General features: G+C 39.9%; 61 protein-coding genes and 2 pseudogenes. 54 read left to right on the top strand and 9 right to left on the bottom strand.

Annotation, left to right across the window (positions count from 1 at the left end; translation table 11 throughout):
- Positions 1-140: 140 nt before the first annotated feature.
- On the top strand, positions 141-1,391 hold the full coding sequence (locus K364_RS0122220) for a serine hydroxymethyltransferase (RefSeq protein WP_035270727.1): 1,251 nt from the start codon (positions 141-143) through the stop codon (positions 1,389-1,391).
- Positions 1,392-1,510: 119 nt separating this feature from the next.
- Here K364_RS0122220 and K364_RS0122215 read toward each other — a convergent pair whose 3' ends face one another.
- Both K364_RS0122215 and K364_RS25315 read right to left on the bottom strand, forming a co-directional pair.
- Positions 1,511-2,755 (bottom strand): hemolysin family protein, encoded by a 1,245-nt coding sequence (locus K364_RS0122215; RefSeq protein WP_028309819.1) that lies wholly within the window; start codon positions 2,753-2,755, stop codon positions 1,511-1,513.
- Entirely contained in the window at positions 2,752-3,369 is a 618-nt protein-coding gene (locus tag K364_RS25315; RefSeq protein WP_035270726.1) for a DUF502 domain-containing protein, read from the bottom strand. Before K364_RS25315 ends, K364_RS0122215 begins: the two co-directional genes overlap by 4 nt.
- 304 nt (positions 3,370-3,673) lie before the next feature.
- On the opposite strand from K364_RS25315, the gene K364_RS0122205 reads away from it, so the two are divergent.
- From K364_RS0122205 to mnhG, 8 genes are all read left to right on the top strand, one after another.
- Positions 3,674-4,126 carry a deoxycytidylate deaminase gene (locus tag K364_RS0122205; RefSeq protein ID WP_028309818.1) on the top strand — a complete coding sequence of 151 codons (453 nt, stop codon included), beginning with the start codon at positions 3,674-3,676 and terminating at the stop codon, positions 4,124-4,126.
- A gap of 364 nt (positions 4,127-4,490) precedes the next feature.
- Positions 4,491-6,845, top strand: a complete 2,355-nt coding sequence (mbhE, locus tag K364_RS0122200; RefSeq protein ID WP_028309817.1) for a hydrogen gas-evolving membrane-bound hydrogenase subunit E — start codon at positions 4,491-4,493, stop codon at positions 6,843-6,845.
- Positions 6,832-7,266: a Na(+)/H(+) antiporter subunit B gene (locus tag K364_RS0122195; RefSeq protein ID WP_028309816.1), complete on the top strand. Its 435-nt coding sequence runs from the start codon at positions 6,832-6,834 to the stop codon at positions 7,264-7,266. The genes mbhE and K364_RS0122195 overlap by 14 nt, the downstream gene beginning before the upstream one ends.
- Positions 7,266-7,601, top strand: coding sequence for a Na(+)/H(+) antiporter subunit C (locus tag K364_RS0122190; RefSeq protein ID WP_028309815.1), 336 nt, complete (start codon positions 7,266-7,268; stop codon positions 7,599-7,601). The genes K364_RS0122195 and K364_RS0122190 overlap by 1 nt, the downstream gene beginning before the upstream one ends.
- The gene (locus K364_RS0122185) at positions 7,594-9,084 is read left to right on the top strand and encodes a Na+/H+ antiporter subunit D (protein ID WP_028309814.1); all 1,491 of its coding nucleotides are present in this window, start codon (positions 7,594-7,596) and stop codon (positions 9,082-9,084) included. The genes K364_RS0122190 and K364_RS0122185 overlap by 8 nt, the downstream gene beginning before the upstream one ends.
- Before the next feature lie 6 nt (positions 9,085-9,090).
- Complete coding sequence (locus K364_RS0122180) at positions 9,091-9,567, top strand: Na+/H+ antiporter subunit E (RefSeq protein WP_028309813.1); 477 nt, start codon at positions 9,091-9,093, stop codon at positions 9,565-9,567.
- Positions 9,567-9,851 (top strand): Na(+)/H(+) antiporter subunit F1, encoded by a 285-nt coding sequence (locus K364_RS0122175; RefSeq protein ID WP_028309812.1) that lies wholly within the window; start codon positions 9,567-9,569, stop codon positions 9,849-9,851. Before K364_RS0122180 ends, K364_RS0122175 begins: the two co-directional genes overlap by 1 nt.
- Positions 9,823-10,191 (top strand): monovalent cation/H(+) antiporter subunit G, encoded by a 369-nt coding sequence (gene mnhG / locus K364_RS0122170; protein ID WP_422857251.1) that lies wholly within the window; start codon positions 9,823-9,825, stop codon positions 10,189-10,191. Before K364_RS0122175 ends, mnhG begins: the two co-directional genes overlap by 29 nt.
- Before the next feature lie 244 nt (positions 10,192-10,435).
- Here the strand turns inward: mnhG and K364_RS25310 are convergent, their stop codons facing one another.
- Together K364_RS25310 and K364_RS0122160 are read right to left on the bottom strand one after the other, a co-directional pair.
- Positions 10,436-10,969: a hypothetical protein gene (locus K364_RS25310; protein ID WP_035270721.1), complete on the bottom strand. Its 534-nt coding sequence runs from the start codon at positions 10,967-10,969 to the stop codon at positions 10,436-10,438.
- A gap of 101 nt (positions 10,970-11,070) precedes the next feature.
- Positions 11,071-11,514 carry a hypothetical protein gene (locus K364_RS0122160; protein ID WP_028309810.1) on the bottom strand — a complete coding sequence of 148 codons (444 nt, stop codon included), beginning with the start codon at positions 11,512-11,514 and terminating at the stop codon, positions 11,071-11,073.
- A gap of 367 nt (positions 11,515-11,881) precedes the next feature.
- On the opposite strand from K364_RS0122160, the gene K364_RS0122155 reads away from it, so the two are divergent.
- The 3 genes from K364_RS0122155 (at position 11,882) to K364_RS0122145 (ending at position 17,195) form a co-directional block, all read left to right on the top strand.
- Positions 11,882-13,861 (top strand): sigma-54-dependent Fis family transcriptional regulator, encoded by a 1,980-nt coding sequence (locus K364_RS0122155; RefSeq protein ID WP_051534332.1) that lies wholly within the window; start codon positions 11,882-11,884, stop codon positions 13,859-13,861.
- 253 nt (positions 13,862-14,114) lie between these two features.
- On the top strand, positions 14,115-15,944 hold the full coding sequence (locus K364_RS0122150; protein WP_028309808.1) for an aldehyde ferredoxin oxidoreductase family protein: 1,830 nt from the start codon (positions 14,115-14,117) through the stop codon (positions 15,942-15,944).
- 147 nt (positions 15,945-16,091) lie between these two features.
- The gene (locus K364_RS0122145; protein WP_051534331.1) at positions 16,092-17,195 is read left to right on the top strand and encodes a tungsten cofactor oxidoreductase radical SAM maturase; all 1,104 of its coding nucleotides are present in this window, start codon (positions 16,092-16,094) and stop codon (positions 17,193-17,195) included.
- Positions 17,196-17,466: 271 nt separating this feature from the next.
- On the opposite strand, the gene K364_RS0122140 is transcribed toward K364_RS0122145, so the two are convergent.
- Complete coding sequence (locus K364_RS0122140) at positions 17,467-18,927, bottom strand: transposase (RefSeq protein ID WP_242841772.1); 1,461 nt, start codon at positions 18,925-18,927, stop codon at positions 17,467-17,469.
- A gap of 158 nt (positions 18,928-19,085) precedes the next feature.
- On the opposite strand from K364_RS0122140, the gene K364_RS25305 reads away from it, so the two are divergent.
- The 3 genes and pseudogenes from K364_RS25305 to K364_RS28040 all read left to right on the top strand — a co-directional run.
- The gene (locus K364_RS25305) at positions 19,086-19,748 is read left to right on the top strand and encodes a transposase (RefSeq protein WP_340622523.1); all 663 of its coding nucleotides are present in this window, start codon (positions 19,086-19,088) and stop codon (positions 19,746-19,748) included.
- A 147-nt stretch (positions 19,749-19,895) separates the two neighbouring features.
- Complete coding sequence (locus K364_RS26900) at positions 19,896-20,120, top strand: MoaD/ThiS family protein (RefSeq protein ID WP_028309805.1); 225 nt, start codon at positions 19,896-19,898, stop codon at positions 20,118-20,120.
- 18 nt (positions 20,121-20,138) lie between these two features.
- Positions 20,139-20,237: pseudogene (locus tag K364_RS28040) on the top strand (MarR family transcriptional regulator); the annotation flags it as partial.
- Between the two features lie 175 nt (positions 20,238-20,412).
- On the opposite strand, the gene K364_RS0122115 reads toward K364_RS28040, so the two are convergent.
- Positions 20,413-20,676 carry a hypothetical protein gene (locus K364_RS0122115; RefSeq protein ID WP_028309804.1) on the bottom strand — a complete coding sequence of 88 codons (264 nt, stop codon included), beginning with the start codon at positions 20,674-20,676 and terminating at the stop codon, positions 20,413-20,415.
- Between the two features lie 181 nt (positions 20,677-20,857).
- On the opposite strand from K364_RS0122115, the gene K364_RS27685 reads away from it, so the two are divergent.
- From K364_RS27685 to mreB, 27 genes are all read left to right on the top strand, one after another.
- Entirely contained in the window at positions 20,858-21,598 is a 741-nt protein-coding gene (locus tag K364_RS27685; RefSeq protein ID WP_035270716.1) for a nucleoside triphosphate pyrophosphohydrolase family protein, read from the top strand.
- 274 nt (positions 21,599-21,872) lie between these two features.
- Positions 21,873-22,979 (top strand): non-hydrolyzing UDP-N-acetylglucosamine 2-epimerase, encoded by a 1,107-nt coding sequence (gene wecB, locus K364_RS0122105; protein ID WP_028309802.1) that lies wholly within the window; start codon positions 21,873-21,875, stop codon positions 22,977-22,979.
- Positions 22,980-23,268: 289 nt separating this feature from the next.
- Positions 23,269-23,550: an AtpZ/AtpI family protein gene (locus K364_RS25295; protein ID WP_035270714.1), complete on the top strand. Its 282-nt coding sequence runs from the start codon at positions 23,269-23,271 to the stop codon at positions 23,548-23,550.
- A complete protein-coding gene (locus K364_RS0122095) occupies positions 23,550-23,927 on the top strand; it encodes an ATP synthase subunit I (protein WP_028309801.1) in 378 nt (125 codons plus the stop codon). Before K364_RS25295 ends, K364_RS0122095 begins: the two co-directional genes overlap by 1 nt.
- A gap of 275 nt (positions 23,928-24,202) precedes the next feature.
- Entirely contained in the window at positions 24,203-24,895 is a 693-nt protein-coding gene (atpB, locus tag K364_RS25290; protein WP_051534329.1) for a F0F1 ATP synthase subunit A, read from the top strand.
- Positions 24,896-24,948: 53 nt separating this feature from the next.
- The gene (atpE, locus tag K364_RS0122085; protein WP_028309800.1) at positions 24,949-25,173 is read left to right on the top strand and encodes an ATP synthase F0 subunit C; all 225 of its coding nucleotides are present in this window, start codon (positions 24,949-24,951) and stop codon (positions 25,171-25,173) included.
- A gap of 112 nt (positions 25,174-25,285) precedes the next feature.
- A complete protein-coding gene (gene atpF, locus K364_RS0122080; protein WP_028309799.1) occupies positions 25,286-25,771 on the top strand; it encodes a F0F1 ATP synthase subunit B in 486 nt (161 codons plus the stop codon).
- Complete coding sequence (locus K364_RS0122075) at positions 25,768-26,322, top strand: F0F1 ATP synthase subunit delta (RefSeq protein ID WP_028309798.1); 555 nt, start codon at positions 25,768-25,770, stop codon at positions 26,320-26,322. Before atpF ends, K364_RS0122075 begins: the two co-directional genes overlap by 4 nt.
- An 11-nt stretch (positions 26,323-26,333) precedes the next feature.
- Positions 26,334-27,842 carry a F0F1 ATP synthase subunit alpha gene (atpA, locus tag K364_RS0122070; RefSeq protein ID WP_028309797.1) on the top strand — a complete coding sequence of 503 codons (1,509 nt, stop codon included), beginning with the start codon at positions 26,334-26,336 and terminating at the stop codon, positions 27,840-27,842.
- A 158-nt stretch (positions 27,843-28,000) separates the two neighbouring features.
- Positions 28,001-28,858: an ATP synthase F1 subunit gamma gene (gene atpG, locus K364_RS0122065; RefSeq protein ID WP_028309796.1), complete on the top strand. Its 858-nt coding sequence runs from the start codon at positions 28,001-28,003 to the stop codon at positions 28,856-28,858.
- A gap of 21 nt (positions 28,859-28,879) precedes the next feature.
- Positions 28,880-30,298 carry a F0F1 ATP synthase subunit beta gene (atpD, locus tag K364_RS0122060; RefSeq protein ID WP_028309795.1) on the top strand — a complete coding sequence of 473 codons (1,419 nt, stop codon included), beginning with the start codon at positions 28,880-28,882 and terminating at the stop codon, positions 30,296-30,298.
- A 17-nt stretch (positions 30,299-30,315) separates the two neighbouring features.
- A complete protein-coding gene (locus tag K364_RS0122055; protein WP_028309794.1) occupies positions 30,316-30,717 on the top strand; it encodes a F0F1 ATP synthase subunit epsilon in 402 nt (133 codons plus the stop codon).
- 245 nt (positions 30,718-30,962) lie between these two features.
- A complete protein-coding gene (locus tag K364_RS0122050; protein WP_156946394.1) occupies positions 30,963-31,166 on the top strand; it encodes a hypothetical protein in 204 nt (67 codons plus the stop codon).
- Between the two features lie 265 nt (positions 31,167-31,431).
- Entirely contained in the window at positions 31,432-32,673 is a 1,242-nt protein-coding gene (ltrA, locus tag K364_RS0122045; protein ID WP_028306901.1) for a group II intron reverse transcriptase/maturase, read from the top strand.
- A gap of 513 nt (positions 32,674-33,186) precedes the next feature.
- The gene (locus K364_RS0122040) at positions 33,187-33,936 is read left to right on the top strand and encodes a YwmB family TATA-box binding protein (protein ID WP_028309793.1); all 750 of its coding nucleotides are present in this window, start codon (positions 33,187-33,189) and stop codon (positions 33,934-33,936) included.
- Between the two features lie 113 nt (positions 33,937-34,049).
- Positions 34,050-35,324, top strand: a complete 1,275-nt coding sequence (gene murA, locus K364_RS0122035) for a UDP-N-acetylglucosamine 1-carboxyvinyltransferase (protein ID WP_028309792.1) — start codon at positions 34,050-34,052, stop codon at positions 35,322-35,324.
- A gap of 321 nt (positions 35,325-35,645) precedes the next feature.
- Positions 35,646-35,924 carry an ATP-binding protein gene (locus tag K364_RS0122030; RefSeq protein WP_028309791.1) on the top strand — a complete coding sequence of 93 codons (279 nt, stop codon included), beginning with the start codon at positions 35,646-35,648 and terminating at the stop codon, positions 35,922-35,924.
- Positions 35,890-36,192, top strand: a complete 303-nt coding sequence (locus K364_RS0122025; RefSeq protein WP_028309790.1) for a hypothetical protein — start codon at positions 35,890-35,892, stop codon at positions 36,190-36,192. The genes K364_RS0122030 and K364_RS0122025 overlap by 35 nt, the downstream gene beginning before the upstream one ends.
- 38 nt (positions 36,193-36,230) lie before the next feature.
- Complete coding sequence (locus K364_RS25285) at positions 36,231-37,547, top strand: methyl-accepting chemotaxis protein (protein WP_051534328.1); 1,317 nt, start codon at positions 36,231-36,233, stop codon at positions 37,545-37,547.
- A gap of 106 nt (positions 37,548-37,653) precedes the next feature.
- Complete coding sequence (gene spoIID, locus K364_RS0122015) at positions 37,654-38,634, top strand: stage II sporulation protein D (RefSeq protein WP_028309789.1); 981 nt, start codon at positions 37,654-37,656, stop codon at positions 38,632-38,634.
- Between the two features lie 105 nt (positions 38,635-38,739).
- Positions 38,740-38,943 carry a hypothetical protein gene (locus K364_RS0122010; RefSeq protein WP_156946394.1) on the top strand — a complete coding sequence of 68 codons (204 nt, stop codon included), beginning with the start codon at positions 38,740-38,742 and terminating at the stop codon, positions 38,941-38,943.
- Positions 38,944-39,208: 265 nt separating this feature from the next.
- Positions 39,209-40,450, top strand: a complete 1,242-nt coding sequence (gene ltrA, locus K364_RS0122005; RefSeq protein WP_028306901.1) for a group II intron reverse transcriptase/maturase — start codon at positions 39,209-39,211, stop codon at positions 40,448-40,450.
- A 157-nt stretch (positions 40,451-40,607) separates the two neighbouring features.
- A complete protein-coding gene (locus K364_RS25965) occupies positions 40,608-41,498 on the top strand; it encodes a M23 family metallopeptidase (RefSeq protein ID WP_028309788.1) in 891 nt (296 codons plus the stop codon).
- Positions 41,499-41,590: 92 nt separating this feature from the next.
- The gene (locus K364_RS0121995; protein ID WP_028309787.1) at positions 41,591-41,809 is read left to right on the top strand and encodes a DUF6364 family protein; all 219 of its coding nucleotides are present in this window, start codon (positions 41,591-41,593) and stop codon (positions 41,807-41,809) included.
- Positions 41,790-42,221, top strand: coding sequence for a PIN domain-containing protein (locus K364_RS0121990; RefSeq protein ID WP_035270710.1), 432 nt, complete (start codon positions 41,790-41,792; stop codon positions 42,219-42,221). The genes K364_RS0121995 and K364_RS0121990 overlap by 20 nt, the downstream gene beginning before the upstream one ends.
- Positions 42,222-42,621: 400 nt before the next feature.
- Positions 42,622-42,879: a sporulation transcriptional regulator SpoIIID gene (spoIIID, locus tag K364_RS0121985; protein WP_028309785.1), complete on the top strand. Its 258-nt coding sequence runs from the start codon at positions 42,622-42,624 to the stop codon at positions 42,877-42,879.
- A gap of 106 nt (positions 42,880-42,985) precedes the next feature.
- Entirely contained in the window at positions 42,986-44,014 is a 1,029-nt protein-coding gene (gene mreB, locus K364_RS0121980; protein WP_028309784.1) for a rod shape-determining protein, read from the top strand.
- A 260-nt stretch (positions 44,015-44,274) separates the two neighbouring features.
- Here the strand turns inward: mreB and vapC are convergent, their stop codons facing one another.
- Both vapC and K364_RS0121970 read right to left on the bottom strand, forming a co-directional pair.
- Entirely contained in the window at positions 44,275-44,673 is a 399-nt protein-coding gene (vapC, locus tag K364_RS0121975) for a type II toxin-antitoxin system VapC family toxin (RefSeq protein ID WP_028309783.1), read from the bottom strand.
- Positions 44,670-44,876, bottom strand: coding sequence for a type II toxin-antitoxin system VapB family antitoxin (locus tag K364_RS0121970; protein ID WP_028309782.1), 207 nt, complete (start codon positions 44,874-44,876; stop codon positions 44,670-44,672). The genes vapC and K364_RS0121970 overlap by 4 nt, the downstream gene beginning before the upstream one ends.
- Before the next feature lie 127 nt (positions 44,877-45,003).
- Between K364_RS0121970 and K364_RS0121965 the strand changes: the two genes are divergently transcribed.
- On the top strand, positions 45,004-46,035 hold the full coding sequence (locus tag K364_RS0121965; protein WP_028309781.1) for a hypothetical protein: 1,032 nt from the start codon (positions 45,004-45,006) through the stop codon (positions 46,033-46,035).
- A gap of 100 nt (positions 46,036-46,135) precedes the next feature.
- Here K364_RS0121965 and K364_RS26895 read toward each other — a convergent pair whose 3' ends face one another.
- Positions 46,136-46,300 (bottom strand): hypothetical protein, encoded by a 165-nt coding sequence (locus K364_RS26895; RefSeq protein ID WP_156946554.1) that lies wholly within the window; start codon positions 46,298-46,300, stop codon positions 46,136-46,138.
- 444 nt (positions 46,301-46,744) lie between these two features.
- Here K364_RS26895 and K364_RS25960 point away from each other — a divergent pair, with 444 nt between their 5' ends.
- From K364_RS25960 to K364_RS0121895, 11 genes and pseudogenes are all read left to right on the top strand, one after another.
- Positions 46,745-47,368 (top strand): stalk domain-containing protein, encoded by a 624-nt coding sequence (locus K364_RS25960; RefSeq protein ID WP_051534327.1) that lies wholly within the window; start codon positions 46,745-46,747, stop codon positions 47,366-47,368.
- 215 nt (positions 47,369-47,583) lie between these two features.
- Positions 47,584-48,474: an LCP family protein gene (locus K364_RS25275; RefSeq protein WP_051534326.1), complete on the top strand. Its 891-nt coding sequence runs from the start codon at positions 47,584-47,586 to the stop codon at positions 48,472-48,474.
- Positions 48,475-48,693: 219 nt separating this feature from the next.
- Entirely contained in the window at positions 48,694-49,830 is a 1,137-nt protein-coding gene (locus K364_RS25955) for an LCP family protein (RefSeq protein ID WP_051534325.1), read from the top strand.
- A 201-nt stretch (positions 49,831-50,031) separates the two neighbouring features.
- On the top strand, positions 50,032-50,757 hold the full coding sequence (locus K364_RS0121935; RefSeq protein WP_028309779.1) for a WecB/TagA/CpsF family glycosyltransferase: 726 nt from the start codon (positions 50,032-50,034) through the stop codon (positions 50,755-50,757).
- Between the two features lie 647 nt (positions 50,758-51,404).
- Positions 51,405-53,999 (top strand): S-layer homology domain-containing protein, encoded by a 2,595-nt coding sequence (locus K364_RS0121925; protein ID WP_028309777.1) that lies wholly within the window; start codon positions 51,405-51,407, stop codon positions 53,997-53,999.
- A gap of 290 nt (positions 54,000-54,289) precedes the next feature.
- Positions 54,290-54,427, top strand: a complete 138-nt coding sequence (locus K364_RS26890; protein ID WP_156946553.1) for a hypothetical protein — start codon at positions 54,290-54,292, stop codon at positions 54,425-54,427.
- A gap of 174 nt (positions 54,428-54,601) precedes the next feature.
- Complete coding sequence (locus tag K364_RS0121915; RefSeq protein WP_028309776.1) at positions 54,602-54,868, top strand: DUF4160 domain-containing protein; 267 nt, start codon at positions 54,602-54,604, stop codon at positions 54,866-54,868.
- 14 nt (positions 54,869-54,882) lie between these two features.
- A complete protein-coding gene (locus K364_RS26885) occupies positions 54,883-55,041 on the top strand; it encodes a hypothetical protein (protein WP_156946552.1) in 159 nt (52 codons plus the stop codon).
- A gap of 60 nt (positions 55,042-55,101) precedes the next feature.
- Positions 55,102-55,376, top strand: a pseudogene (locus tag K364_RS25265) (DUF4160 domain-containing protein).
- 101 nt (positions 55,377-55,477) lie between these two features.
- Positions 55,478-55,954, top strand: coding sequence for a PIN domain-containing protein (locus tag K364_RS0121900; protein ID WP_028309775.1), 477 nt, complete (start codon positions 55,478-55,480; stop codon positions 55,952-55,954).
- Positions 55,941-56,162, top strand: coding sequence for a hypothetical protein (locus K364_RS0121895; RefSeq protein WP_028309774.1), 222 nt, complete (start codon positions 55,941-55,943; stop codon positions 56,160-56,162). The genes K364_RS0121900 and K364_RS0121895 overlap by 14 nt, the downstream gene beginning before the upstream one ends.
- The last annotated feature ends 118 nt before the right edge of the window (positions 56,163-56,280 follow it).

Below are 56,280 nucleotides of genomic sequence, written 5' to 3'. Positions count from 1 at the left end.
ATTAACGACTGAATAATGGGAGCCGGATGAGCTGAGAGGTTCACGTCCGGTTCTGGGAGAGCCTGTGGGTGAGACTCCCATGGGCTACTCACCCTTCTGGCTAATTTTAATTAAAAATATAATATCAAGGAGGGAAAATCATGAATATAGAAGTCATAAAAAAGGTTGATCCCCAGGCTGCAGAAGCAATACTTTTAGAGCTTGGAAGACAAAACAGTCACCTGGAGCTAATAGCCTCAGAAAACTTTACAAGTGAAGCAGTAATGGCTGCCCAGGGAACAGTATTAACCAACAAGTATGCTGAAGGGTATCCTGGCAAGAGGTACTATGGTGGTTGTCAGTATGTGGATATTGTAGAGGATTTGGCGAGGGACAGGCTTAAGGAAATATTTGGAGCGGAACATGCCAATGTCCAGCCTCATTCGGGAGCCCAAGCCAATATGGCTGTTTACTTTTCCGTTCTGGACCCAGGCGACAAAGTCTTGGGAATGGATCTGGCCCACGGAGGACACTTAACCCATGGCAGTAAAGTCAACATGTCTGGTAAATATTATCAATTCCATGCTTACGGTGTGCATCCAGAAACAGAGCAAATAGATTATGAAAATCTTGCCCAACTGGCAAAGCAGGTAAGACCCAAACTAATAGTGGCAGGGGCTAGTGCATACCCAAGAACTATTCACTTTGACAAGTTAAAAGAGATAGCCGATGAAGTAGGAGCAATGTTTATGGTGGATATGGCACATATTGCCGGCTTAGTGGCAGCTGGCCTGCATCCCAACCCAGTACCCTATGCTGATTTTGTGACAAGCACCACCCATAAAACCTTGAGGGGGCCAAGGGGAGGGCTAATTCTCTGCAAAGAGCAATATGCCAAGGCTATTGACAAGGCCGTTTTTCCTGGAATCCAAGGTGGACCATTGATGCATGTAATAGCTGCTAAAGCAGTTGCCTTCCTTGAAGCCCTCAAGCCTGAATTTAAGGAATATCAGAAGCAGGTTCTCAAGAATGCAGCAGCCCTTGCAGGTGCTTTAACTAATGAAGGCTTTAGAATTGTATCAGGTGGAACGGATACCCACTTGATGCTGGTAGACTTAAGACCCAAGAACCTTACAGGTAAGGCTGCAGAAGAAACCCTTGATGAGTACAAGATAACGGTGAATAAGAATGCAATACCTAATGACCCCCAGCCACCTACAGTTACTAGCGGGATAAGAATAGGTGCCCCAGCTGTTACAACCAGGGGATTACAGGAAGAGGATATGAAAATTGTAGCATGGTGCATAAACAAAGCCCTTACGGGAGATGAAAGGGAAAAAGCAGAGGTTGAAAAGAAGGTAGCAGAATTGACTGCCAAATACCCTCTATACCCAAATATGCAAATAAAATAACATTAACTAGGAATTTTTACTAATAAAACCCCATGTCACATTTTTGTGTTGGGGTTTTATTGTATAGTTCTATTGTTCAGATAGAATTAAATTATCTAGCAGCTTTTAATTAGCAGCTTTTATCTAGCAGCTTTTATTAGAACTCTCTTAATTGTGTTCTTCTCAACATCCTTTACAGTAAAGGTCACATCTGAAAACTCAATTGTTTCATTTTTAACAGGAACATACCCAAACAAATGAAAAACCAGACCTCCAATAGTATCGTGATCTTCCTGGGGAAGATCAATATGCAATAGCTGATTGATATCATCTAATGCTACTCTAGAGCTTACCAATAATTCGCTTTCACTGATTTCCTCAATCAATGGATGCAGCTCATCATATTCATCACCTATGGGACCGGTAATAGTTTCAATGAGGTCTTCCAGGAATACCAACCCTGCCGTTCCGCCATATTCATCTAATACTACAGATATATGGACTCTTTCCCGTTTAAGATCTTTCAGCAATTCACTAACATTTTTTGTTGCAGGCACAAAATAAGGCTCACGCATAATATCCCTAACAGTTTTCTTTTCAAGAAAATCAACATGCCTTATTAAATCTTTTGCATACAAAATACCTATTATATTATCCAGGCCGGTGCCATAAACCGGCAGCCTTGAATGATTTGTATCCACAATTATTTTCCAGGCTTTTCGCAGGTTAACTTCTGCAGGCACCCCTACTATATCAACGCGAGGTATCATTACCTCCCGAACAAGGGTGTCGTTTAAATCAAAAACACTTGTAATCATTTCTTCTTCATTAGGCTCTATTGAACCCTGGTTTTTGCCTAACCCTATAAGGGTAATGATTTCTTCCTCAGTAACTGTGATTTTCCCATTCTCAGACTTATCACCTAGAATTTTTAGCAGTTTAGCAGTAATTATTCCTAACAGCTTAACTACAGGACTGAAAAGAATTTCCGACCACTTAATTAAACGAACAATTCTTAATGCAAATTTCTCATTATTGCTGGCTGCATAAGCCTTGGGAGTTATTTCGCCAAAAATTAATATAATAATAGTTAAAAAAGCTACAGCTACACCAACTCCCGCCTGACCAAATAGACGCAGAGCTATAGAAGTTACCAGTGCAGATGCACTGATATTAACAATATTATTGCCAACCAATATGGTAGATAAAAGCTTGTTGGGATTAGAAACTAGTTTTTCCAGTAAAGAGGCATTTGGAACACCTTTTTCAACCATTTGATGTATTTTAAGCCGATTTAGTGATATAAGGGCTGTTTCGGAACCAGAAAAAAGTCCAGACATTATTAGCAGAACTAAAAGTAGTATCCATTCCCATAACGCAATCACTTTTCAGTTACCTCCTGTCCATTAGCTGCTCTTTCCTTTGGAACAACAACTCCGCCTGAAATAAGCAGCTTTAAACCATCTTCCACACTCATCTCAAGTGGAATGACATCCCTTTTAGGAAGTAGGAGTAACATTCCAGAAGTAGGATTAGGAGTAGTAGGCACAAAGACATTTATTACTTCTTCGGCAGTCTTTTCTTGTACTTCTCCAGAACACTCTCCTGTAATAAAACCAATAGCATATATTCCTCTGCGGGGATATTCAACTAAAGCAACACGTTGAAAAGCATTGTTTTTTTGGAGTGAGAATGCGTCAATTATTTGTTTAACAGCTCCATATATAGTTTTTACTAAGGGAATTTTATTTAAGCAGGCTTCAAAAAATTCTATAAACTTTTTTCCTATAATATTTGTTGCTATTAATCCTACAATAAGAACCAATAGAATAGTTAAGACTACACCTAATCCAGGTAAAGGATAGCCTACAATCATTCTAATAAAACCTGCCAGCAAATTATCCACCAGGCTAAATATGAAAAATATAATGTAAATGGTAATGACTAGCGGCAGCAAAATTAACAATCCTGTTAGAAAAAACCTACGAATATGCCTCATTTGTTTTACTCCTTTCAGAAATGGCAATAACAAACAATCAGATTCTTTGTATCAAAACACCTTTAGGCACCAGAAAATTTTTCTGGTGCCTAAACAATTAATCCAAATAATGGTTCCATAAATAGTATCACCCTGTTTCATATTGTTAATGCAAATATATCATAAAATAATTGCCCTAGCAATATATGGTTGTTATGTGTATAATTTATTATCACGCTGCTGTTTTTCCATTCAGTATATATTGGTGGAATGCTATCCATGTTGATATAATAGGAAAAAGGATTGCAGTAGGGGAGGAAATACTATGACAACAATTAAAAGACCCACATGGGACGAATATTTTATAGAAATAGCACAGGTGGTTGCTAAAAGATCTACCTGTCTTAGGCGCTTTTACGGTTCTGTTATAGTTAAGGATAGGATTTTAATAAGCACAGGCTTTAATGGTTCTGCTAGGGGAGAAGCTAATTGTGTAGATGTTGGGCAGTGTGTTAGAGAGAAGCTTAAAGTTCCAAAGGGTGAGCGTTATGAGCTGTGTGTTGCTGTTCACGCTGAGCAAAATGCCATAATTAACGGCGACCCGGTAAAGATGAAAAATTCCACAATATATATAGCAGGCTTTAACTACGATGGTACAGCAGCATCTGGCGAGCCATGCCTGATGTGCAGAAGGATGATAAAAAATGCCATGATTGAAAGGGTTGTATATCTTGATATAAATGGCCAAATAATGGAATATAACCCAAAGCAGTCCTAATTAAAATTTATAGCTTGGACCAGGGTTTGATAATCCTTTCATGACTAACATTTCATATTATAAAGAAAGCTTATATATATATAAGCTGCATATATATCAGTATTTCTGCATTCAATGGTAATATAATATATTGAAAAGAAAAATCCTATATGCTAAAATTAACCCTGAATGAATTACAATGGGAATAGATTCAGCTTTTTTTATCCCGTATCAGGGTAATTTTTTTGCATCAGGACAAGCCTTTTCTTTATATATAGTTAATATTTATGCACGGTTAATATTTTTTTGTCTGGCGATTTTCTGCCAGTTTAGCATAGAGAGAGGTCAAATGTAAAAAGAACGGAGAAGGAGGAGGTAGGCCAACTTGAGCTTTTTAGCCGTAGTATTGTCGCCATTTATTCTAGCTATGCTAGTACCTCTGCTGCGAAAAGCAGCGGGTAACAAGATTGGCTGGGTAGTATCTTTGCTGCCACTAACCTTGTTTATTTGGTTAGTAAAACAGCTGCCAACAGTGATGAGCGGCGAACCAGTTACAGTATTCTACAACTGGGTACCATCCATAGGCGTAAACTTTTCTCTTTATCTTGATGGGTTAAGTTTACTCTTTGGTTTTCTGATTACAGGTATAGGTTTTGCTGTAATAGTTTACTCCATCTATTACCTATCAACAAAAGAAAACCTCACTAATTTTTATGTATTTATTCTGCTTTTCATGGGAGCAATGCTAGGGGTTGTTATGTCAAACAACCTGATCCTCATGTATATCTTTTGGGAGCTAACTAGTTTTTCTTCCTTCTTACTAATTGGTTTCTGGTATCATAAGGAACGTTCCCGCTATGGAGCACAAAAGTCAATGCTGATAACAGTAATAGGTGGCTTTTCCATGCTGGCAGGTATTGTTATGTTATGGGTCCTCACAGGAACCTTTGAGGTAAGAGAAATAATAGCCCAGGCAGCTTTAATAAAAGAAAGTGGCTTTTATATCCCTATTACAATCCTGGTTCTTTTAGGAGCATTCTCTAAATCAGCCCAGATTCCCTTCCATATTTGGCTGCCGGACGCAATGGAAGCACCTACTCCAATTAGCTGCTACCTGCACTCTGCAACAATGGTAAAAGCAGGTATTTACCTTATTGCCCGTATGACCGGGGCTTTAGGCGGCACAGAATTCTGGTTTTTAACAGTATCCTCTATTGGTTTAGGTTCACTAATGCTGGGCTCCTATCTAGCCTTAAAACAAAAAGACTTAAAGGCTATTCTGGCCTTTTCTACAATAAGCCAGCTGGGACTTATTATAACCCTGATAGGCTATGGAACCCCAGGAGCAATAATGGGTGGTATTTTCCACCTGTTCAATCATTCAGCCTTTAAAGGCAGCCTGTTTTTAATGGTTGGTATTGTGGACCATGAAACAGGCACCAGGGACATTAGCAAATTACGAGGATTAGCAAAGGTCATGCCGTATACTGCCGCCATTGCAGTTATAGGCTCCCTGGCCATGGCAGGGGTGCCCCCCTTTAACGGGTTCCTAAGCAAGGAGTTGTTCTTTACTGCCTCTGTTGAAGCAGTAACAGCCAACCTGGCATTCATCCATCCCTATGCATGGCTGTTTCCGCTAATAGCCTTGTGTGCCAGTATATTTACCTTTGTGTATTCAGTGAGTATTTTCCACAAGGTATTTTTCAGTGGTGAAGTAACAAAGGAAACTCCCAAGCATCCCCATGAAGCTCCAGTTGGATTGCTGCTTCCAGGACTGCTTTTAGTAAGTATTAACGTGATTATAGGGCTTTTCCCAGGTCTAGTTGCTAAAAGTATTATTGAGCCTGCAGTTGTTGCCATTACAGGTGCTCCCTTCTACGTGAAAATTTACCACTGGCATGGATTAAACCTGCCCCTGGCAATGAGTTTAGTAGTAATTATTGTGGGTCTGGTGCTGTATTATAGACTTGACCAGCTCAAGGCTGCTCTTGCCAGAGTACCTGGAACGCCAAGCTCTAACCGCTTTTATGATTGGGCAGTTCCAGCAGTGCTTAATGGAGCATTGAGGATAACTAATATTCAGATGACAGGCTTCCTGCGAGATTACAACCTGTTTATCATACTCTATACTTTGCTTGTTGTAGGTGGAACCATATTTATGAAGGATGCTTTAATAATCAGCACCGCGGATTTAGCAGAGGTAGCCTTCTTCGAGGTTGTAATGGCACTAATATTAGTGGCAGGTGCTCTAGGGGTTGTTTTCTTAAAGAGCAGGCTTGCTGCAATAGTATCATTAGGTGTTGTAGGTTATACAGTTGCCCTCCTGTTTGTAATATTTAGGGCTCCTGACCTGGCTTTAACCCAGCTGCTGGTAGAAACTGTAACCCTGGCCCTGTTCCTATTAGCCTTTAGCAGATTGCCAAAATTTCTGTCAGAGCATGACACACCCGCAAGGGTCAAGGGAATCAATGTTGTTGCCGCATTGCTTACAGGTGCATTAGCTACAACATTAACCCTAATAGGACACAGCAATAAGTACTTTGAGCCTATTTCCCATTACTTTATAGAAAATACTAAAAAGCTTGGTGGAGGTACAAATGCTGTAAACGTTATCCTGGTGGATTTCAGGGGGCTTGATACATTAGGTGAAATTGCTGTTTTGGGTATTGCGGGGTTAGGTGTATATGCAATGATCAAGCTGGCAATTAGGAAGGGAGGAAAAGCCCATGAAAATGAGTAAAATGATTAACAACGTTATTTTGCAGACTATTGCTCAAAGGGCATTATATTTAATCCTTGCCTTTTCCATCTTCCTATTTTTTGCAGGGCACAATATGCCTGGTGGAGGATTTATTGCAGGTCTAATGAGTGCTGCAGCCATAGTTCTCATGTATGTAGCCTTTGGTTCTAAATTTATAACCCAAAACATGAACTATGATTTCAAAATAATGATTGCAGTTGGGCTTTTAATTGCAGTACTTTCAGGGATGGGCGGCATGGTATTTGGATATCCCTTTTTAACCCAATTTTTTGAGTACTATACATTTCCTGTCTTCGGCAAGGTAGAGCTTGCGTCAGCTGTAATATTTGACCTGGGTGTCTATCTAACTGTAGTCGGCAGTGCCATGACAGTAATCATGACAATAGGAGAGAATAAATAATGGAACTTATGATGTCTCTGGTAATAGGTGTTCTCTTTGCCGCAGGAACCTACCTATTGTTATCAAGAAGTATGCTGAGGGTTATTCTGGGAACAGCACTATTGTCCCATGGAGTTCTGTTGATGATTTTGACAATGGGCAAATTAAAAAGGGGGGCTCCCCCAATTATTATAGGGGCGGGACCTTTCACTGACCCATTGCCTCAAGCCCTGATCTTGACAGCCATTGTTATTGGCTTTGGTGTAACATCCTTTGTGCTTGTTCTAGCATACAGGGCTTACCAGACATTGAAAACTGATGACTTGGACAAGTTAAGGGGGGTAGACGATGAGTAACAACCTGGTAATTTATCCCGTACTGTTACCCCTGTTAGCTGCTATAATAATGCTTTTGTTCCAGAAAAATATAAGGGCTCAAAAGACTATTAGTACCGGAGTAACTATCCTGGGAATAATTGTTGCCTTTTACCTTGCATCAGTTGTTACAACTGAGGGTATTCAGGTTTTCCATGCAGGAAACTGGCTGCCGCCCTTTGGTATTGTATTAGTAGCTGATGTGTTTGCGGTAATAATGGTTATCTTAAGTAATATTGTTGCTGCTGCCTGTCTGTTCTTTTCATATAAAACCATAGACCCGGGCAGGGAAAAGCATTTCTATTATCCCTTTTACCAGCTGTTAATGGTTGGTATCAATGGTTCCTTCTTGACAGGTGACCTGTTTAACTTATTTGTATTCTTTGAGATAATGCTGATAGCATCATATATTCTCATTGTTTTAGGTGGGGAGCCTGGGCAGCTAAGAGAATCGTTTAAATATGTTGTTATGAATATGGTTTCATCAGTCTTGTTTCTAATGGGACTGGCCATGCTTTACGGTGTAGTGGGTACACTAAACATGGCTGATGCAGCAGCAAAAATTGCCCAGGTAGAGGATCAGGGTGTACTGCTTGTCATATCCATGATCTTTCTAGTTGTTTTTGGAATGAAGGGGTCCCTATTCCCACTATACTTCTGGCTGCCCCAGTCCTACTATGAGCCTCCTACAGCCATCAGCGCCTTATTCGGTGGCCTGTTAACCAAAGTAGGTGTTTATGCTTTAATTCGTGTATTTACACTAATATTCGTTCATGACCCAGTATATACACACAACATTATCCTTGCCATGGGTGCAGGCACAATGTTCTTTGGGGTATTAGGAGCCATTGGCCAGATGGATTTCAAGAGAATCCTGTCTTACCATATTATAAGTCAGGTAGGTTATATGATCATGGGCTTGGGGCTTTACACACCTCTAGCCATTGCGGGAGCAATATTCTATATTGTTCACCACATTATAGTGAAGTCTTGTCTATTCTTGTTAAGTGGTGTTACTGAAAGGATTACAGGAACAACAAAACTAGCGAAAATGGGCGGAATGTTAGGAGCATATCCTGTGCTTGGTTGGACCTTCTTCCTGGCAGGATTGTCACTAGCTGGGGTACCACCTTTAAGTGGTTTTTTCAGCAAGTTTGTTTTAATTCAAGGTGGTTTGTTAATCCACAGCTATCCAATAGTATTTGTTGCCATTTTAGTCAGCGTCTTAACCCTTCTTTCAATGATGAAAATATTTATCTACGTTTTCTGGGGTGTGGAGAAGGAGATTCCAGCTGAGAATAAGGGCTATAATTATCTCCAGATCATGCCACCGGCCCTGGCGTTGGTGGGAATGTCAATATTCCTAGGGCTGTACGCTGAGTGGATTATGGGATATGCAATTATGGCAGCGGAGCAGTTAATGAACCCTGAAATCTACATTAATTCAGTATTGATAAAGGAGTAGATTGCCATGGTAACTCAATTAATATTAAACCTGGGGATAGCCTTTGTTTGGACTCTGCTGCAGGCCGAATATACACCTTTAAATTTTTTAGTTGGTTATGTCTTGGGACTTGTGGTTTTGTTTATCTTTAGGGGTCAGCTGAAAGAAAAGCTTTATATCTATAAATGGTGGGCGGTTCTGGTTCTTTTAGTTATATTCATTAAAGAGCTGATTATTGCAAACTTTATAGTAATTGCCCAGGTACTAAGGCCAAGATTAAATATCAAGCCTGGCATTATCGCCTATCCAACAGAACTGGAAACGGGAGCACAGGTAACCATTCTTGCCAACATGATAAGCTTGACACCTGGTACACTTAGTATGGAGGTTTCTCCTGACAACAAGATTATCTACATTCATGTGTTTCACATTGACGATGAAGAATCTATAGTTAAAGGGATTAAAGAAAACTTTGAGTACAGGATTAAGGAGGTGGCAGGCTAATGGATTTAATGTTAGTAGTAGATATAGCGTTAGCTGTAATAGCCATCTCTATCGTGCTTTGTTTCTATCGAGTCATGGTAGGACCTACTGTTCCTGATAGAGTAGTAGCACTTGATACAATTGGAGTAAACATTGTAGCCATTATTTCGCTTTACTCTATAAAATTAGGAACAAAGCTTTTCCTTGACGTGGTTCTAGTTGTAGCAATCCTTGGTTTTGTTGGTGTGGTAGCGGTGGCCAAATTCTTGCAAAGAGGTGATATCATTGATAGAGATAGTGACTAGTTTATTAATTCTTCTTGGAGCATTTTTTATCTTTGCTGGTTCTATTGGAGTAATTCGTTTGCCCGATGTCTACTGCAGAATGCATGCTGCAACAAAAAGCGTTACCATAGGAGTTGCCGGTGTAATGATTGCATCCCTGTTCTTTTTTGCAGCTCATGGTCAAGGATTTAGCGGCAAAAGCCTGCTGGCTATAATATTTATTTTGCTTACTGCGCCTGTAGGTGCCCATATGATCTCACGAGCAGCATATCATTTTGGCATCCCTATCTGGGAGGGTTCTGTGAAGGATGAGCTAAAGTCAGAATGTGAATATATTAAAGCCACCTCTGCTGAAGAATAAGACAAGCAGGTTCAAGCTGACGTTTCCTCAACCAAGAGAGATACCTTACTGTACCATCTAATGAGCTTTTTTGTGATATATAGTTAGCCAGGTGCAGCAGCTGCCTTGGAAAACCGGGTGCAATGTTAATTATTGATTAGCAGCAAAATAAAGGCCAGATTTAGGGTTGATTTGTTTAATCCTAGATCTGGCTTTTTAAATACATGGTTAGAGAATTGCCAAATAGTAGATACGAAGCAGCTTCTTAATTGCTTTTATTTTTTGATGAGTTCTTTTCTTCGGCAGCCTTCAAAGTTGGAGGCAAAGTTTTATTTGCAGGGTTTGTACTAAAAATGGATTTGTGGCCTAAAATAGATGCTGTATAGGCTGCAATAAGGCCGTAGACAGCATGACTTAACATATACGACAGATTACTCGCTGCATCCTTAGGTTTTATTTTGTTAGCTGGAAGCGTATTTAAAACAAAAGTAATAAACGAGCCTATTGAAATTCCGGATATGATGCCCTTTGTTGCTAAATGATCCCTGCCGCGTTTAGAGAGGAGCTCAACTATAAGTATTCCTCCTATAGCACCTATTCCATAATCAAACAAGCTTCCCAGTAATTGGCCTTTCATATTCTGAGCTTCATTTTTACTGGAAACAAAAACACCGGCGGCAGTGGACCTAAAAGCCCTTTGGGAAACCTTTTTCTTAACAGATATTTCATCAAGTATGGTCTTTGCAGTATTTCCAACAAAACCCGATAATATTCCAAGTACAATTCTGTCTCTTATCATTAAACACACCCTTAATGATTAATAATTAATAGTAGTTTGTAACAAAAAAGTGATTATTATAGAGGAAATGTATGGATTTTGCTGCTGCAACATGAGGAATTCTAACGCATATTTGCTTTTAGCAAATAAGTTCTAAACAGTAAACCTAGTGTAACCCCAAACACAACGGCCCCTGCCATTTCAGAAAAATAATCATTGATAGGTCTTGGAGGAATAAGACCGCGGCCTTCAATGAGCCACATAAAAAGAACCTCCAAAACTAACCAGCTTAACAAGCTGACTGAGATACTTTTAATGATTAAATAATCCCAACCCAAAAACTTAAGTGAATAATAAAAAACCAGTGCTATGCCTGCACTTAATAGCATAGCTGCTATTGCTCCTAGAATTACATTGGGTCTATTAACTGTAATCATCAAACTATTTAGCTCATATACTGTATACTTTGCGATTCCTAAGACCACCAGCAGTCTAGTAATTAGCTCAAAGGGAATTGTTGATAGTGCACCTATAAGTGCAGCGACACTAGGCTTATTATAATCCACGGGCTTCACTCCATTACAAAAACTTCTTATACTATTTTTAGTCTTTCTTATTATTACCACTATTTCAGTTTTTATTAGGATTATTATTTTGTTCATTAGTACTAATTGTCATGTTAAAGAAAACCATTTTTATATTAAGGGATTAACTGGATTATAATTTGCTAAAATGATTAACCAATAATGACTAATCAATATTGCTGAAATGGTATTATAGCAAGGAGGTAATTGCCTTATGGGGGAGAGATTTCTTGCCTGGGGTTTGTTAAATAGTGTATACTTAATAAAAAAACCTGATGCCAAATAGCAGATTAATTTATTAGCTTGCCGTATAATAGTTAATTAAATATTATCTGCCAGTCAGATATGAATGGGGGGAATACCTTTGCAAGGTCATACTGCTGCAAAACAAAAGGATTATATCCGGCTGTCCCATGAAAGATGTGAAAAATACAAGGTAGAAAAGGATAGAGTATACAGCACAAAAATAATTACTGAGGATCAGTTATTTGAAAAACTGCAGGATAAAAGTGAGCTTATTATCACAGCTGAACCATTTCTAAATCAATTATACAATTTTGTTAAAGGCTCCAATTTCTTTGCTATCTTAACAGACGAAGAGGGTTGTATCCTCAGCATGATTGGGGATGAAGCAATCCTCACTGAAGCCTTTTCAGTAAAAATGGTACCAGGAGCCTATATGGCAGAGGAAAATATTGGAACAAATGCCATGGGTACTGCCCTGGCAGAAGGAAAACCGGTACAGGTCTCAGGTAAGGAGCACTATATTGAAGCCTATCATCGCTGGACCTGCTCAGGAGCGCCAATCAGGCATGCAAATGGGAAAATAATTGGAGCCCTGGATTTAACCGGATATTCTGAAATGGTCCATTCCCATACCCTAGGCATGGTAGTGGCTGCAGTTGAAGCCATTGAAAAAATGCTGCAGATAAAAAAATACAATGAGGATTTAAACATAGCAAAAAAATACACGGAAACCATCATAGACTCTATTACCTCAGGCATCCTGACCTCTGACCTGAGTGGCAATATCAAGACGGTAAACAAGCATAGCCTTGATATGTTTGGTTATAGTGAAGAAGAAATAAAGAAAATGAAAATTTGGGAACTCTTTGATGGCTGGGAAAGGGTAAAAGAAATTAGTGTAAAGTCCAAAACTAGTATTTTAGATGAGGATGTATTTGTTAATTCTAGAATAAACAAGCTGCAGTTTAACCTGAGTACTTATCCAATCCTGGATGATAAACAAAACCTGAGGGATGTAATCCTGGTATTTAAAGAAGTGAAAAAGGTAAGGAAGCTTGCCAATAAAATAATGGGACGCCAGGCTATTTACACCTTCGATAAAATTATTGGCAGCAACCAAAACTTTCAAAGGGTACTAGACTTTGCAAAAAAAATTGCAGACAGCAGGTCAAACATTCTGATTATGGGGGAAAGTGGAACCGGCAAGGAGCTATTTGCCCAGGCAATCCACAATTACAGTGACCGTCGGGACGAAAACTTTGTGCCTATAAACTGTGGAGCCATACCAAAAAGCTTGATAGAATCAGAATTGTTTGGTTATGAAGAAGGGGCCTTTACCGGTGCTAAAAGAAGCGGTAATCCCGGGAAATTTGAAATAGCTGACGGAGGAACCATATTTCTAGATGAAATTGGCGAAATGCCCCTGGACATGCAAACCAGGCTTTTGCGGGTTATTGAGGAAGGTACTGTTTCAAGAATTGGCAGTACCAAAGAAATAGTTGTGGATGTAAGGATTATAGCAGCTACCAACAAGGATCTTAATGAAGAAGTCAAGAGGGGCAACTTTAGAAAGGACTTATTTTACAGACTTAATGTTCTGCCCTTGAGGCTTCCTCCCTTAAGGGAACGTAAGGATGACATACCAATTCTAGTTGAATATTTTATGAATAGAATTTCCAAGAGATTGAACAAAAAAATAATTCAAATTCCTGAAAAATACATGGAGACTCTGCTTGCCCATGAATGGCCAGGGAATATTAGGGAATTAGAGAACCTTATGGAGCTTATAATAAATACTGAGTCAATATCTTTAAGCATGGAAAAAAGACAGATTGTAATTGATCTTAAATCCAGGGATGATTCTGTGCCTAATAGCTATAATCAAATGGAAAATAATTATAATGAACCAGCCCTAACCCTTGAAGAAGTGGAAAAGCAGCACATAATTAATGTTCTAGGCAGGTGTAACGGCAATATTACCTCCACTGCCAAGGCTTTAGGAATAGGAAGAAATACCCTTTATAGAAAAATAGATTACTACAAAATTGACTGTTCTGAAATGGGTCAACGCTCCATAATGTAACACCTTTAAGGCTGGATGGTGTTCCATAACGAGACAAATGTATGCTCTTTTAGATAAACCCTGCTATGGTAATATATGGCAATAGGGTTTATTTTTATTACCACATATCCCAATTCCTGATAGCATGGCTTTTAAGCCTTAGTCTGATGACCTCCATGTCTGGCTGCAAAGACAGATTTTTGTCATGGCATGATATTTGCAAGTAAATATTAACCAGTAATCAATATTATAAAATTTAAGGGAGGTATTTGAATTGGCTGGCTATGCAGGAAAAATCTTAAGAGTTAATTTGACCACAGGTGAAATTACAAAAGAAGAACTTGATTTGGCTAAAGCTAAAAAGTTTTTAGGTGGACGTGGTTTAGGTGCAATGATGCTATCAGAAGAGGTAGCACCAGATGCAGATGCCTTGGGTCCCGACAATAAGATTTACTTTGTAACAGGTCCACTTACAGGTGCGCCGGTGCCTACAAGCGGCAGGTACATGGTAGTGACCAAGTCACCACTAAACAACACCATTGCTTCCTCAAACTCAGGCGGCTACTGGGGAGCGGAGCTGAAGTTTGCCGGATACGATATGCTTGTTGTTGAAGGCAAAGCTGACAAGCCAACTAATATCTTCATAAATGATGACAAGGTAGAGCTTCGTTCTGCAGACAATGTCTGGGGTAAGATTGTAAGCGAAACAACCGATATTTTAGTAGAAGAGTTTGGAGATCCAAAGGCCAAGGTTATGTGCATAGGGCCTGCCGGCGAAAAGCTCTCATTGATTTCTGCTGTCATGAATGATCGCTTTAGAGCAGCCGGCAGGAGTGGCGTGGGTGCTGTAATGGGCTCTAAGAATTTAAAGGCTGTAGTTGTTAAGGGCAGCAGCAAGGTTGAGGCTGCAGATTCTGACAGGCTAAAAGAAGTGCTTAAAGATGTAACCAAAAAGATCAGGGAACATGGTGTTACAGGCCAGGGACTGCCAACGTACGGTACAGCTGTTCTAGTAAATGTTATTAATGAAAGTGGCGTTTATCCAACTAATAACTTCCAGGAAGCATATTTTCCCACTGCTGAGCTTACTAGTGGAGAAACCCTTGCAGAAAAATATTTAAAGAAGAAAGACCCATGTTATCGCTGCCCAATTGCTTGTGGAAGATACTGTGAGGTTGATGGAGAAGAGGGCGGTGGCCCAGAATATGAAACTATTTGGGCTTATGGTGCTGACTGTGGTGTAGATGATCTTAAAGCAGTAATCAAGGCAAACAATGTTTGTAATGAGCTGGGGTTAGATACAATCTCTGCAGGCTGTACAATTGCAGCTGCCATGGAGCTATACCAGAAGGGATATATTAAGGATGAAGATTTAGCTGGCGGACCAGCGTTAAAGTTTGGCAGCGGAGAAGCTATTATTCACTATACCAAGGCCATGGGTTGGGGAGAAGGAATTGGTGCCAAGTTAGCACTAGGTAGCTACAGGCTGGCTGAATCCTACGGAGTTCCTGAGCTTTCCATGTCAGTTAAGAAATTGGAGCTTCCTGCATACGATCCAAGGGGGATTCAGGGCCATGGTCTTCAATATGCCACTGCTAACAGGGGCGGATGTCACGTCAGGGGATATCTGGTTTCTCCAGAGATCCTGGGGGTACCCGAAAAGCTGGACAGATTTGCCCTAGAAGGAAAGGCCACCTGGGCCAAGATATTCCAGGATCTAACTGCGTCAATTGATGCTTCCGGCCTGTGCTTATTTACTTCCTTTGCAATGGGTGCAGATGACTATGCTAACGTATTAAATGCAGTAACAGGGACAGAATTTACTGGAGCTGATGTTCTTGCTGCTGGCGATAGAATTTGGAATGTGGAAAGAATTTACAACCTCGCAAGTGGATATACAAAGGCTGATGATACACTGCCATCACGGCTATTAAAGGATCCAATTCCAGATGGGCCCTCAAAGGGTCATGTTCACCGCTTATCAGAGCTGCTGCCAGAGTACTATCAGGTAAGAGGCTGGGATGAGGATGGACTGCCAACAGAGGAGAAGCTTGCTGAGCTTGGCTTAGTGGGTGAGAAGCTTCCTGCATTTAAGGTGAGCTAGGTCTAAATAAACAAATGTATTATTTCAAGAGAGAACTTCCCTTGTTCAGGGAAGTTCTCTTAATAACCAAACAACCAGGGGGACGGTTCTGCTGGCTAGTCATTAAAAATTTTGCTTGTTAAAAATTAGATGGGCAGGTGCTAAAGGTTGATACATAGTTTTGTTCAAGGTGAGGAATTTGAGGTTTTATTAAAACCTCAAAATAATATTAGAAAACTATATTTGGAAATAACTAATCATTGTAATTTGCAGTGCAAAATGTGTTACAGACAGGTGTGGAGCCATGAACTGGGATACATGCCCATGGAGCAGATAGAAAAAATAATTGAGCAGCTAACGGCTTTTCCAAAGCTTGAGAGGGTTGTGCTTGGTGGGATAGGTGAGCCTACATACCACCCCCAATTCATTGAAATTGTAAAGCTGTTCAGCAGCAAGTATCCCCTTACCATAACAACAAATGGGACCCTCCTGGAAAAAGAGATTGCAGAACTGCTGGTAAAAGAAAAGGCTTTAGAAATAATAGTTTCAGTTGACAGCAGCCTGGACCAGGGCTTTAAAGACATAAGGCACATAGAACTTACTCCTATTCTAGAAAAGCAAAAATATCTCACCAACCTTAAAAAGCAAAAAAACACCATTTACCCAAGATTATCATGGGAATTTGTTGCCATGAAGTCAAACATAGCAACTCTACCACAGGTGGTAAAAATTGCTGCAGAGGTTGGGGTCTCCACAATATATGTAACTCACATGATGCCAGTTGAAATGGAAAATGCTGCCGAGATACTCTATGAAAATGGCCTTACAAGAGATACAGAAACAATTTTTCGTAGATCTGCAAATATTGGGCTGGCAAGTGGAATAAATGTTGTGCTTCCAAATACTAACTTAAAGACAGATAGAGCCTGCAGATTTACAAACAACTACACAACAGTTATTACATGGGATGGTGAGGTGTGTCCATGTTACAGGCTGATGCATCCCTGCCAGGAAGTTGTATATAATAGAAAAAAGAAACTTTTTCAAAAATCCTATGGGAATATTAAAGAAAAGCCCCTGGAGGAAATCTGGAAATCCTCTGAATACATGAAATTTAGATATCAGGTCCAGTATAATCTCTATCCCTCCTGTACAGACTGTGATTTGGTGGATGGGTGCGACCTGGTTGTAGACAGTGAGCTTGATTGTATGGGCCATTCGCCAGCCTGCGGAGACTGCCTGTGGGCAAGAGGAATAGTCTACTGTCCATAGTAACCAGGAGGACAACCAGGGGGACGGTTCCTCTGGCTAATTATTTAATAATAGACTATGTTTGAAATACATGTATTGAAATCTCTTGCTTATACTGCCTTCTGTTATGGTATAATTTAGGAAAAAAATTAAAGGAGTTTCGTTATGCCAAGACGGGCCAGAAACAGGAGTTCCACAGGAGTTTATCACGTTATAGTAAGGGGAGTAAATCGGCAGGAAATATTTCGAGATAATGAGGATCGACGAAAGTACTTGTTTATTCTAACAGTAGTTATGCACTTCCAGGATAATAATCCCAGTTCCATAACCTTAGTGATAAAAATTTTGGCCAAAATTTATCAATAATCCTTGCAAAGCGCTCGGTTGCTATGTCAAAATAGACTTGGATCAGCTGATTGTGACAGTGGATCCGACAACCGGCGTTGAAAAAGTACCTTACCACTTCGCAGAGGGATGGGGCTTGTTCGACGCCTTCTTTATTGCATTCCCAAGTAGCAAAACAAAGAAGAGTTTGCGCCGTAAACAATAGTTCCACATGTGCGAAGTGAGCTGGTTCCGATTGAGCATAACATGCAGTTAATCCTAGGTTCTGCTTAGCTGTACGATAAAAAACTTCAATTTTCCATCGTTTAGTATAGGCCTTAGCTGCTTCTTCTGGTGCATCTGCTCGATTGCTTAGCAGGAGATACGTACCTTTAAAGGTTGCCACCTGGTATTCTTCTTCTGGAAGAACCACAGTTTTCTCATCCACCTGTTCCTCATAGGTGGCCCCAATTGCAGCAACGAGTAAAAATCGTTGTCTGGTAATAGGTTTTCCTTTGCGGGTCAGTGTCTCATAAGGCACTTTGATGTAAATGTCGGGAATACTAAGAACTGAGTTTTTGCCAATAACCCTAATTTTAGGATAAATCTCTTGCAGTAATTGTTTAGCATTAAGTTTGACAAAGCGCTCCTTACCTAGAACAGGGTCATAGATTTTCCTAAATAATACTGTGTTGCGTTTAGCCTTGGTAACCCAATCAAAATTGTTATCCATAAGCCAAGTTAAGAACTTCTTGCATAAAAACCAGCGGTCCATGGCAACCCATAGTCTAGCGTTGTTAAATTGGCGTAGCTCTTTTAACATCTCTATAGCAAGATTGAGTTTGGTTTGTTTTTCATTATCCTGGTCTTTTTTAACCCAGAAACGCCACAACATAGGATATTCAAGGCCGTTTTTTAAGACAGCTAGAGTCGATACAAGATTAATGCACCATACATGTCGCTTATCTGAACTATCAAAAAGCCAACAGAGAAAGGGGATTTTTTTACCATAAGGATGTTCAATTTTAGTATCGTCTAAGGCAATTATATCACCGTCGGTCAACCGGGTCTCTGTACGTTCCTGCAGTCTAGAAATTCTACCAATAGAGAACTGAAGCCACTGAAAAGGCTTAGACAGGAACCGGCTGAAGGCACTCTGCGAGATTAATTGCCCGGAAAGAAGCTGTTTTAAGAAAGGGGCATCCGCTGAAAACTTAGCATTTTGGTTTGCAGAGCTCGCATTACTTACCAGACCACAGATGTAGGCAAAAGCCAAAAGCCATGTTGGAACCCCGGAGTGCTTACGGATTCCTGTTTGAGAAAAGAGCAAAGAAAGATCAAACAAATCCCAGATGGTCTTAAGTACTGGAATCCCGGCACCTTGACCGTGATCCTTCTCTTTGAAAGTTGGTTTACACAATTTTTTCATTTGCATCACCCATATCGTTAGGGTATGGTAAATAATACCATCCATTTCGATTATGGGGACATTTTGCAATTGTCAAGTGTTTTTGGGATTATCTGGTTGCATTTTGAAAATATTTTTGGATTATGCTTTGGTGTTATTTTCCATCAACTGCATAAGTCCTGATTCTAAAAAATGTTAAGTTAATTGACCCATACAAACTACTTGGATACTGCTTGATGAGCAATCATGTACATTTGTTGATGCAGGAAGGGGAAAACAATATTGGGAGAGTCATGAAACGAATAGGTGTGGCCTATGTCCAGTGGTACAACCGAAAGCATGGTAGGGTCGGTCATCTTTTCCAGGATCGCTATAAAAGCGAAGAAGTCGAGGACGACACGTATCTTTTAACAGTACTCCGATACATTCATCAGAACCCGGTTAAAGCTAAAATAGTTAATAGTATCAATGATTATAAGTGGAGCAGTTTCAAAAACTATCTAGGTGAAAAATCCTATCCTCTGGATCTTGTGGATACAGAGCTTATCTTTGACTTGCTTGATATTAGGGACGAAGTCTCTATTGAACGCTTTAATGCATATATGAGCGAGCCTAATACAGACAAATGTTTAGATGATGAAGAGCAAAAAGACCTGCCGGATAAAGAAGTGGAAATGATAATTGAGGCCATGTTAAATATTGTACCAGCAACTTCTATTAAAAATATGGATCAAAAGAAACGTAATGAAGCACTAAGAAAAATCAAGTCTATGGATGGAATAACTATTAGGCAAATCTCCAGAATAACCGGAATTGGTAGATATATAATAAATAAAGCATAATAAGCTATACAATACAGTCTAGTTACAAAAAACATTTGAAACTAAGTCCGCAAAAAGGCTTTAGTGGACGTATGAAAACTGAAAACAAAAAACACAAAAAACCAACCAGAAGAACCGTCCCGCTGGTTGTTAAAAGGGGTGATGTTTGTGAAAATTAAGGTTAAGCTTTTTGCTACCTTTAGAGAAGGTCGCTTTGCAGTGGAAACAATGGAGTTTCCTGAGGGTTCCACGGTTTTAGATGTGGCAAACAAGCTCCAGATAAAACCGGATGATGTGTCTATTGCCATGATAAATGGCAGTTCTTCAGAACTACATGATGTTTTAAAGGAAGGAGACACTTTAGTTCTCTTCCCGCCTGTTGGCGGGGGCTAAAACAACTTGTTTATAAAAGCAGGTTTAGATAAAAAGGAAGTGGACAAAGCAATCCAGGTTTTAAAGAAAGAAGGAAAGATTGCGTCTCCTAAAAGATGTTTTTATTCTTTGCCGTAATTTAATTATGTTAGAAGAATCACATGCTTTAAAAAGGGCTCTGGATTTTAATAATCTAAGCCCTTTTTTAAAGTAAATCATTAAAGCGGTTCCACCGCCAAAGGTCCACTCTGATTCTGGGATGCCAGCTCTATTAAGTATATGGTAGGCTTCCGTAAGGAGTTTTTTTCATGAATCATTCTGCATAATAAACCAGCTCCTCCAGCTCGGAATTGGGATAGATGTGTTTTATATATGTCTCATAATAATCCTTTAGAACTCTATCTGATATTTTATACACAGTTATAAATAAATCTATATCTTGAGTAGGAACATCCGAGAAAAAATTATATATTTGTACCATGTATTTACTGCTAAAAACTTTGTTTGATATTAATTTGGCTAGTTCAGCCTCGGACAAAAAGGTCTTGGTCTGTGCGTTTATGGTTGTTTCTATCATTTATGCTTACCTAGATTATAATTATCTTAAATAGTATATTACATTAAATTTACAGAAATTACAACTTATTGCGTACTGGCGTTTGCTATCTGTCAATATCCTTTTAGGCAGGACTTTTAGAGTATGTGTGGAAAGTATCTAAGCTAAAGCACAAAAGAAGTAACCAGGGAGGCTTTTGATATTGTCAAATCAAGATGAAAAGGTTATTAAGTTACCCCGCTTGGGCCTGCTAACCCCCACCATGGATTCAACTTTGCTAAAGATTATGGAAGAATCCGGAGAACTTGCTCGGGCTGTTTTAACATTTCTAGATGGGTCTATTTCAGATAATATATCAAACGTATCAAATATATCAGCTGCATCAAATATATCAGATCATGCTGCGGCTTCGAGCAATAACGCTTCAAGCAATAATCATAATAAAACCAGACTGCTCATTCCTGTTGCAGAGGAATTATTAGATGTTGCCCAGACCTGTGTAACCATGATTTTCGTCCTGGAGGACACCTATGGCATTGACCCTGGAGAAATGATTGGTATCCATCTGGACAAGCTTAGAAAAAAAGGCTATCCTTACAACCCTAACATAAGATACTACGTCCAATCCAATGGCCAATACAAGTATCTTAATCTTCCAAGACTTGACATTCCCCAGGTAACCCTGTTGAAAACTGTATGTAAAATCCAGGAGGAAATAGGTGAACTTACCCAGGTCCTGGGAAAAAATTCCGGTAAAAGTGGTGAAAGGGACATGGAGGCAGATATAAGCAAGCTGCTCAAGGACAGCATCCTGGAGCTTTTAGATATAGCCCAATGCTGCTTTACCATGCTGTATATCCTAGAGGAAAAATATAATGTGGACATGGACGCTATCCTGATCAAGCACCTGGAAAAGCTTAAAGCAAAGGGTTATTGTTCATGAACAAGGATAAGAATTTGCTAGAGAGCACCATACCCTGTGGTATGAGGAGATAAGGCAAGAGGATTAACAAAACTGTCAAAGAGCTACCTTTGAAAGAATACCTTAGAGGAGCTCTTTTTTATTATAGTACTTTTGACCAAATATGGTAAAATAGATGTAATTGACCAGGCAGCAAATTAATGCCTGAAGAATATGCATTCAATAAGACAAGAATGCTCACCCTATAGAATATACAACTACCTCCATTACATATAGAAAAGGATGAAGATAATATATGCTTAAAGTCATAAGTATTTTTGGGACCAGGCCGGAGGCAATCAAAATGGCACCCCTGGTAAAAAAGCTCTCCAAGGAGTCTGATATCCTGAGCAAGGTAGTAGTTACTGCCCAGCACAGACAGATGCTGGACCAGGTTTTAGAGCTGTTTGACATAAGCCCTGACTATGATCTGGACATAATGCAGCAGGGACAAACCCTTACAGGGGTTACAGTAAGGGTACTGTCCGGCCTGGAGGAAATCATCCAGAAGGAAAAGCCCCATATGGTTCTTGTCCATGGCGACACCACAACTACATTTTCTTCAGCATTAGCAGCATTTTACCAGCAGGCAGCAGTAGGTCATGTTGAAGCAGGCCTGAGAACCTTTAACAAGTATTCTCCCTACCCGGAAGAAATGAACAGAAGACTTACAGGAGCAATAACTGATCTGCATTTTGCTCCAACCCAAACCTCAATGGATAATCTGTTGAAGGAAAATATTCCAAGAGAGAAAATTATTGTTACTGGAAATACTGTAATTGATGCCCTTTTGGAAACTGCTGCAAAGGACTATCCCCTGGAAACATTACTTCCCGGTGTTGATTGGAGTAAACGAATCCTCCTCCTTACTGCCCACAGAAGGGAAAACTGGGGAGAGCCCCTTGGAAACATTTTTTTGGCAGCAAGAGAGCTGGTTAGAGATTTTCCAGATACGGAGCTTATATTCCCGGTACATAAAAACCCCAGGGTATCCCAACTGGCAAATGAAGTATTAGCTAATACTGAGCGGATTCATCTTATTGAGCCCCTGGATTATTTGCCCTTTGTTACCCTTATGAATAGAAGCTATCTGGTGCTTACTGATTCAGGAGGCATGCAGGAGGAAGCTCCCTCCCTGGGTAAGCCTGTATTAGTGTTAAGAGAAACAACGGAAAGACCAGAAGCTGTAGAGGCAGGAACAGTAAAAATGGTTGGAACAGCCAGGGACAAGTTGTACCAGGTAGGGGCAGAGCTTTTAGAAAACCACCTGGCATATAGAGAAATGGCTCATGCTGTCAATCCCTATGGCGATGGTAAAGCCAGCGGCAGGATCATAGATGCAATCAAGAGGCATTTTGCCTGATAAATACACATAAATAACCATAAACTCATGAATACTCATGAATGTCATTAACATTCATTAATATGCATTAATATGCATTATTACTTAACGCATATGCTTCCTTAATACAGGAAATACTTCATTCACCATAGGAATTTACCAGAAAGAGAAAAATGTTATAAAAAAATCATGCAGGAATCATGTAGAATTAGCGCGAATATAACTGTGTGATAGTATTCACTTATTATTATCATAATTTTAAATTATGATAAGGTGAATAATTTCATGAAAAGAGAGTTTGATTAATTTAATGGTAAAAAAAACAGGCACTACCCTGAAAAATCTTCGTCTTGGCCAAATAGCCATATCTCTTGGCATAAACTTTGCGTTTTGGAGCTTTGTGGGATACTTCCTGGGCAGCAGATTAGATGCAAGGCTGGGAACGGACCCATGGCTTATGATTTTTGGCATACTAGTTGGTATAGGATTTAGTTTTTACGGCTTCATAAAAGAAATTTTAGTGTTGGGTGACATGGAAAGAAAGGGCCACTCAAAAGAAAATGGCAAAGATGATACAAAGGATGATAAATAGTGAATCAAAGCGCTGTAGCTTTTTACAAGGATAAGAAGCTGAGGCTTATTCTGATCCTGGCAGTAACCATTTCAACGCTAACATATATATTTGGGCAAATAGGGGTAGCTGCTGGGGTATTAGCTGCAACACCCCTGGGAGTTTTCAATTACTGGATGATGTGGGACGCAGTTCAAAGGGAACTAGCAAACAAGGAAGCAAACAAGATGTTGTTGGGACGATCACTAATACGCATGGTCATCTCAATCATAGCCTTGGTGGCTGCGGTACAGGTGGGAATTGGCTTTCTTTTTGGAGTTATGCTTGGTCTGTTTCTACATTTATTTACTTATACTTTTGATGTATTAAACATACTGACAGGTAAAAAATATCAGTGACAATTCCTTTGAAATTCTATCTATTATATGTAATAATAACTATAATTGTGTTTTAGTATGTATTAATTTGCATGCAGTTTTTATTGGTATGACCACTAGGCCTTTTGAATATAACTAGGTATAATAGTAATGATTGCAAATTTAAAGCAATATTGTACTATTTTATTGTTTTACAGCAGGAAAGTTTTTGCAAAATATTGAATTTAAATTGTTGGTTTGTTTTTTTAATTGAATCAGGGTTGTGCAAATCTTATTTGAAAGGGGTGAGGAGATTAATGGAACAAAAAGCAAAAGCCCTGTCAAAAATTATGGAAAAGATGACGCCAGAGCATGTTTTTAATATAGGACCTGTATCAGTTGATACCACAATCATCAACCAGTGGATAGCAATGCTGGTGCTTTTTGGCCTTATTTTTTGGATAACCAGAGGATTAAAATCCAAGCCGGAAGGCAAAAAGCAAGTCATTGCAGAGCTTATGGTAGAATTTTTCCAGAGTCTGCTGGAAACAAATCTGGGCAAAAAGGGTCGTAGATATACACCCCTTGTTGGAACACTATTTCTTTTCATATTAACAATGAACTTACTGTGGTTTATTCCAGGTCTTATGCCTCCAACCACTGATTTAAGTACTACCTTCGGACTGGCAATAACAACGATTATCACAGTTAACATTATCGGACTATTAAATAATGGGTTAAAGGGGTATTTACACCATTTTGCTGAACCATTTCCAGTAATGCTGCCCTTAAATGTTATTGAAGAGGCTGTAAAACCGGTATCATTATCTCTGCGTTTATTTGGCAACATGTTTGGTGAGAAGGTAGTTGTAACAATTTTGTTTTTACTGCTGCCTGTATTGATTCCAGTCCCTGTAATGCTGTTAGGTGTGCTCATGGGTGTGGTTCAAGCCTTTGTGTTTACCTTATTAACTGTAACCTATCTAACAACTTCTATTAAAGGGCACTAAAAAGCTTGGGGTTAAAACTATTTTTCTAATCACTTGAAAGGAGGGAAATATCAATGGAAGCTTTAGCATTTTTAGGTGTTGCAATTGCAATTGGTTTGGCTGCTCTAGGTTCAGCTCTTGGACAGGGTAAAGCTACTGCTGGTGCTATGGAGGGTATTGCTCGTCAGCCAGAAGCTGCAGGTGAGATTAGAACAACACTTTTGATTGCATTGGCATTTATGGAAGCTTTAACATTATTCGCTTTCGTTATCGCTATACTAATGTGGACTAAAATTTAAGTGTATTTCACCTCTAAGGATTAATAACAAATTTAGGGCGAATGGAGGTCAATCAAAAGTGATGGCAGCATTCGCCCACCTACTATTTAGGCAAGAGAGGGGGTAACCTCCAGTGCATTTTGATTTTTGGACAGTGGTGTTAACGGCTATTAACGTTGGTGTCGTCATATATGTATTAAAGCTTTTACTGTTTGGCCCTGTTGGCAAAATCCTGCAGGAAAGAGAAGAACGAATTGAATCGTCTCTTGCTCGAGCTGCTGCTGCCCAAAAGGATGCTCAGGAGCTGCTTGATAAGTACCAGCAGCAGATGAGTGAAGCCAAAAAAGAGGCACAGGCAATTATAGAAAGAGCCAACAAGGTTGGAGTGCAAACTAGAGAAGAAATCATCAAAGAGGCACAGGAAGAAGCTGCAAAAACCCTTGAAAAGGCTAAAAGAGAAATACAGGGGGAAAAAGCAAAGGCATTGGAACAAATCCGCAAGGAAGCAGCCGTCCTGGCAGTTATGGCTGCAGGTAAAGTTATCAACAAGCAGTTAGATCCAAAGCAGCACGAAGAGTTGGTTCAAGACTATATTAATGAGGTAGGCGAGGTTCAATGAGCAATTTAGCCGTAGCAAAAAGATATGGTCAGGCTCTCTTTGATTTGGCTTCGGAAAAAAACATGCTGGATCAGCTCGAAAGGGAACTAACTGATGTCATGCAGGTTATAGAAGAAAGCCATGAGCTTAAAAAGGTAGTAGAGCATCAGCTCATGAGTGCGGAAATAAAGCAGGAGATTTTTCGCAAGGTTTATTCAAACAGAATATCTCCAACAGCAATGAATTTTCTATTGTTAATAGTGCACAAAAGAAGAGAAGTGGCTTTAAAACAGATTGTCAGCCAATTCTTAAACCTGGCTAATGAAGCAAGGGGAATAGTAAAGGTCCAGGTGAAATCTGCCGTAGAGCTCTCATCTGATCAGCTTGAAAAGCTCCGGGAAAGCCTTGTAAAAACTACAGGCAGGAACATTTTACTAGAAGTGACAATTGATGAAAAACTTATTGGCGGATTAGTTGTAAGAATTGGGGATAGGATAATTGATGGTAGTATTTCCACAAAGTTAAATATGCTTGAAAAACATCTCAAGAACGCCAGTTTTGAACAGGAATAGGGGTGAGGAAATTGAGCATTAGACCCGATGAAATAAGTTCAATTTTAAAAAACCAGATTGAAAATTTCCAGGCCCAGGTTGATGTATCTGACGTAGGAACTGTTATTCAGGTTGGTGACGGTATTGCAAGGATATACGGCTTGGAAAAGGCTATGGCCGGTGAGCTTTTGGAGTTTCCCGGCGGGATAGCTGGAATGGTTCTTAACCTAGAAGAAGATAACATTGGTTGTGTTATTCTAGGACCATATACTGAAATTAAAGAGGGAGACCAGGTTAAAAGAACCGGTCGTATCATGGACGTTCCGGTAGGAGATGCCATGATAGGCAGAGTTGTTAATGCACTTGGTCAGCCCATTGACGGCAAGGGCCCAATTGAAACTGACAAGACCAGACCAATTGAGGTTGTAGCGCCTGGTGTTATTTATCGCCAGCCGGTTAACACGCCGTTACAGACAGGTTTAAAATCAATAGACTCCATGGTTCCCATTGGCAGGGGCCAGAGGGAGCTAATAATTGGAGACCGTCAGACCGGTAAAACAGCCGTTGCTGTTGATACAATAATTAACCAAAAGGGCCAGGGGGTTATTTGTATCTATGTAGCCATAGGCCAGAAGGCATCAACTGTGGCCGGTGTTGTTCAGAAGCTTGAAGAAACAGGAGCAATGGATTATACAATAGTTGTTTCTGCCGCAGCCAGTGAGCCTGCACCAATGCTGTATATTGCACCATATTCAGGCTGTGCAATGGGTGAGGAGTTCATGTGGCAGGGCAAGGATGTACTTGTTATATATGATGACCTTTCAAAGCAGGCTGCCGCATATAGAGAACTATCCCTGTTGCTGAGAAGACCTCCCGGCAGGGAAGCTTATCCGGGGGATGTTTTCTATCTGCATTCTCGTCTGTTAGAGAGGGCAGCAAGATTGAGTAAGGAGTATGGTGGTGGTTCTTTAACTGCACTGCCAATTATTGAAACCCAGGCTGGAGACGTGTCAGCATATATTCCAACAAACGTTATCTCAATTACAGATGGTCAGATATTCCTTGAGTCAGACCTTTTCTATGCAGGCTTCCGCCCGGCTATTAACGTGGGTATTTCAGTATCCAGGGTTGGTGGTGCGGCACAGATTAAAGCCATGAAGCAGGTAGCCGGCAGGCTGCGTCTTGACCTGGCCCAGTATAGAGAGCTTGCAGCCTTTGCCCAATTTGGATCTGATCTGGACAAAGCGACTCAAGCACGTCTTGCCAGGGGTGAAAGAATGATGGAACTCCTCAAGCAGGACCAGTATTCACCCATGGCTGTACAAGACCAGGTTGTTGCTGTATATGTAGCTGTTAATGGTCACCTGGACGATATAGCTGTAAGTGAAGTAAAAAAATTTGAGGCAGAATTCCTGTCCTATCTCAAAAACAGCCGACCTGAGATCCTCAAGAATATAATAGAAACAGGCAAGCTGGAGAAAGACAATGAAGAAGCATTAGTAGGTGTTATCAAGGAATTCAAAGAAATATTCAAACAGTAGTCAGAAATCAGAAATCAGAAGTCAGAAATCAGAAATCAGAAATCAGAAGTCAGAAGTCAGAAGTTAGAATTCAGAATTTGAAAGCAGGGGATTGCATATGATCTATTCTGGCTCCTGTTTCCTGTATTCTGTATTCTGTAAAAGGTGGTGAGTAACCCATGGCAGGGATGCGGGATATAAAGCGGCGCATTCGAAGTGTAAAAAGTACCCAGCAGATTACCAGGGCTATGAAAATGGTTGCTGCTGCTAAGCTTAGAAAGGCACAAGCATCTGTTATTGCAGCCAGGCCTTACAGCAACAAGCTTTCTGAGGTTATGGGGAGATTATCATCAGCCCAGAACTCCTTTTCCCACCCATTGTTGGAGGAAAGGACCGAAGGAAAGATAGGCTTTGTGGTAATTAGTGCTGATAGGGGATTGTGCGGCGGATACAACCAGAACATTCTTCGCTTTGCCAAGGATAAAATGGATGCAATTGGCGAGGATGTGTCAGTAATCTGTGTTGGCAGAAAGGCCAGGGATTTCTTTGCGCGCCGCAAGTACAATATCAGAGAATACTATGTAGATCTTGGTGACCTTCCTGACTATATTCAGGGTAGAGAACTGGCAAGAGAAATAATTAAAATGTTTAACACCAAGGAGTTTAAAAAGCTCTACTTGGTCTTTACAGAGTTTGGATCAGCCATTAGTTACAAGCCCAAAATGATTCCTCTGCTGCCTATCGGCTCAGAAGCAAACAAGGAGGAAAAGGAGCAGCAGATTGAGTACATCTATGAGCCAAATTCGGACGAAGTTTTAGGAACTCTTTTACCTCGTTCTGTAGAAATAAATGTCTTCAGGGCACTATTGGAGGCCAAGGCCAGTGAACATGGTGCAAGGATGACAGCAATGGGCAGTGCTACAGACAATGCGGGTGAATTGATAGATAAGCTGGTCTTGTCATATAACAGGGCAAGACAAGCAGCAATTACCAAGGAGATTTCAGAAATTGTTGGTGGTGCTGCTGCATTACAATAGTTGCGAAAGGAGGACCATACTATGAACCAGGGAAAAATTGTACAGGTAATTGGTCCTGTAGTTGACGTTCAGTTTTCTGAGGGAAACCTTCCTGAGATATACAACGCTGTAAAGATATTATCAAAGGACCAAACTGAAGATACAGGCTTGGATTTTGAAATTGATATTACAATGGAAGCCATGCAGCACCTTGGAAATAATAGTGTCCGCTGTGTTGCCCTTTCCTCCACAGACGGCCTGCAAAGAGGAATGGTAGCTGTAGATACCGGTGAGCCTATTAAGGTAGCTGTAGGTGATGAGGTTCTTGGAAGGATGTTCAACGTTCTAGGAAAGCCCATTGACGGCAAAGAAGAGGTAGTAGTGGACAACTACCTGCCAATTCACCGTCCTGCGCCGAACTTTGAGGATTTGGAGCCTTCAACAGAAATCCTGGAAACCGGTATAAAGGTTGTTGACCTGCTGGCACCTTACGCCAAGGGTGGTAAAATTGGTCTCTTTGGTGGTGCTGGTGTTGGCAAAACAGTTCTTATCATGGAGCTAATCCGTAACATTGCATACGAACATGGTGGATACTCAGTATTTGCCGGTGTTGGCGAAAGAACTAGAGAAGGTAACGACCTATACCTTGAAATGAAGGAATCAGGAGTTATTGACAAAACGGCCATGGTGTTTGGTCAGATGAATGAACCTCCTGGAGCCCGTCTCCGTGTTGGTCTAACCGGTTTGACCATGGCAGAGTATTTTCGTGATGCCCAGGGACAGGACGTATTATTATTTATAGACAATATATTCCGTTTCACCCAGGCAGGGTCCGAGGTGTCTGCACTTTTAGGCAGGATGCCCTCAGCTGTTGGTTACCAGCCAACCCTGGCAACTGAAATGGGACAGCTGCAGGAAAGAATCACTTCCACAAAGAAGGGCTCAATTACATCAGTACAGGCTATCTACGTACCTGCTGATGACTTGACTGACCCTGCTCCAGCCACAGCCTTTGCTCACCTGGATGCAACTACGGTTCTTTCACGTGCTATTTCAGAATTGGGTATCTACCCAGCTGTGGATCCACTGGATTCCACATCTAGAATCCTTGACCCAAGGATTATTGGTGATGAGCACTATGCAGTTGCAAGAAGTGTTCAGAAGGTGCTGCAGAAGTATAAGGAGCTTCAGGACATTATTGCCATCCTTGGTATGGACGAATTATCTGAAGAAGATAAACTTATTGTTGCCAGGGCGCGTAAAATTCAGAGATTCTTGTCACAGCCATTTTTCGTTGCAGAACAGTTCACCGGCATGTCAGGAAAATACGTTCCATTAAAGGAAAGCATCAAGGGCTTTAAAGAAATTGTTGAAGGAAAGCATGATAATCTGCCTGAGCAGGCCTTTTATATGGTGGGTACCATTGAGGAAGCCATTGAAAAGGCAAAAGAACTGGAATAGAAGGGCGTTGATATATCATGACAAAGAAATTTATCATGGAAGTTGTCACTCCGGCACGTAAGGTGCTCAGTGTTGAGGTGGATTCAGTAATTGTTCCGGCATCAACCGGATACCTGGGTATCCTGGTAAATCACGCTCCTCTGGTAACATCCCTGGGAGTGGGAGTTTTAAAATACAAGGGTGATGGAAAAGAGGAATATGCAGCAGTATGCGGCGGCTTCATGGAGGTCAGCAATAACAAGGTTTCCATAATGGCTGACGCTGCTGAATGTGCTTTTGAAATAGACATGGAGCGGGCAAAACGTGCCGAAGAAAGGGCCAGAGAAAGGCTCAAAAGAAAAGATGGCATAGACACACTGCGTGCCGAGCTGGCCTTGCGCAGGGCCATGGCCCGAATGCAGGCAGCTAGGTTACGGTAATTTTAACAAAATTTGTACTCACATTTAAGAAGGATTATATGACATTTTGACGAATATAATAAAAGATTGCTTTGAAAGAAGCAATTAACCTAAAGGGAAGCGAAGCCGCAGACTGCACGTCTGCGGCTTCGCATTAGCAACCAGGGGGACGGTTGTGTGCCACGAAAAACAGACTCATAGAAAGATAACTTAAGAGTTTAGGCTCTATGAAAGATGAAGGAAGGCCCTTCGGAGTCAACATTCAGGTGTGGGCTCCAAACCACCTTAAGCTGCTGTGGTCAAAAGCCATGGTGGTGAGCGTTAAGGAAAAGGCAAAGCTAAGACTTTGTCAGGTGAGAATCATGGAGATGAGTACAAGCGAATCACCGTTCAAGTGTCGAAACATGGAAAAGAAGTCATCAAAACTAGGATCTAACCGTCATTCTAGGATAAGTATAGAGGAGACCTGATTACCGACTATATGGTGACCGGCATAGAGGTGACATGAACATGATTTAGGCTTTTATAGGGAACGTGGGAACCTACGACTCTGATGCTAACGGAAAAACCACAAATGGGAAACCCCCATAAGGGTGAAATACGGATGCAGAGTATAGGGGCGGAATAGACCGTAGTAATGATGAAGCTTCTGTAATGGAAGTGGAGTGAAGGGTAGCGAAAGCGAACTATATTATTCAGTTTTGAGTATCAGTCAACCAGAAATGGGAGGAGCTAATGAACAAAACAAAGCCGTTTAGAATACCAAAACAAATAGTACAAGAAGCCTATGAGAAAGTGAAAGCGAATAAAGGCTCTGCAGGTATCGACGAAGTAAGTCTAAAAGAATTTGAAAAAGACCTTAAAAACAATCTGTACAAAATATGGAACAGGATGTCGTCTGGAACATACTTTCCCCCAGCAGTAAAAGCAGTTGATATACCAAAGAAAAATGGTGGGATAAGAGTACTAGGAATACCGACAGTAGCAGACAGAATAGCACAAATGGTAGTAAAAATCCATTTTGAACCAAAAGTAGAACCCTACTTTCTGGAAGACTCCTATGGGTACCGTCCGAATAAGTCAGCAATAGAAGCAGTAGGCATTACCAGACAGAGGTGCTGGGAATATGACTGGGTACTAGAGTTCGATATTAAAGGACTATTTGACAATATAGACCATGAACTCCTGATGAAGGCAGTACACAAACACACAAAGGAGAAATGGGAAATATTGTACATTGAGAGATGGTTAAAGGCACCTTTTCAAAAAGCAGATGGAACAGAGATAAAAAGAGACTCTGGAACACCGCAAGGTGGTGTCATTAGTCCGATACTTGCAAATCTATTCATGCACTATGCATTTGATAAATGGATGAAAATAAATTATCCCAATAACCCATGGGCAAGATATGCAGATGATGGAGTAGTACATTGCTCAACCTTAGAAGAAACAGAAAACATACTAGAAACGCTAACAGCAAGATTTAAGAACATAGGGCTAGAATTGCATCCAGACAAGACCCGAATAGTATATTGCAAAGATGACAATAGAAAAGGAAGTCACACTCAAGAGAAATTTGACTTTCTAGGATATACTTTTAGGTCAAGGCTTGCCAAGAACAGACGAGGAGAGTACTTCATAACATTCTCGCCAGCAATAAGTAACAAAGCAAGCAAGGCAATAAAACAAAATGTGAGAAATATGAACCTTCAATTTCGAACAAATCGAGAAATCAATGATTTGGCAGACCTTCTAAATCCCAAGATAAGGGGATGGATAAACTACTATGGTAGTTTTTGCAAATCGGAATTAACCCCTGTGCTTAAATATATCAACAAAACCTTGCAAAAATGGGTACGAAGAAAGTATAAGAATATCAATGGAAGCAAAGCTAGAGCTAGGAGATGGCTCATCAAAGTAGCAGAGGCAGTTCCTCAACTTTTTGTGCATTGGAAACTTGGTATAATTAACGACTGAATAATGGGAGCCGGATGAGCTGAGAGGTTCACGTCCGGTTCTGGGAGAGCCTGTGGGTGAGACTCCCATGGGCTACTCACCCCTCTGGCTAATTTTATTTGTAATAAATTGTAGTCCAAATAATCATAGAACAGAACATACCTTGGGCTGATATACACAGGAAGAAAAAGCAAGTGATGATGAACGTTAAAGTATATACAATATATACAACAGTAAAAAATAAAGGCTAAACCTTATATAGATTTACAAAAAATGAGGAAATTTAGAATATCTGCCCTGAAAATATTAATTTTCATTCATCAGTGGTGCCGTGAAACGGCAGGAGTGTCTGATAAGGTATTAATGAAATATTAGTGCAGCTATAAGAAAAATAAGACAAGGACTAACCAGGGGACTTCCTCCAACCAGGAGAACCGTCCCCCTGGTTGTTTTTGTATCCTGTGTTTTAAAAACAAAAATCCTGTCAACAATAATAAAAAGAGCTTAAGAACAGACAGGAGGAGACAGGAGAAAATGAAAAAGACCTTATTTATTTTTATTGGCATATTATGTATAATAGCAATCATAAAATATCCAGCACAATCAAACCACCAAATCCAGGCCATTGATCCCTTTGACACCCTTTACCAGATGGAAGAGACTAAGTTTAGCGAATTAAAAATAGCAGCCTGGGCGAAAATAAAAGATAAGAACATTTCACAGCAGCATATGGAAGATATCTTAGCCTTGTTACAAAAAGAATATAATCTTAAGTTTCAGATACAATGGGAAGGAGACAATAATCACCTTACTTTGAAGGCAGCCTCCAGATTAGATGTTAATTCCCAGGATGCAACAGATAAGCCAGGGCAGATTCATATCAATCTAATCTCAGCAAATGATGAAACCTATTTAGCAGTAAACTTGGAAGGGCTGATGCTGGAAAACAGCCTACCTCAAAGCAAAAAACTTGAAAGAATCTTTGACTATTTTGAGGCCAGGCCTATTATTAACCAAACTGCTATCTTTTTTATACCAGGATACCTATCAATAGATAACCAGGAAAAAAATGTATATTACCTTTTTAGTAGTATAAATGGTATAATAATTGAAGGGATTAAAGAAGAGGCCTTTGTCAGTTATAGTGGATACACGCCTCATTTCAAAGACGGTGTAGAATCAAAGGGAAAAATAATTAATGTAAACATTGCCTCGAGATACCATAATATAGATAATAAAACGTATCTATATATGGGTACACCCTTAATCCATTGTCAGTATTAGACTTGATTTCGCAGGCAGTGAATAAGTGAAAAAAGGAATCAATGAAAAGTTGTCGAATAGCAATTTAAACAAACTAAGACATCTATGCAAAATGCACTAGGGAGGAAAAATTGTTGGAGAAATTAATAGTCACCGGAGGTACAAAATTAGAAGGAAGAATCAAAGTAAGCGGAGCTAAAAACGCTGTACTGCCTATAATAGCTGCATCTCTCCTGGCAGAAGGAGAATGTCACCTACAGGATATACCTCAACTGGCTGATGTAGATACAATTACTCAGGTAATAAAAAGTATAGGTGTAAAGGTTTCCACCACAGGAAACAAGGATTTAGTTTTAAATGCAGGTGAGCTTACAAGCAGTGAGCCGCCTGAAGAGTGGGTAAGAAAAATGAGAGCTTCTTTCTTGGTCATGGGACCATTACTGGCCAGATTAGGCCACGCAAGAATTTCCATGCCTGGAGGCTGTAATATAGGCAGCAGACCCATTGATTTACACCTTAAAGGCTTAACAGCCCTAGGTGCAGATATCCAGATGAGCCACGGAATAATTGAATGCTCTGCGAAAAAGCTTGTTGGCAGCAGAGTGTATCTAGACTTTCCCAGTGTTGGAGCCACCGAAAATATTATGATGGCTGCCAGCAGGGCAGAAGGTACTACTGTAATTGAAAACGCAGCTGAGGAACCGGAAATAGTGGATCTTGCCAACTTTATTAATGGTATGGGTGGAAGGGTATATGGTGCCGGAACAAACATCATTAGAATCGAAGGTGTTCCCCGGCTAAAGGGAGCCAACCACACAGTAATCCCTGATAGGATTGAGGCAGGAACCTATATGATTATGGCTGCTGCCGCCGGAGGAGATGTGCTGGTGGAAAACGTCATCTCCGATCACCTAAAGCCGGCAATGGCCAAGCTTGCAGAAACTGGGGTAACAATAGATGAAGAGGATTCAGGAGTTAGGGTTCGTTCAAGGGGACGAGGCGATGCAATTGATGTAAAAACCCTGCCATATCCAGGCTTTCCAACTGATATGCAGGCCCAGATGATGGCCTATCTGACTACTGCTAGAGGTACAAGTGTAGTAACAGAAACTGTTTTTGAAAATAGGTTCATGCATGTAAATGAGCTAAGAAGAATGGGCTCTAATATAGTTATCGAAGGCCATAGTGCAGTAGTTAAAGGCGTATCAAGGCTGACAGGTGCACCTGTTAAGGCAAGTGATCTTAGGGCCGGTGCAGCACTTATCATTGCAGGACTAGTAGCAGAGGGCAAGACAGAAATCTGCTCCATCCACCATATTGATAGAGGCTATGAGGATCTAGTTGTGAAGCTTACTGGCATTGGGGTGGATATTAAACGTAAGGTCTATCCAGATGAAGTAGAGAAGTAGAGAAGTAGAAACTTATAGTTAAACCATATATACAGCTAGTCTGGTACTCATTCAGGCTAGCTGTTTAATTCTAACAAAATGCGATTTTGTAAGATAACTTTTAGCACGTTCTTTTATCATAAAAAATGATGTAGAAAAAATTCCTGTTATTTCACGTACCCGAGCAAATAAAATTATGCACTTTTTTGGGGACCTTGTAAATTCATTGAGAAAAAAATGTCGAAATTTCACGAGTGAACGATGAGATTTTAAAAACAAGTAGTTACACCCAAAGTAGCAGCTAGATGCAAAGAGATGTTTTAATTAGTTGTGGAGGGGTATATGAAAAAATACATAGTAGAAATTAAATTTAGAAGCTTTAAAGATTTCAAGAATACCAGGAGGTGTATCGAGGAGCATATAATCAAGCTTATGGGCAGAGATAAAAGTTTATTCATGAGAGTTGCATTTAATGAAGCTCTTAACAATGCTCTGTTTCATGGAAATGGGGGAGATCAGGAAAAATATATTACCGTAAAGCTTAGGACAATAGGGTCAAGACTGATTATGCGAATCAAGGATTCAGGTGAGGGCTTTAGATGGATACATAAAATATTTTAATCATGAGTTTGTAAAAAAATTAGGCTACCCGCCAAATGAAGTACTAAATGAGCATTTTAGCAGGTTTAGATATGTTGGTAAGACCAGGTCTAAATTTAGATCTCTGAATTTATTAAACAGGCTAAAAAGCGATGGCTTACTGGAACTGCTTTCAGAAGAAAGATATAGTGAATTGGTTTCTTTTGAAAATGTTCTAGTATATGTTCAGGAGGTTGTAAATAATGGCAACCATGATGATATTTCTGCAGTTTGTGTTACCATAAAGTAACTATAAAATAAAATTTTTGGATTAAGGAAGGTGTTTCTGTGAAAAGAATCAATTCTAAATTGCATATTAGCTCACTAAACAGGGTTCCCTTGGGAATAAAACTAAAAATAATAGCTTCCATAATAGTAGCCTTGCTGGTTAGTCCGACTATTGCAGTTTTTATAAACGACCTGGTTCAAAAAACGGGTCTTGTTTATGGAAACATAGCTGTTTATGTGGCCACGGCTATTAATCTGTTAGTTGTATCAACTATTATTCTTATCTGTCTTAACATTATCGTCTTAAATCCTATAAAGGTTTTAGCCGGTAAATTAGAGCTTGCCGGTGACGGTGACCTAACAGCCCAGGTAGACTTTAAAACCAGGGATGAAATAAAGGCCCTGGGCGATTTATTCAATATGATGCTGATAAACCAATCACAAATCATAGCCGATGTGAGACAAAAATCCAAGCATGTCGTGGAAGCGGCAACGGAGATGTCCATATCCATGGAGCAAATAAGCAAGGCAACAAATCAAATTACCACTTCAATTCAGGAGGTGGCCAGCAATTCTGAGGAGCAGAACTCTTCTGTTGTGGAAACCTCCAAGGCTCTGCTGCACCTGTCCAGCCTAGTTCAATTGGCCCAGACAAAAGCAAAGGAAGCCAATGAAATATCAGAGCACACCAGAAAAAAGGCTGTAGAGGGCAAGGATAAGGTGCAGGAAACTGTTCAGGCCATGGAAATGATCAGTGAAAAGACCAATGAGGCAGTTGCAATTATTGAGGAGCTTGACAAGGTTTCTAAAGCAATTGGAGAGATAAGTACAACAATTAATAACATTGCAGAACAGACAAACCTGCTGGCCTTAAATGCAGCTATAGAGGCTGCCAGGGCCGGGGAGCATGGAAGGGGCTTTGCCGTTGTAGCAGATGAGGTCCGACAATTGGCAGAGGAGTCAAACAAGGGTGCAGGTGAAATAGCCAAGCTCATAAATGAAATGTCAAATAAAACAACCACTGCAGTTGGTTCAATTAATCAGGGCAAGGCAGCTGTAGATAAGGGAGTCGCCATAGTAAGTGAAACAGAAGATGCCTTTGCGCAAATTATAGAGGCTGTTAATAAAACAGAAGAAATGATAGACACCATAGTGGATATTACCAGGGATGAGGTTGCAACCTCAGACGAGATACTTAGACTAATTGAGAGTGTAGGCAAAATATCTGAAAAAACAGCCTCCTACAGCCAGGATGTATCAGCCTCAGCCGAAGAACAAGCCGCCACTCTAGAATCCCTGTCTGAAATAGCCAGGCAGACCAGAAATGTTGCAACTGAAATGGAGGCAGCTGTGGAGAAATTCAAAGTATCGGCTTAAGATTTGTTCATATATCCCCATAACCATACATATATATCTAAAAAGATATTATCACCTTACACCTGAACTTAGGATGTAAGGTGAAATTATGTTGGGAGGGGACAAGGTGCGAAGGCTGGTAGCCCTAACATTTCTATTTGTTTTAATTGGAATAATCATAGTGCCTGTATTAATTGTAAGTAACTTTAAACAAGCAGAAAAGCCTCCTGCAATTGTGGAAACAAGTGAATACAACATTACAGTATATTTTCATGAAACAGGTGAAACCAGGGTAATGTCGTTAGACTCCTACCTTGTAGGGGTTCTGGCAGCAGAAATGCCTGCAGAGTTTGAGCTTGAGGCACTGAAGGCACAGGCTGTAGCTGCCAGGACCTATGCTTTAAGAAGACTTACACTGAACACCAACAATAGTGTTCACCCGGAAGCAGCAGTGTGTACCAATCCAAATCATTGTCAGGCTCATATGTCATCTGAGGACATGAAATCCAGATGGGGGATGGTAAACTACTTTAGATACAAGAGTAAGATGGAGGAGGCAGTCTATTCTACTAAGGATATGGTGCTCACATATGAAGGACGCCTTATAGAGCCTGTATACCACTCAACAAGTAATGGTAAAACAGAGAATTCAGAGGATGTGTGGTTAAACAAGATACCCTACCTCCGTAGTGTAGAAAGCCCGTGGGATAAGGATTCCCCCCGTTTTCAGGAGACAAAAACCCTGACAGTAAGTCAGGTGGATGCAGCACTTGGAACAAATCTGGAGGCTTTACCGGTGTCAGCCATGCAGGGTACAAACCAAAATGTAATCAGGGTATTGGAGACCACATCAACCAATAGGATCAAAAAGCTAAATATTGACGGCAGGACATTAATGGGGACTGACGTACGAGCAGCCCTTGGCCTAAATTCTACCCATTTTGGCTGGCAGCTGCAGGGAGACAGGATCACCTTTGTAACAAGGGGCTTTGGCCATGGTGTGGGCATGAGCCAGTATGGAGCTAATGGCATGGCAAAAGCAGGTGCCACCTATGAAGAGATTTTAAAGCACTATTATACCGGAGTTAAACTGGAAAAGCTTCAGTAACCAGGGGGACGGTTGTGTGCCACGAAAAACAGACTCATAGAAAGATAACTTAAGAGTTTAGGCTCTATGAAAGATGAAGGAAGGCCCTTCGGAGTCAACATTCAGGTGTGGGCTCCAAACCACCTTAAGCTGCTGTGGTCAAAAGCCATGGTGGTGAGCGTTAAGGAAAAGGCAAAGCTAAGACTTTGTCAGGTGAGAATCATGGAGATGAGTACAAGCGAATCACCGTTCAAGTGTCGAAACATGGAAAAGAAGTCATCAAAACTAGGATCTAACCGTCATTCTAGGATAAGTATAGAGGAGACCTGATTACCGACTATATGGTGACCGGCATAGAGGTGACATGAACATGATTTAGGCTTTTATAGGGAACGTGGGAACCTACGACTCTGATGCTAACGGAAAAACCACAAATGGGAAACCCCCATAAGGGTGAAATACGGATGCAGAGTATAGGGGCGGAATAGACCGTAGTAATGATGAAGCTTCTGTAATGGAAGTGGAGTGAAGGGTAGCGAAAGCGAACTATATTATTCAGTTTTGAGTATCAGTCAACCAGAAATGGGAGGAGCTAATGAACAAAACAAAGCCGTTTAGAATACCAAAACAAATAGTACAAGAAGCCTATGAGAAAGTGAAAGCGAATAAAGGCTCTGCAGGTATCGACGAAGTAAGTCTAAAAGAATTTGAAAAAGACCTTAAAAACAATCTGTACAAAATATGGAACAGGATGTCGTCTGGAACATACTTTCCCCCAGCAGTAAAAGCAGTTGATATACCAAAGAAAAATGGTGGGATAAGAGTACTAGGAATACCGACAGTAGCAGACAGAATAGCACAAATGGTAGTAAAAATCCATTTTGAACCAAAAGTAGAACCCTACTTTCTGGAAGACTCCTATGGGTACCGTCCGAATAAGTCAGCAATAGAAGCAGTAGGCATTACCAGACAGAGGTGCTGGGAATATGACTGGGTACTAGAGTTCGATATTAAAGGACTATTTGACAATATAGACCATGAACTCCTGATGAAGGCAGTACACAAACACACAAAGGAGAAATGGGAAATATTGTACATTGAGAGATGGTTAAAGGCACCTTTTCAAAAAGCAGATGGAACAGAGATAAAAAGAGACTCTGGAACACCGCAAGGTGGTGTCATTAGTCCGATACTTGCAAATCTATTCATGCACTATGCATTTGATAAATGGATGAAAATAAATTATCCCAATAACCCATGGGCAAGATATGCAGATGATGGAGTAGTACATTGCTCAACCTTAGAAGAAACAGAAAACATACTAGAAACGCTAACAGCAAGATTTAAGAACATAGGGCTAGAATTGCATCCAGACAAGACCCGAATAGTATATTGCAAAGATGACAATAGAAAAGGAAGTCACACTCAAGAGAAATTTGACTTTCTAGGATATACTTTTAGGTCAAGGCTTGCCAAGAACAGACGAGGAGAGTACTTCATAACATTCTCGCCAGCAATAAGTAACAAAGCAAGCAAGGCAATAAAACAAAATGTGAGAAATATGAACCTTCAATTTCGAACAAATCGAGAAATCAATGATTTGGCAGACCTTCTAAATCCCAAGATAAGGGGATGGATAAACTACTATGGTAGTTTTTGCAAATCGGAATTAACCCCTGTGCTTAAATATATCAACAAAACCTTGCAAAAATGGGTACGAAGAAAGTATAAGAATATCAATGGAAGCAAAGCTAGAGCTAGGAGATGGCTCATCAAAGTAGCAGAGGCAGTTCCTCAACTTTTTGTGCATTGGAAACTTGGTATAATTAACGACTGAATAATGGGAGCCGGATGAGCTGAGAGGTTCACGTCCGGTTCTGGGAGAGCCTGTGGGTGAGACTCCCATGGGCTACTCACCCTTCTGGCTAAAACTCCTCATCACCCAAGTTTAAAAAAAGCAATTTATGGAAACAATAAACTTGAGGTGATGTTTAGTGAAAAAAATCAAAATACCGGACTTTTTAAAAGCATATAAAAAATTAGATTTAAGCAGGGCAAAAAGTAAAGCAAGGCATTATTTTGGATCATTTAAAGAAAAGGCTGTGTCAACTACAAAGAGAATCACCAGGGCAGCAGGCAGCATGATTGGGCATTTGAAAGCCAGGGTGGTTAAAATGCCAAAGTCAGCCCTTTTGGCTGCTGTTATAATAGCTGCAGCAGCTATAGGTTCAGCTGCATATTATTCAGGAATTATAAATACTAATTTTAAAGAAGAGACTCCCTATGTAGAGGTAAACCTGGAACAGGAGCCTGAGGTAAAGACAGTGCCATCGGCAATACCGGAAGTTCCAGATGTTATTGGAACTCCCTCTTATCCTGAGAAAGAGCAGAAGGAAGCTAACCCCAGCACTAATCAAAGCCAGAGCCCAGGCCCCAGCCAGAGCCCAGGCCCCAACGCTAACAAAAACGCAAATACTCCTGAGACCAATATGGCAGCAGACAATAAAACCGACTTAAGCCTTATTGCTCCTGCTGAGGGAAGGGTAATTAGAGAATTTGGCTTTAACTACAGCAAAACCTATAAGGATTACAGGTTCCATGACGGAATAGACATTGAAGTTCCCCAAGGTGCCCCTGTCCTAGCTGCTGCGGCCGGCAAGGTGGCAAAGGTGGCCTTTACGGAAATTGAAGGCTATTCCATTACCATAGAACATGGATCTTACCTTCAGACCCACTACAAGCATCTTACAAAGGTTTCTGCTGCACGGGGGGATACTGTTACCCAGGGGCAGGAAATAGGCAGGATTACAGACGCCGACTCTTATCTGCATTTTGGAATTACCCATAAAGGCAATAAGGAAGATCCCCAAAAATATTTACAATAGCAGCAGGCATTGCAGCTGTCACTAAAGTAGTGTATACTATCATTGTATACACTATTATTGTGTGCACTATTATTGTGAAGGAGGCATGAAGGGTGAAGAATATAACTTTCAATATTGATGAGGATGTTATAGAAAAAGCCAGGGCTAAAGCCCAAATGAATAAGACCACTTTAAACAGCCTGGTTAAGGAATGGCTTAGTGATTATATAAAAAATACAAATATATCCAGGGAATTAGACAGCTTTATGTCAAAAACAAATTATGTGGAAGCAGGAAGGAGCTTTAGCAGGGATGAATATAACGAAAGATAGATACTTTATTGACACGAATATTATCATTTATCTGTTTTCAAAAAAAGAACCTGCTAAACAAAAAGCAGCCAAGGAAATTTTAAATAACGCACACATAACTGGCAAAGGAGTTATTAGCTATCAAGTTATTCAAGAGTTTTGCAATGCTGCTCTTAAAAAATTTGAAGTACCTTTAAGTTTGGAGGATTGTAAAACCTTTATAAATAATTTTATGTTTCCTATATGTGGCATTTATCCTGGGATTGACATTATTAATACCGGCATGGATATAAAATTTGAAACAGGATATGGTTTTTATGACAGCCTTATCTTGGCCGCAGCTTATAAGGATAATTGTAAAGTAATATACAGTGAAGATTTAACTTCAGGACAAAAAATAAGAGATATGGTTATTTATAATCCATTTCTTTAATGGCAATTACCCAAAACCTTAAAGCCACCTTGACTGCCTTTAATACCAGAGGCAGTTTTTTATGCTCACCATTTTAAATAAAAATGTGATAATAGAAACAAAATAACTAACAATTATGTGATTTATTGACTTACAGCCGGTAATGTGGCTCCGTGTCCGTTTTTCCATGAACAACCTGCGCCTGGACAATGACCTGCTGAATATTCCGCTGTTCATGGCTGATTATGCCCATAAAATCATTGGGATGGCATTAAAACAGATGGAGAGTTAGCCAAAACCTTAAAGCCGCCTTAAAAATATGCCAAAAACAGTTAATAACTTTAATGATAATGAATGTTCTTTTTGTGACCAAAGCCTCATATAGATTAAAAGAAAAATAACCAAAAGGGAGGCCCTTTGGATGCAAGATTACATTCGTCAGCGGGTTTTAGATATTTCCAGGTATATAATAAAGGAGGGCACAACAGTACGCTCTACTGCCAATATTTTTGGAGTAAGTAAAAGTACAGTACATAAGGATGTTACAGAGAGATTGCCCAAAATCAATGAAGAATTGTTTTTAGAGGTAAAGAAAATTTTAGAAAATAACAAGGCGGAAAGACACATTAGAGGCGGAGAAGCCACCAGGAAAAAATATAAGCAAAATAATGTATCTTGAACCAAATTTTTTAAAGGATTTTATTTTTTTTTGGAGAATTGTGGACGTATTACTGATTTAATTCATTATTTTGCAAGGGACAAGCATAAGCAGAAGGGAGATATATATGTTTGGCTGGGGTACTGATATTGGCGTAGATTTAGGAACAGCAACAGTTTTAGTTTTTGTTAAGGGAAAGGGAATTGTGTTGAATGAGCCATCAGTTGTGGCTATTGACAAAAAGACAGGCCAGATATTTGCAGTTGGAGAGGCTGCACGAAAGATGCTTGGTAGAACACCAGGCAATATTGTGGCTATTAGACCTTTAAGAGAAGGCGTTATAGCTGACTATGATTCAACAGAGAGAATGCTCAGGTACTTCATAGAAAAGGCCTGCGGCAGGAAATTCTTCTTCAAACCCCGGGTAATGGTCTGCATCCCCTCGGGAGTAACTGGTGTAGAGGAAAGGGCAGTTAGAGAGGCAGCCATGCAGGCTGGTGCAAGGCAGGCTTATTTAATCGAGGAACCCATGGCCGCTGCTTTAGGAGCAGGACTTGATATTTCTGATGCCAATGGAACCATGGTAGTTGACATTGGTGGAGGAACTACAGACGTTGCCGTATTATCCCTGGGTGGTATAGTTTGCTCCAAATCACTGCGTGTTGGCGGGGACAAATTTGATGAGGCAATAGTACGCTACATACGCAGAGAATTTAATCTGATGATAGGTGAAAGAAGTGCAGAGGAGCTTAAGATACATATTGGTACGGCCTATATTAAAAGCGCCAAGGCAGATGCTGTCATGGATGTGCGGGGAAGAGACCTGGTATCAGGCCTGCCTAAAACAGTTCCTATTTCAGGAAAGCAGATCCACCATGCAATCCTTGAACCAGTGGAAGCAATAGTTGCAGGTGTCAAGGAGGTACTTGAAAAAACTCCCCCAGAGCTTGCATCTGATATTATAAATAAGGGTGTAGTCATGACCGGAGGCGGTGCCATGCTGCACGGCCTAGATGAACTGCTTCAGGATGAAACAGGATTACCCATCCACCTGGCAGATGATCCCATCTCATGTGTAGCACTAGGCACAGGAAAAGCCCTGCAGATGCTTGATGTATTAAAGGACACAGGCATGGTTTCCAAAGGATTGGTTTAAAGTAAAAGCCAGTTGTCGCCAAACAGGCTGATGACTGGCTTTTTATTTTTCAAATTCAAACTATTGTTGCTAATAATTGTATATGATTTTGTTTTCTATGTTGTTAATGGCTATCCTGAATTTCAGGATAAAAAAATAATCACCCTGCACTGCCATGTAGGGTGATTAAAATAAATTAATCACTTATGTGGCAACCGCACCATGCGGTACCGATTACCTTATATATATAATATCATAAACAGGGCAAAAACAAACAGATTTTAATATTCTTTAAGATTTTTTTCACAGCTTGCTATGTTGCTAAAATCCTTGTCATCGTGCAGCAAATAAAGATCATTGTCTATTGCTGTTTGAGCTATTAATAAATCCACAGTGCTTCGTATAGTAAAGCCATTTTTTCTGCAGTTATAATAGATCAAAGCAGCTGCTTTGTATGAACTTATTTCGTCTTTTAAATTATAGAATGTTTGGGTAACTAGATAATCATCTAGAAGCTTAAACTCTTTATCAGTTTTGGCCCCCTGCAGCAGTTCCTGATAAATAAGATTATTTATCCCAAATGGTATGTCATGTTGAAGAATCGCCTCAAATTTTTTTACCTGTTCAGTAGTGTTGCCTTTAAAAAAACTAATCAAAATTGAAGTATCAACTAAGATCATTCAGATTTTCCTTCCCTCATTTTCTTGTGATTGTAATCCTCGGAAAAGGAAATTTTTCCTTTTAATTCTAGTAAACTCTTCCTTTTATGATTGGCAACATACTGCTTTAAAGCCATATGGATTAATTCCTTTTTTGTTTTTGCTTTGCTCAGTTTTAAGGCCTCTTTTAATAATTCTTCATCTAAAACAATATTTGTCCTCATGGATACACACTCCCTCATACACATATTAATACACACTAAAGCCACTTGTCAACATTTTGTATCATTTATCATGTAATTCCTCATACTAAAACTAATGATTTTAATTGTATAGGGGATTTAGAATTACATGAAAAAGTTTTTGTTTTTACTAGTCCTTCTGCTTACAGCACCCATGTATTTACCAGTATCATCCAGCCTGTCGCCTGATACATATAGCTTGCCCCAAAACTGGGAGGAAAGTTACATAGAAGAAAATAGGCTTGAGAATCATTTTAGTCTCATAGAGGATAGCCTGCCAGAGAGACATTACAATGATATACAAGAAAGCCATTACAACATACAAGATAGTAAACTAGAAGATCACGACACCGCCCTAGAAGACAGCAGGCTGCATGAACATAATATTGATATTAAAATACAAGATAGTAAACTAGAAGCACCAAAACCAATAAAAAGAGAGCAGCCCTTCGAACAAGCAAGGCCTAAGGAAACTGCTGAAGAGCATAAGCACCTTGCCCATCAACAAAGAAACAGCAAGACAGATAACCTAAACATATTATTTATTGGAGCAGATAGGGATGGGCTGCTGATGACTGCCATCTATAGTATTAACTACAAGGGCAAAAAAGAAAATTTTAAATCCGGAAGTGTTTTCTTCCCTGGTAACATGCAGATCATATATGACGGCAAAACTTATTTGCTTCAGGAATTATTTAAGGACCTGGGAAAAGATGATTATAGCCGCATCATGGTCAATATATTAGAACAGCTAATGGATATTCATATTGCCTATCATGTCATCATTGATAAGGCAGTTTTAACAGAGGCAGAAAAAATTCTTGATCCCATAATAGTAGATGGGACAAGGATTAACCTTGAGGACATATTTGAGATGCCGGCATCTGACAAGGATAAGACCGTTCTGGGTCAGCTTATGGAGCAGTTTACCAGGCCAACAGCCTTTTTCTATAAGCTCCCTGCCCTGGTTATTAAATCATCACGTCATATAAAAACAGACTTCCCCTTAACCCCGGAAAATCTCTGGCTCCACTTCCGCATAGCCAGGGATGTGAATAGGGAGGAAATAGATAAAGTTATCCTGGACAAAAACATCCCTGAGGATATACTCAAGGATATAATCTATAGAATCACAAACTAGAATAAAAAAGGAAACAAGTAATTTGGTCTCCTCAACTTATACTTTCTGATAAAAGAAGCCCCAGTTTTTATCAACTGGGGCTTTAATAGTTCCATTACCTTTAAAGAGCTATTCTTTTTGCTGTGCGGTTATTTGAGTATTTTAGCTCTTCTTCTAGATCCATGATCTCTACCAAGATTTTTACCTTGTCATTACTCTTGGCATTTCTGTAATCCCTCAGAAGAGTGTTTCTCTTATACTCGAGATAATTTGGCCTTTTTGTCATGTCCTCACTTCCTTTCACGAAATAATTACTAAAGATTGAATTTTTAAAATATATAAAAATCTAATGCTAAATCAAGTAAGATGGACTGCTGCCCCTATGTAATAACTTTACATTCTAGACAGTCTTTGTCGTTTTATCTGATATCATTATAGCATGCAACTTTGTGAAAATAAATACTTTAACAAAATAATACCTTTAGAATACAAGTTTGACAAGTATTTTACCACAAAAATTGAATTGTCTAATTCGTATATATAAGCAGGTAGTCAGTAGAAATGTGTCGAATAATTAAACAAAAAGAATTTAGAACCCAGAACCCAGAACCCAGAACCCAGAATTCAGAATTCAGAAGAAAGCCTGCTGGAGTAAATATCTTATTCTGGCTGCTGTAAAATTCGGGGACGTTCCTTTAGGTGGGTCCCCATACATTAGAGGTGACTAAAAATGCCCAAAAAGCCCCTGATTATAATTACTTTATCAGTTTACATGGCCATATTATTATTGGTCTCATCCCTGGGGAGTGCTGTAGGCTCATCTACCCCTCAACCAGGCAGTCAGGAAGATCCCCTGGTTACAAAATCCTATGTGGAAAGATATCTTAATGAAAGAATAACACCTCTGGAAAATGCCATAAAAAATCTTACTAATCAGGTTGCCCAGCTGGAAAAAAGGGTCAATGAGCTAAAGCAAAGCCTTAAACCACCTATCAGGCTGATACTTAATAATAAGACGGCCCATGTAGGTGAACAATCTCATGCCTTGGAAACAGCCCCCTTCACAGTGGATGGAAGAACAATGGTACCCTTCAGATTTATAGGGGAGGCCCTGGGCGCAAGGGTGGATTGGGAGCCTGCCACAAGGACAGTATCCTATGTGCTGGGTGATACAAGGATTGAGTTTCCCATAGGCTCAACAACAGTAATGATAAATGGAAGGGTCCAAAAGGTAGATGTGCCTGCCAGTCTTGTAAATGGCAGAACCTTTGTCCCTGTGAGAATGGTTAGTGAGCAGTTAGGTGCCAGGGTGGACTGGAACCCTAATGCCCGACAAGTTACCATTTTCCCCTAAAACTTGTTATATTAATTTGAAAAATATTTATGGTATAATATACCCTGAAACATTTTGCATGTCTTTAGCGTCTAATTTATTGGTTAGTTGTTTAGTTGGTTAGTTAGAAAACTGGTAAGTTGGAAAGGGTTTAGGTTTTATTCTGACTCCTGACTTCTGCCTTCTGCCTTCTGTATTCTGACTTCTGTATTCCGAGATAGGAGGTTAACCCAAAAATGCGTAAGAATATATTCGGGGACATTTCCCGAGGATATATCAGGGGTGTGTCCCCATTCCTTGTTGCATTTATTATTTTCATGATGCTGGGTCTCCTTTTCTTCTGGTATGACAGTACCCAACAACAAGCAGCCATTGAAAATGGTGAGGAGACTGAAGAAGAGGAAGAAATGATAGACCCAATGAATATACTTATCCTAGGTCTTGACGTGGCAAAGGGCAGCACGGGCAGAACAGACACCATCATGCTCTTAAGCTTCAGGCCAGACAGGGATGAGGTTTATCTCATGTCCATACCCAGGGATACAAGGGTAAAGATAAAGGGAAGCAATGACAAAATTAACGCTGCCTACGCATATGGCGGTGCAGAACTTGCAAGAAAGACAATAGAAGAATTTCTAGATATTGAAATTGATCATCATATTGTATTAAACTATGAAGCCTTTGTGACCCTCATTGATCTGTCAGGCGGTATTGAGGTAGATGTTCCTGTTCGCATGTATGTTCCTGATGAAAACATCAACCTGCAGCCAGGGCTTCAAAAACTAGACGGGGCGGGGGCCCTGGCATATGCCCGTTTCCGCGGGACAACCGAGGGAGATCTGGGCAGGGCCAAAAGGCAGCAGGAAATCATCAAACTTCTAGTTGATGAGCTTCTTAAGCCTAAAATGGTTATTAAGCTGCCTCAGATAATCCAGACCATGACAGACTATGTTGAGCATGATTTTTCTACTACTGAGCTTATGAAGTTTGCGGCAGCAGCTGCCAAGGCCAAAAACAAGCCAATTGAATCCCTGATACTTCCTGGAACCAACCAAAAGATTAGCGGCATCTGGTACTATATTGCCAATGAAAAAAAGCTGCCGGAGGTAGTTGAGAATTTTCAATAATTAGCGATTAGGTGGAAAGTTGGACAGCAGAAAGGAAAACAGGAAACAGAAAAGAAGAATAGGGCCTAGCTTTTTTCTAACTCTGACTTGACTAATAGGTTTTATGTTTTTGGGGTTCTATTCTTAATTCTGACTCCTGTATTTGACTTCTGGCTTCTAAGTTCGGGGACGTTCCTTTAGGTGGGTCCCCATACATAAACCGAAGAAAGGTGAGCTGCCATGAGAAGGAAAAGAAGCTTCTATAATAAAATTAAGAATTTCTTTTGGCAAGAGCTGGATGAAGACGGCAATCCAATTAAATATGAAGAAGAGTATGAGGAAGACATTAAAATATATGGTAATGAAAACAATGATGGAGGATCGTTCCAATCCACGAACGGGGACGTTCCTTCAGGTGGGTCCCCATACCATAAGTTCGGGGACGTTCCTTCAGGTGGGTCCCCATACCTTGCCGCAGCTGTTCTTGTTTTTGCTGCTTTTGTTTTTGCCTTTAGCGGCTATTTATTTGCTACCCATTGGTTTGCAGGGGGCATTGCCCATGGTGACGATGGCAAGCCCATAGATGTGGGTGGATTTTTTTCCAAGAAAAAGGAAGATAATATAGAAAAGATTTTAATTATTGGTGTGGATGAAAGACCTGGAGAAGGCGCCAGGGCTGACACAGTTGTCCTGGCAATTATAAATACTACAAATCCGGAGCTCAAGCTCCTGTCAATTCCCAGAGATACACGGGTAGTAATTCCCAGACGTGGAAATGATAAAATCAACCATGCCCAGGCCTATGGAGGAGCAAAGCTCCTTACAGAAACAGTAAGTGATTTCTTAGACATTAAGGTTGATAAATATGTCCAGCTAAACTTTAACAGCTTTAAAGAGGTTGTGGATATACTAGGTGGTATAGAATACACTGTTGAAAGCAGAATGTTTTATCCTGATGAAAACATAGACTTAAGAGCAGGCAAGCAGATGCTAAATGGTGACAAGGCCCTTCAGTATGTCCGTTACCGCAGTGACGGCAGGGGAGATGTGGGCCGGGTTGAACGGCAGCAGAAGTTCATGATGGAATTCATTGACCAGAAGCTTGAACTAAAGAATGTACTTAAGATTCCTGAGCTGGTAGGAGAAATAAACCGCAGTGTAAGAACCAACCTGAGTATTGCTGAAATGGTTTCTATTGGCATGGCTATGAAAGAGCTGGAATCTGAAAAAGTACACACAGAAATGCTCCCAGGTGAACCGAAATATATAGGTGGGGTCAGCTACTGGATACCCAGCACCCAGAACCTGGATGATATCTTTGTTATAGAGGTAGAAAAAGAGAACCCAGAAGACAGTTACCAGAATTCACAAGAATAAAGAATACAGAATTCAGAAGAATAAAGACTAGTCCTTTTTTAGGCCCTTATTCTGACTCCTGACTTCTGACTTCTGACATCTGACATCTGCTCTATAGAGGTGTGTCCCCATACCTTAATCCCATAAGTTCGGGGACATTCCTCGGCCATAAAGCTAGACCATAAATAGAGGTGTGTCCCCATACCTTAAGGAGTTTAAAAAATGAAAGTAGACATTCTAGGCTGCAATGTGGATAGAATCGGCATGAATGAAACCCTGCAAAAAATCGAAGAATTCATCCAATCGGGAAAGCCCCATCATATAATCACTTTAAACGCCGAAATCATCTACAAGGCACAAAGTGACTCCAGATTAAAGGAAATTATCAATGAGGCAGATCTAGTTACACCTGACGGTTCAGGGGTGGTCTGGGCTTCCAGGTACTTAAATGCCCCAGTACCAGAGAGGGTAACAGGCATAGACCTCACACTGAGGCTGGCAGAGCTGGCACCAAAGAAGGGCTGGACCTTCTATTTTTATGGAGGCGCCCCTGCAGTTGCGGAAGCTGCTGCAGAGAATCTCCAGAAAAAGCATAAGGGACTGCAGGTAGCAGGCACATGCCATGGTTACATATCTGAAACTGAAAAGCAAAACCTCCTTGCAAACATAAGGAAAAAGAAACCAGACATTCTTCTGGTAGCCCTGGGAGCACCTAGGCAGGAATTTTGGATAAGGGACCACCAAAAAAACCTGCAGGTCCCCGTATGTATAGGAGTAGGAGGCAGCCTTGATGTCATATCAGGCAGGGCCAAAAGAGCCCCAGTGTTCTTCCAAAAGGCAGGCCTGGAGTGGCTCTACCGCCTCATGAAGGAACCCCACAGGATAGGCCGCATGACAGCCCTGCCCAAGTTCTCCCTCCTGGTGAGATTAAAAGGCAGAAGACAGTAGACAGAAGCCAGTAGACAGAAGATAAAACAGCAGAGGCCTATCTTTTAAAGTCTTTAAGTTCGGGGACATTCCTCGGCCATAAAGATATACATTATTGTAACTGAGGTGTGTCCCCATTCCTTGAATAAATTTTTAAGGAAGCAGGAATTATTCCCATGTTTGTCTAATATATTAAGTTGGAAGATTTTTCTTAATAAATTCGGGGACATTCCTGCACTCCGGATAGCAGATAACCAGTTTGGGCAGGTGTGTCCCCATACATTAACCAAAAAAGTTAAAAAACTTTTAAACTTTTTGAAGGGATAATGAACCCAACTTGCGTATTAAATAGTGTAGGACAAATTAAGTTAGTTCCCAGAATAAGGTTTTAGAATTTCAGGTTTTAAGATTTTCTTCTGAATTCTGACTTCTGTATTCTGAATTCTAAGGAAATCTCCTGAATTCTGACTCCCGTATTCTGAAACTATACACCCTTTAGGTTAATATGCTGACGTAGAAATAACTAATATTGAAAGGAGTGATGTTTCACTTAGGGGAACATTAAAAATGTACTTATCTTTTCAATAACCGTCTTGCTGCACTAGTGGAAAAACCGGAAGAAACAAAAATCGATCTTTGAAAACACAAAAAGGGGGAAATAATAAGGTATGAAGAGATCATTAGTAGTAGTTTTAACCATCGCGATCCTTCTCTTCGCTTTCGCCGGCCTTGCAGTTGCTGAAAGTCGTTTTCCAGATGTATCAGGCAGTTTAGCGAATCCTGTAGAAAGATTAGCAAATCTAGAAATTTTGCAAGGTTATCCTGATGGAACTTTCAGACCCGATGGTTCAATCACTCGTGCTGAGTTTGCTGCAGTAGCAGTTCGTGCACTTGGATTGGATATAGCTGCAGAGGCATCAAAAGGGATGACTAAATTCTCAGATGTATCTGCTAGTCACTGGGCATCTGGTTTTATCAATGTTGCAACACAACAAGGTATCATTGTGGGATATCCCGATGGTACATTTAAGCCTGAAGCTAATGTAACTCACGCCGAAGCTTTAGCAATGATAGTTAGACTGTTAGGCTATGAAAACACTCTAGTTGGAGCATGGCCAACAAATTATCTTGTAAAAGCAGCCCAGTTAGGACTAACTAGAAATGTAAGTATTGTAGCTAATTCACCAGCTACTCGTGGTCAAGTTGCAATATTTACTAACAATGCATTAGATACTCCTATGTGGGAACTATCGGAAACTGATAGAGATGGAAGACAGGTATTTAGAGAGGGAGGTACTCTATTAGAGAGATCCCTAAGAGTTATTAAAGTTACAGAAGTTGAAGTTACAGGTGTTCCATACGCTGACGATAGCTTAAAAGCAAACGAAGCTAGATTTGCTGGTGATGGACTTGCTACTAGCAAATTTGTAGTAAGAGCAGCTGGAGTAAATGCTAATGACTTGGTAGTTGGCGCTAGTTATGACGTTTGGGTTCGTGATGACAATCGTGACGGTACTTTACAAGCATCAGAAAACACAATTCTTGCGATTGAATCAAGAAGTACCATAGTAACTGGTTTTGTTAAGGAAGTAAAGGATGGACGTATTGAGCTTAAAGATGGTACTAGACATTTATTAAAAACTAGAACCGCATCAGCTGGTACTAACCTATACTTCAATAATTCAGATACTGCAGTAGTAGTAACCACTAGTGTTGCTGATAACGATCTTGATGCTCACTTTACTGGAACTGCTAATGTTGGATTAAAGAATGCGTATATCCAAATGATTAAAGATACCAATAACCGTATCGAGGTTGCTTATGTATATCAGAATACTGGATATGGCAACGTAAATACAAGTGTTATTGTAAGCTCAATGAACTACAGCAAGCCTGAAATCAGCTTTAACCGTCCAGGAACTGATGTTGTTACAAGATTGAACCTAGAAGACAAGAAAGCATATGTTAAGTTAGATGGCAAGTGGGTTGATTTAGAAAAGATCGAAAAAGGCCATGTTCTTAATATCTACCAGAATGGTGATGCTTACCTAATCTTTGCTTCTAGTGAAACAGTAGAAGGCAATCTAGTTAGATCACAGTCAGGTGGAATAGGTCCTAGCCCTGGTATGGGAACCCTTGTTTTAGACAAGAATGTTCCAGTGGCTCATAGAGCTGGATATTCAAAAGAAGGTGGATCACCAAGTACAGCTGCTAACTTTGCAGATTTTGCTGACTTCGCTGGCAATAATGTAAAGGTTTGGCTGAACTTCTTTGGTCAAGCAGTATTTGTAGATGGTAAAAGAGATGTTTCCACAACTGACGTAATTGCTGGACATTGGAGAAATGTAGGCGGTTTTGGTAACGAACGTGAAGTTAGAGTATTTACTCTAGCTGGAGATGTGGTTACTTATAAATCCAAGAATAATGATGCTGTAACTAAGATTGGTGCGTTAGGTATTCCAGAGGCTCCTGCTACTTCAACGAATCCACCATCTAAGCGTATCCTTGATTTAGCTCTAGATAGTGATGGTAAATTTACTGCTGAAACAGCTTTGCAAACTTCAAGAGTAACCAATGATGCTAATTTCACCGTAATTGACAAGGATAATAATCGTGTGACTCTTGGTGATACTTCACGCCGTGTGACTGCAGATACTAAGTTTATCGACGCTAGAAGCTGGGACATTACAGATTGGGAAGTTTACAGCTGGACTGAGTTTAGAAATTCAACTTATTCAGGATCCGGAACTGCTAACTTCAAGCTTACCTCTACAGGTGTTGTTGACTATGTAGTAATTACTGCTTGGGCAGGATTAAATATCCAAGCAAGTGATGTACAGTATGGTATTAAGACTGCTAACTCAAAGGCTGGTACTAAAGACTATATTACTGTAAAAGTATCTGGTCAAACAGCAACATATGAGCTTGATAGTGGAACCATACCAAGTAACAATGTACCTATCGAGTTTACTATTTCATCAAGTGATAAGATAACTATAAGAGACGCATCAGCAAGAACAGTAACTGGTTATGTATATACAATAGACAGAAATGCGTTACAGCTTGTATACACATCAGATATAGAAGGTGAAGGTGCTCAAGTTATAGTTGCTTTACATGAAGATGTTCAGGTTTATAAGGATAGCGACGTAAAAGATCTATACGACATTAATGCAAGAGATGAATTTGAAAACCAGGCGGGAACAAGAGTAACCTTGTTATGGGATACTGACAACCTAGTCAGGGTAATAAGGATACACTAATGCTCGGTCGGAACCAGAAAGCCTGACGGCTTTCCAGTTCCTCCCAAAAGGGGTCAGTCCCCCATCACTTTAACGTGATAAAGTATCTGAAATAAGGAACAGCCTCTTGCGGAGCAATCTGCAGGAGGTTGTTTTTCTTTTATTTGACGGACAGTTCTTTTTATGTATCAGCTCTGAAGAGTAAAAATTCTTCGGGCTAATATTCGACAAAAACACCCCAAGAAGTGCTAAATATGAGATAATATTACTATAGAAATGTAGTAATAAAAGCATATAATGGGGGATGAATCATGGCAACTAGAAAAGAAAAAAGAGAACAGGAAAAAAACACAAATTATTTCTTCGAGTTCATCAAAATTGCTCGGTCGGAACCAGAAAGCCTGGCTTTCCAGTTCCTCCCAAAAGGGGTCAGTCCCCCATCACTTTAACGTGATAAAGTATCTGAAATAAGAAACAGCCTCTTGCGGAGCAATCTGCAGGAGGTTGTTTTTCTTTTATTTGACGGACAGTTCTTTTTATGTATCAAATTAATTGAATGATTATTTTGCAGGTGATATAATTAATATAAAAGCGTTAAACATTAATTAAGAGAAGGTGCTTATATGCCAACTATAAGTATGTTTTATGGCATAATTATTAGAATGTTTTGTGCCCCTGAAGAACATAATCCGCCACATTTTCATGCTTATTACGGAGAATATAAGGCGATTATTGATATAAAAAGCTGTGAGATGATAGAAGGAAATCTACCCAAAAAGCAGCTAAAGCTAGTTTTAGCATGGGCTGAATTGAGACAGGAAGAATTATTAGCAAACTGGACATTAGCAATGAATAGCGAACTTCCTTATAAAATTGATCCACTAAAATAAAGGGGGTGTAATTAATGTATTTAGCTATTATAGATGTAAAGCCTTTAAGTGATTGCTCGGTCGGAACCAGAAAGCCTGACAGTTTTCCAGTTCCTCCCAAAAGGGGTCAGTCCCCCTGCAGGAGGCTGTTTTTCTTTTATTTGACAGACAGTCCTTTTTATGTATCAAATTAATTGAATGATTATTTTGCAGGTGATATAATTAATATAAAAGAGTTAAGCATTAATTAAGAGATGCCAACTGTAAGTATGTTTTATGGCATAATAATAGAATGTTTTGTGCCCCTGAAGAACATAATCCACCACATTTTCATGCTTATTACGGAGAATATAAGGCGATTATTGATATAAAAAGCTGTGAGATGATAGAAGGAAATCTACCCAAAAAGCAGCTAAAGCTAGTTTTAACATGGGCTGAATTGAGACAGGAAGAATTATTAGCAAACTGGACATTAGCAATGAATAGCGAACTTCCTTATAAAATTGATCCACTAAAACAGAGGGTGTAATTAAGGGTCCCAACAGGGGTCAGTCCCCCATCACTTATTCTTGGGTACAAAAACACAGGAAAAAAGATTAAAATAGTTGGTCCAATTTAGGAGAATAGAACATGAAGTTATATTTTGATATGAATGTATATAATAGGATATTTGACAATCAGACACATATGAGGGTACGTTTTGAAGCTATGGCAATTGATATCTTGTTTGAACTTATTGAAAAAGGAAACTATAAACTTGTGTGGTCTTTTATTTTGGAGTATGAGAATAATAGAAATCCTTTTATAGAGAGAAAGTTTCACATTCAATCAATTTCTACTTTATGCAAAGAAATCATAAAACCTAATGATGAAATTAAACTAATAGCCAAAGACATAGTAAAAGGTTCAAATGCTAAAAATAAGGATGCTTTACACCTTGCATCTGCAGTAAATGGTAATTGCGATTATTTTATAACCTGTGATGATAAATTAATAAAAACAATAGATAATAATTGGGATAGCTTGAAGGATACAATTGGAAATATTAGACTATATAATCCTGTAGATTTTCTTAGGAAGGAGATGGATATTGATGTTATCGAATGAGAGAACTAAATTTACTGATAAAGAAATAATAGAAAAAGGCTCTAGAGCATTGATAAAAGAATTAGGCTACTCTGGTTTTTTAAGGTTTATACGCCATTCCGAGGAAATAAGCAAAGATAACTATTTAGAATTAGAGGATGAGCTTTTTAAAGATATGTCCATAGATGAAATATATGATAATGCAAGAGAAAACTGGAGAAACAAGTAGAAAACAATAAAACAAATTCTTTGGAGGGGCTGCTGATTTCAGACCATTTTTGTTCGGAACCAGAAAGCCTGACAGTTTTCCAGTTCCTCCCAAAAGGGGTCAGTCCCTTATCACTTAG

It is taken from the genome of Desulfitibacter alkalitolerans DSM 16504 (genome assembly GCF_000620305.1).
Lineage (GTDB): Bacteria > Bacillota > DSM-16504 > Desulfitibacterales > Desulfitibacteraceae > Desulfitibacter > Desulfitibacter alkalitolerans.
The sequence above is the reverse complement of the archived record's forward strand: the minus strand, read 5'-3'. Positions and strand labels throughout refer to the sequence as shown.

What these genes read in the sequence shown, in the direction of transcription:
- K364_RS0122220 (WP_035270727.1), top strand. Translation starts at nt 141, where the DNA reads ATGAATATAGAAGTCATAAAAAAGGTTGATCCCCAGGCTGCAGAAGCA.
- K364_RS25315 (WP_035270726.1), bottom strand. Translation starts at nt 3,369, where the DNA reads ATGAGGCATATTCGTAGGTTTTTTCTAACAGGATTGTTAATTTTGCTG.
- K364_RS0122205 (WP_028309818.1), top strand. Translation starts at nt 3,674, where the DNA reads ATGACAACAATTAAAAGACCCACATGGGACGAATATTTTATAGAAATA.
- K364_RS0122195 (WP_028309816.1), top strand. Translation starts at nt 6,832, where the DNA reads ATGAAAATGAGTAAAATGATTAACAACGTTATTTTGCAGACTATTGCT.
- K364_RS0122190 (WP_028309815.1), top strand. Translation starts at nt 7,266, where the DNA reads ATGGAACTTATGATGTCTCTGGTAATAGGTGTTCTCTTTGCCGCAGGA.
- K364_RS0122185 (WP_028309814.1), top strand. Translation starts at nt 7,594, where the DNA reads ATGAGTAACAACCTGGTAATTTATCCCGTACTGTTACCCCTGTTAGCT.
- K364_RS0122180 (WP_028309813.1), top strand. Translation starts at nt 9,091, where the DNA reads ATGGTAACTCAATTAATATTAAACCTGGGGATAGCCTTTGTTTGGACT.
- K364_RS0122175 (WP_028309812.1), top strand. Translation starts at nt 9,567, where the DNA reads ATGGATTTAATGTTAGTAGTAGATATAGCGTTAGCTGTAATAGCCATC.
- K364_RS25310 (WP_035270721.1), bottom strand. Translation starts at nt 10,969, where the DNA reads ATGATAAGAGACAGAATTGTACTTGGAATATTATCGGGTTTTGTTGGA.
- K364_RS0122155 (WP_051534332.1), top strand. Translation starts at nt 11,882, where the DNA reads ATGGGGGGAATACCTTTGCAAGGTCATACTGCTGCAAAACAAAAGGAT.
- K364_RS0122140 (WP_242841772.1), bottom strand. Translation starts at nt 18,927, where the DNA reads ATGAAAAAATTGTGTAAACCAACTTTCAAAGAGAAGGATCACGGTCAA.
- K364_RS0122115 (WP_028309804.1), bottom strand. Translation starts at nt 20,676, where the DNA reads ATGATAGAAACAACCATAAACGCACAGACCAAGACCTTTTTGTCCGAG.
- wecB (WP_028309802.1), top strand. Translation starts at nt 21,873, where the DNA reads ATGCTTAAAGTCATAAGTATTTTTGGGACCAGGCCGGAGGCAATCAAA.
- K364_RS25295 (WP_035270714.1), top strand. Translation starts at nt 23,269, where the DNA reads ATGGTAAAAAAAACAGGCACTACCCTGAAAAATCTTCGTCTTGGCCAA.
- atpB (WP_051534329.1), top strand. Translation starts at nt 24,203, where the DNA reads ATGGAACAAAAAGCAAAAGCCCTGTCAAAAATTATGGAAAAGATGACG.
- atpE (WP_028309800.1), top strand. Translation starts at nt 24,949, where the DNA reads ATGGAAGCTTTAGCATTTTTAGGTGTTGCAATTGCAATTGGTTTGGCT.
- K364_RS0122075 (WP_028309798.1), top strand. Translation starts at nt 25,768, where the DNA reads ATGAGCAATTTAGCCGTAGCAAAAAGATATGGTCAGGCTCTCTTTGAT.
- atpG (WP_028309796.1), top strand. Translation starts at nt 28,001, where the DNA reads ATGGCAGGGATGCGGGATATAAAGCGGCGCATTCGAAGTGTAAAAAGT.
- atpD (WP_028309795.1), top strand. Translation starts at nt 28,880, where the DNA reads ATGAACCAGGGAAAAATTGTACAGGTAATTGGTCCTGTAGTTGACGTT.
- K364_RS0122055 (WP_028309794.1), top strand. Translation starts at nt 30,316, where the DNA reads ATGACAAAGAAATTTATCATGGAAGTTGTCACTCCGGCACGTAAGGTG.
- ltrA (WP_028306901.1), top strand. Translation starts at nt 31,432, where the DNA reads ATGAACAAAACAAAGCCGTTTAGAATACCAAAACAAATAGTACAAGAA.
- K364_RS0122040 (WP_028309793.1), top strand. Translation starts at nt 33,187, where the DNA reads ATGAAAAAGACCTTATTTATTTTTATTGGCATATTATGTATAATAGCA.
- K364_RS0122030 (WP_028309791.1), top strand. Translation starts at nt 35,646, where the DNA reads ATGAAAAAATACATAGTAGAAATTAAATTTAGAAGCTTTAAAGATTTC.
- ltrA (WP_028306901.1), top strand. Translation starts at nt 39,209, where the DNA reads ATGAACAAAACAAAGCCGTTTAGAATACCAAAACAAATAGTACAAGAA.
- K364_RS0121990 (WP_035270710.1), top strand. Translation starts at nt 41,790, where the DNA reads ATGAATATAACGAAAGATAGATACTTTATTGACACGAATATTATCATT.
- spoIIID (WP_028309785.1), top strand. Translation starts at nt 42,622, where the DNA reads ATGCAAGATTACATTCGTCAGCGGGTTTTAGATATTTCCAGGTATATA.
- mreB (WP_028309784.1), top strand. Translation starts at nt 42,986, where the DNA reads ATGTTTGGCTGGGGTACTGATATTGGCGTAGATTTAGGAACAGCAACA.
- vapC (WP_028309783.1), bottom strand. Translation starts at nt 44,673, where the DNA reads ATGATCTTAGTTGATACTTCAATTTTGATTAGTTTTTTTAAAGGCAAC.
- K364_RS0121970 (WP_028309782.1), bottom strand. Translation starts at nt 44,876, where the DNA reads ATGAGGACAAATATTGTTTTAGATGAAGAATTATTAAAAGAGGCCTTA.
- K364_RS0121965 (WP_028309781.1), top strand. Translation starts at nt 45,004, where the DNA reads ATGAAAAAGTTTTTGTTTTTACTAGTCCTTCTGCTTACAGCACCCATG.
- K364_RS26895 (WP_156946554.1), bottom strand. Translation starts at nt 46,300, where the DNA reads ATGACAAAAAGGCCAAATTATCTCGAGTATAAGAGAAACACTCTTCTG.
- K364_RS25960 (WP_051534327.1), top strand. Translation starts at nt 46,745, where the DNA reads ATGCCCAAAAAGCCCCTGATTATAATTACTTTATCAGTTTACATGGCC.
- K364_RS25275 (WP_051534326.1), top strand. Translation starts at nt 47,584, where the DNA reads ATGCGTAAGAATATATTCGGGGACATTTCCCGAGGATATATCAGGGGT.
- K364_RS25955 (WP_051534325.1), top strand. Translation starts at nt 48,694, where the DNA reads ATGAGAAGGAAAAGAAGCTTCTATAATAAAATTAAGAATTTCTTTTGG.
- K364_RS0121935 (WP_028309779.1), top strand. Translation starts at nt 50,032, where the DNA reads ATGAAAGTAGACATTCTAGGCTGCAATGTGGATAGAATCGGCATGAAT.
- K364_RS0121925 (WP_028309777.1), top strand. Translation starts at nt 51,405, where the DNA reads ATGAAGAGATCATTAGTAGTAGTTTTAACCATCGCGATCCTTCTCTTC.
- K364_RS26890 (WP_156946553.1), top strand. Translation starts at nt 54,290, where the DNA reads ATGGCAACTAGAAAAGAAAAAAGAGAACAGGAAAAAAACACAAATTAT.
- K364_RS0121915 (WP_028309776.1), top strand. Translation starts at nt 54,602, where the DNA reads ATGCCAACTATAAGTATGTTTTATGGCATAATTATTAGAATGTTTTGT.
- K364_RS26885 (WP_156946552.1), top strand. Translation starts at nt 54,883, where the DNA reads ATGTATTTAGCTATTATAGATGTAAAGCCTTTAAGTGATTGCTCGGTC.
- K364_RS0121900 (WP_028309775.1), top strand. Translation starts at nt 55,478, where the DNA reads ATGAAGTTATATTTTGATATGAATGTATATAATAGGATATTTGACAAT.
- K364_RS0121895 (WP_028309774.1), top strand. Translation starts at nt 55,941, where the DNA reads ATGTTATCGAATGAGAGAACTAAATTTACTGATAAAGAAATAATAGAA.